40 protein-coding genes, 1 tRNA gene and 2 pseudogenes (1 of these 43 cut by a window edge) are annotated in these 47,038 nt (G+C 68.9%); 19 read left to right on the top strand and 24 right to left on the bottom strand.

What is annotated here, in order from left to right; all coding sequences use genetic code 11:
* Together acpS and ACQR3U_RS02485 are read right to left on the bottom strand one after the other, a co-directional pair.
* Window positions 1-360: the 5' portion of a holo-ACP synthase AcpS gene (gene acpS, locus ACQR3U_RS02480; protein ID WP_006554757.1), read on the bottom strand. 48 nt of this gene lie to the left of the window's left edge; only the first 360 of its 408 coding nucleotides appear in the window; it begins with the start codon at window positions 358-360; the stop codon falls past the left edge of the window.
* Between the two features lie 14 nt (window positions 361-374).
* A complete protein-coding gene (locus ACQR3U_RS02485; RefSeq protein ID WP_230809600.1) occupies window positions 375-9,680 on the bottom strand; it encodes a type I polyketide synthase in 9,306 nt (3,101 codons plus the stop codon).
* A gap of 414 nt (window positions 9,681-10,094) precedes the next feature.
* On the opposite strand from ACQR3U_RS02485, the gene ACQR3U_RS02490 reads away from it, so the two are divergent.
* The 5 genes from ACQR3U_RS02490 to ACQR3U_RS02510 all read left to right on the top strand — a co-directional run bounded on the left by ACQR3U_RS02490 (window position 10,095) and on the right by ACQR3U_RS02510 (window position 12,081).
* Window positions 10,095-10,625, top strand: a complete 531-nt coding sequence (locus ACQR3U_RS02490; protein ID WP_230809634.1) for an HNH endonuclease signature motif containing protein — start codon at window positions 10,095-10,097, stop codon at window positions 10,623-10,625.
* Window positions 10,622-11,119 carry an HNH endonuclease gene (locus tag ACQR3U_RS02495; RefSeq protein WP_230809601.1) on the top strand — a complete coding sequence of 166 codons (498 nt, stop codon included), beginning with the start codon at window positions 10,622-10,624 and terminating at the stop codon, window positions 11,117-11,119. Before ACQR3U_RS02490 ends, ACQR3U_RS02495 begins: the two co-directional genes overlap by 4 nt.
* A gap of 17 nt (window positions 11,120-11,136) precedes the next feature.
* Window positions 11,137-11,221 (top strand) — tRNA-Leu (locus ACQR3U_RS02500).
* Between the two features lie 69 nt (window positions 11,222-11,290).
* Window positions 11,291-11,707: a hypothetical protein gene (locus tag ACQR3U_RS02505; protein ID WP_024100522.1), complete on the top strand. Its 417-nt coding sequence runs from the start codon at window positions 11,291-11,293 to the stop codon at window positions 11,705-11,707.
* Entirely contained in the window at window positions 11,704-12,081 is a 378-nt protein-coding gene (locus ACQR3U_RS02510; RefSeq protein ID WP_006554752.1) for a DUF3817 domain-containing protein, read from the top strand. Before ACQR3U_RS02505 ends, ACQR3U_RS02510 begins: the two co-directional genes overlap by 4 nt.
* Before the next feature lie 76 nt (window positions 12,082-12,157).
* On the opposite strand, the gene ACQR3U_RS02515 is transcribed toward ACQR3U_RS02510, so the two are convergent.
* The 3 genes from ACQR3U_RS02515 to ACQR3U_RS02525 form a co-directional block, all read right to left on the bottom strand.
* Entirely contained in the window at window positions 12,158-12,598 is a 441-nt protein-coding gene (locus ACQR3U_RS02515) for a response regulator (protein ID WP_006554751.1), read from the bottom strand.
* The gene (locus ACQR3U_RS02520; protein WP_230809635.1) at window positions 12,595-14,160 is read right to left on the bottom strand and encodes a sensor histidine kinase; all 1,566 of its coding nucleotides are present in this window, start codon (window positions 14,158-14,160) and stop codon (window positions 12,595-12,597) included. The genes ACQR3U_RS02515 and ACQR3U_RS02520 overlap by 4 nt, the downstream gene beginning before the upstream one ends.
* 70 nt (window positions 14,161-14,230) lie before the next feature.
* A complete protein-coding gene (locus ACQR3U_RS02525) occupies window positions 14,231-15,415 on the bottom strand; it encodes a PP2C family protein-serine/threonine phosphatase (RefSeq protein WP_230809636.1) in 1,185 nt (394 codons plus the stop codon).
* A 176-nt stretch (window positions 15,416-15,591) separates the two neighbouring features.
* Between ACQR3U_RS02525 and ACQR3U_RS02530 the strand changes: the two genes are divergently transcribed.
* Together ACQR3U_RS02530 and ACQR3U_RS02535 are read left to right on the top strand one after the other, a co-directional pair.
* Window positions 15,592-15,948: an STAS domain-containing protein gene (locus ACQR3U_RS02530; RefSeq protein ID WP_230809602.1), complete on the top strand. Its 357-nt coding sequence runs from the start codon at window positions 15,592-15,594 to the stop codon at window positions 15,946-15,948.
* 55 nt (window positions 15,949-16,003) lie between these two features.
* A complete protein-coding gene (locus ACQR3U_RS02535; protein WP_024100519.1) occupies window positions 16,004-16,486 on the top strand; it encodes an ATP-binding protein in 483 nt (160 codons plus the stop codon).
* A gap of 82 nt (window positions 16,487-16,568) precedes the next feature.
* Here the strand turns inward: ACQR3U_RS02535 and ACQR3U_RS02540 are convergent, their stop codons facing one another.
* Window positions 16,569-16,694, bottom strand: a complete 126-nt coding sequence (locus ACQR3U_RS02540; protein ID WP_269065159.1) for a hypothetical protein — start codon at window positions 16,692-16,694, stop codon at window positions 16,569-16,571.
* Between ACQR3U_RS02540 and ACQR3U_RS02545 the strand changes: the two genes are divergently transcribed.
* Both ACQR3U_RS02545 and ACQR3U_RS02550 read left to right on the top strand, forming a co-directional pair.
* Complete coding sequence (locus ACQR3U_RS02545; protein WP_019288989.1) at window positions 16,693-16,884, top strand: hypothetical protein; 192 nt, start codon at window positions 16,693-16,695, stop codon at window positions 16,882-16,884. The two genes, ACQR3U_RS02540 and ACQR3U_RS02545, sit on opposite strands and share 2 nt — an antisense overlap.
* Before the next feature lie 119 nt (window positions 16,885-17,003).
* Window positions 17,004-17,294, top strand: a pseudogene (locus tag ACQR3U_RS02550) (DUF3349 domain-containing protein); the annotation flags it as partial.
* A gap of 192 nt (window positions 17,295-17,486) precedes the next feature.
* Here ACQR3U_RS02550 and rdgB read toward each other — a convergent pair.
* The 7 genes from rdgB to clpS all read right to left on the bottom strand — a co-directional run bounded on the left by rdgB (window position 17,487) and on the right by clpS (window position 22,537).
* The gene (rdgB, locus tag ACQR3U_RS02555) at window positions 17,487-18,098 is read right to left on the bottom strand and encodes an RdgB/HAM1 family non-canonical purine NTP pyrophosphatase (protein ID WP_230809637.1); all 612 of its coding nucleotides are present in this window, start codon (window positions 18,096-18,098) and stop codon (window positions 17,487-17,489) included.
* Window positions 18,099-18,105: 7 nt separating this feature from the next.
* Window positions 18,106-18,894 carry a ribonuclease PH gene (rph, locus tag ACQR3U_RS02560; protein ID WP_006554744.1) on the bottom strand — a complete coding sequence of 263 codons (789 nt, stop codon included), beginning with the start codon at window positions 18,892-18,894 and terminating at the stop codon, window positions 18,106-18,108.
* Window positions 18,895-18,928: 34 nt separating this feature from the next.
* A complete protein-coding gene (locus ACQR3U_RS02565) occupies window positions 18,929-19,690 on the bottom strand; it encodes a cyclic nucleotide-degrading phosphodiesterase (protein WP_033096427.1) in 762 nt (253 codons plus the stop codon).
* 143 nt (window positions 19,691-19,833) lie between these two features.
* Entirely contained in the window at window positions 19,834-20,460 is a 627-nt protein-coding gene (locus ACQR3U_RS02570) for a rhomboid family intramembrane serine protease (protein ID WP_006554742.1), read from the bottom strand.
* Between the two features lie 26 nt (window positions 20,461-20,486).
* The gene (locus tag ACQR3U_RS02575; protein WP_094980655.1) at window positions 20,487-21,617 is read right to left on the bottom strand and encodes a P1 family peptidase; all 1,131 of its coding nucleotides are present in this window, start codon (window positions 21,615-21,617) and stop codon (window positions 20,487-20,489) included.
* Entirely contained in the window at window positions 21,578-22,156 is a 579-nt protein-coding gene (locus tag ACQR3U_RS02580) for a DUF2017 domain-containing protein (RefSeq protein WP_019288984.1), read from the bottom strand. The genes ACQR3U_RS02575 and ACQR3U_RS02580 overlap by 40 nt, the downstream gene beginning before the upstream one ends.
* Before the next feature lie 24 nt (window positions 22,157-22,180).
* A complete protein-coding gene (gene clpS / locus ACQR3U_RS02585) occupies window positions 22,181-22,537 on the bottom strand; it encodes an ATP-dependent Clp protease adapter ClpS (protein ID WP_059383968.1) in 357 nt (118 codons plus the stop codon).
* Between the two features lie 69 nt (window positions 22,538-22,606).
* On the opposite strand from clpS, the gene ACQR3U_RS02590 reads away from it, so the two are divergent.
* The 3 genes from ACQR3U_RS02590 to ACQR3U_RS02600 are packed head-to-tail and all read left to right on the top strand — an operon-like array spanning window position 22,607 to window position 26,614.
* Window positions 22,607-23,938: a nicotinate phosphoribosyltransferase gene (locus tag ACQR3U_RS02590; protein ID WP_230809604.1), complete on the top strand. Its 1,332-nt coding sequence runs from the start codon at window positions 22,607-22,609 to the stop codon at window positions 23,936-23,938.
* 5 nt (window positions 23,939-23,943) lie between these two features.
* Window positions 23,944-24,561 carry a nicotinamidase gene (locus ACQR3U_RS02595; protein ID WP_006554737.1) on the top strand — a complete coding sequence of 206 codons (618 nt, stop codon included), beginning with the start codon at window positions 23,944-23,946 and terminating at the stop codon, window positions 24,559-24,561.
* 25 nt (window positions 24,562-24,586) lie between these two features.
* A complete protein-coding gene (locus ACQR3U_RS02600; protein ID WP_230809605.1) occupies window positions 24,587-26,614 on the top strand; it encodes an ATP-dependent DNA helicase in 2,028 nt (675 codons plus the stop codon).
* A 22-nt stretch (window positions 26,615-26,636) separates the two neighbouring features.
* Here the strand turns inward: ACQR3U_RS02600 and glgP are convergent, their stop codons facing one another.
* Window positions 26,637-29,213 (bottom strand): alpha-glucan family phosphorylase, encoded by a 2,577-nt coding sequence (gene glgP / locus ACQR3U_RS02605; protein ID WP_230809606.1) that lies wholly within the window; start codon window positions 29,211-29,213, stop codon window positions 26,637-26,639.
* A 486-nt stretch (window positions 29,214-29,699) separates the two neighbouring features.
* Between glgP and ACQR3U_RS02610 the strand changes: the two genes are divergently transcribed.
* From ACQR3U_RS02610 to ACQR3U_RS02620, 3 genes are read left to right on the top strand one after another with little or no spacing between them, the layout of a single operon-like run.
* Entirely contained in the window at window positions 29,700-31,718 is a 2,019-nt protein-coding gene (locus ACQR3U_RS02610) for a maltotransferase domain-containing protein (protein ID WP_024100506.1), read from the top strand.
* Window positions 31,715-33,925, top strand: a complete 2,211-nt coding sequence (gene glgB, locus ACQR3U_RS02615; RefSeq protein WP_372477505.1) for a 1,4-alpha-glucan branching protein GlgB — start codon at window positions 31,715-31,717, stop codon at window positions 33,923-33,925. The genes ACQR3U_RS02610 and glgB overlap by 4 nt, the downstream gene beginning before the upstream one ends.
* A 28-nt stretch (window positions 33,926-33,953) precedes the next feature.
* The gene (locus ACQR3U_RS02620) at window positions 33,954-35,402 is read left to right on the top strand and encodes a neutral zinc metallopeptidase (protein ID WP_230809607.1); all 1,449 of its coding nucleotides are present in this window, start codon (window positions 33,954-33,956) and stop codon (window positions 35,400-35,402) included.
* 58 nt (window positions 35,403-35,460) lie between these two features.
* On the opposite strand, the gene ACQR3U_RS02625 is transcribed toward ACQR3U_RS02620, so the two are convergent.
* The 3 genes from ACQR3U_RS02625 to ACQR3U_RS02635 form a co-directional block, all read right to left on the bottom strand.
* Complete coding sequence (locus tag ACQR3U_RS02625; RefSeq protein ID WP_064853153.1) at window positions 35,461-36,351, bottom strand: tetratricopeptide repeat protein; 891 nt, start codon at window positions 36,349-36,351, stop codon at window positions 35,461-35,463.
* A gap of 116 nt (window positions 36,352-36,467) precedes the next feature.
* Window positions 36,468-36,827, bottom strand: a complete 360-nt coding sequence (locus tag ACQR3U_RS02630; RefSeq protein ID WP_006554730.1) for a DUF3817 domain-containing protein — start codon at window positions 36,825-36,827, stop codon at window positions 36,468-36,470.
* A gap of 105 nt (window positions 36,828-36,932) precedes the next feature.
* Window positions 36,933-38,123 (bottom strand): acetyl-CoA C-acetyltransferase, encoded by a 1,191-nt coding sequence (locus tag ACQR3U_RS02635; protein ID WP_024100503.1) that lies wholly within the window; start codon window positions 38,121-38,123, stop codon window positions 36,933-36,935.
* A gap of 104 nt (window positions 38,124-38,227) precedes the next feature.
* Between ACQR3U_RS02635 and mce the strand changes: the two genes are divergently transcribed.
* From mce to ACQR3U_RS02650, 3 genes are all read left to right on the top strand, one after another.
* Window positions 38,228-38,713 carry a methylmalonyl-CoA epimerase gene (gene mce / locus ACQR3U_RS02640; RefSeq protein ID WP_033096419.1) on the top strand — a complete coding sequence of 162 codons (486 nt, stop codon included), beginning with the start codon at window positions 38,228-38,230 and terminating at the stop codon, window positions 38,711-38,713.
* 83 nt (window positions 38,714-38,796) lie between these two features.
* Window positions 38,797-40,041, top strand: a complete 1,245-nt coding sequence (locus ACQR3U_RS02645; RefSeq protein ID WP_033096418.1) for a hypothetical protein — start codon at window positions 38,797-38,799, stop codon at window positions 40,039-40,041.
* A gap of 56 nt (window positions 40,042-40,097) precedes the next feature.
* Window positions 40,098-40,769: a MerR family transcriptional regulator gene (locus ACQR3U_RS02650; RefSeq protein ID WP_372477507.1), complete on the top strand. Its 672-nt coding sequence runs from the start codon at window positions 40,098-40,100 to the stop codon at window positions 40,767-40,769.
* A gap of 238 nt (window positions 40,770-41,007) precedes the next feature.
* On the opposite strand, the gene ACQR3U_RS02655 is transcribed toward ACQR3U_RS02650, so the two are convergent.
* On the bottom strand, window positions 41,008-41,331 hold the full coding sequence (locus tag ACQR3U_RS02655; protein ID WP_006554724.1) for a hypothetical protein: 324 nt from the start codon (window positions 41,329-41,331) through the stop codon (window positions 41,008-41,010).
* Between the two features lie 2 nt (window positions 41,332-41,333).
* Window positions 41,334-42,008 (bottom strand): endonuclease NucS, encoded by a 675-nt coding sequence (nucS, locus tag ACQR3U_RS02660; RefSeq protein ID WP_006554723.1) that lies wholly within the window; start codon window positions 42,006-42,008, stop codon window positions 41,334-41,336.
* Window positions 42,009-42,050: 42 nt separating this feature from the next.
* On the opposite strand from nucS, the gene ACQR3U_RS02665 reads away from it, so the two are divergent.
* Window positions 42,051-43,598 carry an adenylate/guanylate cyclase domain-containing protein gene (locus tag ACQR3U_RS02665; protein ID WP_230809608.1) on the top strand — a complete coding sequence of 516 codons (1,548 nt, stop codon included), beginning with the start codon at window positions 42,051-42,053 and terminating at the stop codon, window positions 43,596-43,598.
* Between the two features lie 9 nt (window positions 43,599-43,607).
* On the opposite strand, the gene ehuA is transcribed toward ACQR3U_RS02665, so the two are convergent.
* The 5 genes and pseudogenes from ehuA to ACQR3U_RS02690 form a co-directional block, all read right to left on the bottom strand.
* Window positions 43,608-44,372, bottom strand: coding sequence for an ectoine/hydroxyectoine ABC transporter ATP-binding protein EhuA (gene ehuA / locus ACQR3U_RS02670; RefSeq protein ID WP_230809639.1), 765 nt, complete (start codon window positions 44,370-44,372; stop codon window positions 43,608-43,610).
* A gap of 61 nt (window positions 44,373-44,433) precedes the next feature.
* Window positions 44,434-45,078, bottom strand: a complete 645-nt coding sequence (ehuD, locus tag ACQR3U_RS02675; RefSeq protein ID WP_006554720.1) for an ectoine/hydroxyectoine ABC transporter permease subunit EhuD — start codon at window positions 45,076-45,078, stop codon at window positions 44,434-44,436.
* Window positions 45,075-45,809, bottom strand: coding sequence for an ectoine/hydroxyectoine ABC transporter permease subunit EhuC (ehuC, locus tag ACQR3U_RS02680; protein WP_230809609.1), 735 nt, complete (start codon window positions 45,807-45,809; stop codon window positions 45,075-45,077). Before ehuC ends, ehuD begins: the two co-directional genes overlap by 4 nt.
* Window positions 45,810-45,825: 16 nt before the next feature.
* Window positions 45,826-46,590 (bottom strand): annotated as a pseudogene (gene ehuB, locus ACQR3U_RS02685) (ectoine/hydroxyectoine ABC transporter substrate-binding protein EhuB); the annotation flags it as partial.
* A gap of 24 nt (window positions 46,591-46,614) precedes the next feature.
* A partial coding sequence (locus ACQR3U_RS02690; RefSeq protein WP_428692114.1) for an IS1634 family transposase occupies window positions 46,615-47,038 on the bottom strand: 424 nt, incomplete at its 5' end.

Genomic DNA, 47,038 nt, shown 5'->3' on the forward strand with positions numbered 1-47,038 from the left:
CATGTCACCGTCGTGGGTCAACGACACATGGATCCGGACGCCGGTCAGCTTCTCGGCGACCTGCCGGTGCAGCCGGATGCTCGGGCGACCCCACGCGTCCGAGACCACTTCGATCTGCTGATGGATCGTCTCCGGTAGCACCGGTGGGCTGCCGAACAGCGACGCCGACCACGCCTTGATCACCGCCTCCTTCGCCGCCCATCGGGCGGCGAAGTGCCGGGCGGGATCGGAGCTGCGGGTGTTCGCGTCGCGACGCTCACCCGGTGTGAAGTTCGCCAGCATCGTCGTTCCCGTCCGACCCAGCTGTTCCGCGAACTCCGGCACCGACACGAGGTCGAACCCGACACCCGCAACTCCCATCCCGAGACCCGTGCCTACTTGCAGCCGGGCAGACCGGAGCGGTACACGTCGTCCTCACCGAGGCGAGCCTCCGGCGAGAGCAGCATGTCCGCCTCGAGCTGACGCGTGGCCGAAGCCGGCACGTGATCGTCACCGAGACGACGATCCGCGGGCCGCTGGTAGAGCGACGCTCCACCGGTCATCGCGTCCACCAGGCGACGCTTGCCGGCGACGGTGCGCTCGGCCGCCTTCGCCAGGTAGACCTCCCGGCGCTCCGCCGGGATCGCCTCGACGAACGCCTGCGGATGGACCACCGCGATCAGACCCGACACGTGCCCGAAGCCGAGGCTCGTGAGCAGACCCGCCTTGAGCGGGAGCTGCTCGCCGAACCGGATCGGCGTGCGCGGCCACACCAGGTGCTCGAACTCCGCCATCTTCTCGTCGACACAGTCGAGGCTGCGGTTCGGCGGAACCACACCCTGCGCGAGGACCTGGCACAGGCCGATCAGCTGGAAGGCGGCGGCGCCACCCTTGGCGTGACCGGTCAGCGACTTCTGCGAAACCACGAACATCGGGTTGCCCTCGCTGCGGCCCAGCGCACCGGCCAGACGCTCGTGCAGCTCGGCCTCGTTCGGGTCGTTCGCGGCGGTCGAGGTGTCGTGCTTGGAGATCACCGCGATGTCGTCGGCCGTGAGACCGAGCTTGCGCAGTTCCTTCGCGAGACCCGACTCGCGTCCACCGCGACCCGCACCGAGCGCACCGATGCCGGGCGCCGGGATCGAGGTGTGCACACCGTCGGCGAACGATCCGGCCCAGGCGACCACACCGAGCACCGGCAGGCCCATCTCGAGCGCGACATCGCCGCGGGCGAGCAGGATCGTGCCGCCACCGGCCGACTCGACGAATCCACCGCGACGACGGTCGTTGGCGCGGGAGAAGCGACGATCGCTGATGCCCTTGGCCTGCATGTCCTCCGACTTGGCGGTCGCGGACATGTCACCGAAGCCGACGATGCCCTCGATACCGAGATCGTCGAAACCACCGGCGACGACCAGATCGGCCTTGCCGAGCTTGATCTTGTCCACGCCCTCCTCGACGGAGACCGCAGCCGTGGCGCACGCCGCGACCGGGTGCACCATCGCGCCGTAGCCACCGACGTACGACTGGACGACGTGCGCGGCGATGACGTTCGGCAGGGCCTCCTGCAGGATGTCGTTCGCCCGCGACTCGCCGAGCAACGTGTCGATGTACAGCGACCGCATCGAGGACATGCCACCCATGCCGGTGCCCTGCGTGTTGGCGACCATCGACGGGTGCACCCAGCGCAGCAGCTCGGACGGGGTGAAGCCACCGGTGAGGAAGGCATCGACCGTGGTGACGATGTTCCACAGACCCACCCGGTCCACCGAGTCCGCCATGTCGGCGGGGATGCCCCACTTGGTGACGTCGAAGCCGGTCGGGATCTGGCCACCGACCGTGCGGGTCAGCTTCGCCTTGCGCGGCACGCGGATCTCGGTGCCTGCCTTGCGGGTGACCGTCCAGTCGCCCGACTCGGCGTCGACCGACGCGACCGTGTTCTCCGGATCGGAGTCGACAAACGCGCGGGCCTCCGCCTCGGAACCGACGACGAAGGACAGGTCCTTGTCGAGGAAGACCGAGGTCAGCAGCGGAGCCGTGTTGTCGATCATCGCACCGTCGTCGCCGTAGCGGCGGATGCCGCAACGCTCGACCACCGCGTCGTGGTAGCGGTCGGCAATCTCCGCCTCGGGTACCAGCTCACCGGTCTCGGTGTCGTAGAAGCCCGGCTTGGGATCGTTCTCCCAGCCGATCAGGCCCGTGACCCACGCCAGCTCGAGCACACCGGCGGCCGACAGTTCCTCGTCGACCTCCATCTCGAAGCGGGTGCGAGCGGAGCCGTAGGGGCCGAGCTCGCCGGCACCGACGATGACGACCGTGTCGGCGAGGTCGGCGGTGACCGTGCCCCACTCGGGGGTCGGCAGCTCCTCGGCGCGCGGAGGCTCGGGCAGCGCCGCGATGGTCGCGGTGCCGTCCTCGTCGGCCTCGACGGCGTCGGCCGCCTCCTGCGCCTGCTTCGCGAGCGCCGGCAGGTCGACGTCCACCTCGGACAGTCCACCGGTCAGGTCCGCGACGAGCGGAGCCTCGGCAGCGAGACGCGTGGCCTCCGGTCCGACCAGCTTCAGCAGCTCGTCGGCCATCTCGTCCGTCGACCAGGTGCGGACACCGGCAGCCTCGACAGCCTCGACCAGCGGGTCGTTGCCGCCCATCAGGCCCGTGCCGCGCACCCAGCCGATGAGGGCGTGGGCGAGGGTGACGCGCTCGGCCCAGGTGCGCTCGGCGCTCCAGCGGTTGATGACCGCGTCGAGTGCGGCTTTGGCCTCACCGTAGGCACCGTCGCCACCGAACTTGCCGCGGTTCGGCGAACCGGGCAGCACGACGTGCAGGTGGGTGTCGACGTCGCGGTCGTACCCGATCTTCGACAGTCCGGCGATCAGTCGCTCGACCGACCACAGCAGCACCCGCATCTCCATCTCGGCCCGCGCACCGGCGTCGGCGAGCGAGCCCGCCACGCGCGGCGCGGCGAACGGGAAGAGCAGCGTCGGGGTGAGCGCGTCCTTGATGAGCTTCTTCGCACCACCGGCGACCTCGACGGTCTCGGTGCCGATCCACTCGATCAGGGCGTCGACGTCGCTGTAGGACGCCATGTTCGCGGGAACCACCCACAGCGCGGCGCCGGCACGAGCGTTGCGTGCGTACAGCTCCTTGTAGAAGCCCAGGCGGCTGTCGTTCAGCGAGGACGTGGTGACGACGACCGTCGCACCGCCCGCGAGCAGCTTCGCGGCGACGGCTGCGCCGATACCGCCCTTGCTGGCGCCGGTGACCACGGCGACCTCGTCCGCGTACTCGGCACCCTCGGTGACGACGGCGGTCTCGGCGATCGCCGCGTAGGTCTGCGCGAGCTCCGTACGGCCGGCCTCGGTGGCCTTGCGGCCCCAGAACTCGGCGTGCGCAGCCACGGTCCGACCCGCACCGATGAAGCGTTCGACGTCGAAGCTGTTCGAATCCCCCGTCGCTCCGCTCGCCCCTTCCCCGAGCCAGACGCGGGCCAGGTCCTCACGGGCGGTGGCCCAGCGGTCGTCGATCAGGACGGCCTTGCGCTCGTCGAAGGCCGGAGCGACCAGACGCGGCCAGTCGGAGCCGAGCTCCGCGGAGACCAGGTCGACGAGTTCGTCGTCGGCCTTGTCGGCCAGGCCCGAGACCTGCTCGGTGTGGCCGAGCTGCTCGAGCACGAGACGTGCGGCACTGGCGAGAACCCCGTCGCGGCCGGTGATCTGCTCGGCGAACTCGCCGAGGGCAGCGGCGTCGACCGTCGCTCCCCCGCCGCCACCGGCGGACGGCATCGACACGGCGATTCCGCGACGCGAGGCCACCGACTGCACGGCGGCGTCGATCAGCTTGTCGACCGAAGCGGCATCCGCGAGGGCACCATCGGTCAGGCCCCCCAGGTCGCCGCCGCGGACGGACGAACCGTCGCGGCTGCCGAGAGCAGCTTCGGCGGTGACGTGCGACGCCCAGCCCTCGCCCAGACCCCACACCTTGGCGACGCGGTCGGCGACGTAGGCGGGACGCTTGCCCGACGGACCGAACACCTTGCGCAGGTGATCGTTGATCGAGTCCGACAGCACCGGGCCGAAGGGGCGGTAGGTGCGGGCGAGACGGTCGACCGTGCCGGCGAGGGCACCCATGTCGGCGTCGGCGGCACCGTCGATCGCGCCGAGCGAGAGCTCGGAACCGAGGTCGACGAGCAGCTGGTTGCGACGCGAGGACACGCCGTCGCACAGCGCCTCGATCGTGTCGGCGGGGCCGATCTGATCCGGGCGCAGCTTCGTCCACAGGGCGATGAGCACCTTGGTGGCGTCGGCGGCCTTGAACGCGATGTCGTCCGGGGTCGGGCCACCGACCGGCGCAGCGGGAGCCGCGGCGGGTGTCGGGGCCGCAGCAGCGGCGGCGGGAGCGGACTCGGCGGCCGGCTCGTCGTCCTCGACCGGAGCGGGATCGGTGTCGGTCGAGTACACGATCGACGCCTCGCGCTCGATGTTGAGCACCTCGACGGGCTGACCGAAACGACCGGGCAGCTTCAGCGTCTGCGACGCGAGGTTCGCGACGGTGGGCGCGCCACCGAGGCCTACCTCGACGAACCGCTCGACACCGAGACCACCGTCGGTCTCGTCGGCGAACAGCAGATCCTGGGTCTCGATCCAGCGCACCGGCGACGCGAACTGCCAGGCCAGCAACTCGGCGAGCACCACGCGGGTGAGCTCGACCGGCTTGGCCGACCAGCTGTCGAAATCCGCGAGGACGTCGGCGAGCGGCTGCGACGGCACCAGGTCGGCGATCTCCTGGATGAACTCGCGACCCAGGTTGAACGGCTTGGGCACGAGGTTCGGGATGTACCGGCCGATGAGGATGTTCGGGTCGATCTCCTGCGGCAGCAGGGCGAGCAGACGTTCACGGAAGTCGTCGACACCGCCGCGCAGCACGGTCGAGTGGAACGGCACATCGATGCCCGGGACGAGGATGAACGCGCGCTTGCCACCGAACTCGGCGACCTTGCGCTCGATCACGGACTCGAGGGCTTCGAGGCCGGCGACCGTACCGGCGATCGCGTACTGCGAACCGCGCAGGTTGAGGTTGACGATCTCCAGGAATTCCCCGGTCTCCTCGGCGACACCGGCGACGAAGGCCTGCAAATCCGCGTCGTCCACACCGAACTGCGACGGCCGGATCGCGGCCATGCGGTAGTTCGAGCGGCCGTGCTCGTCGCGCGGCACGAGAGCGTGCATCGCGGAGCCACGCTGGAAGACCACCTCGAGGACGGCCTCGAGCGGCAGCACACCGGCGACCGCGGCGAGCGCGTTGTACTCGCCCACCGAGTGACCGGCCAGGAAGGCGTCGTCGACGAACGCACCGGCCTCCTCGAGCTCAGCGATCTGCGCGACACCGAGGGTCGCCATCGCGACCTGCGTGAACTGGGTCAGGTGCAGCACGCCGTCGGGGTGCTTGTGGGTGACACCGCGGGCCTTGAGGACCGTCGGGTTGTCGCGGACCACGGCCAGGATCGAGAAGCCGAGCGCCTCGCGGGTGTGCTTGTCGGCGCGCTCCCAGATCTCGCGGGCGGCCTTCGAGCGGGCACGGGCGTCGAGGCCCATGCCGGGACGCTGGATGCCCTGGCCCGGGAACGCGTAGACGGTCTTCGGCGCGGCGATACGGCCGGTCGCGACCATCACCAGATCACCGTCGACGCGGCAGCCGACCTCGACGACCTCGGCACCACCGTCGGTGGCGATGCGGTCGACGCGCACGTCGATCTTCGCACCCGGACGGACCATGCCCAGGAAGCGAGTGGTCCATGCCGTCAGGCGACGGACCGGCAGCTTCGCGTCCTGCTCGATCGCGGTGACGACCTGCTGGGCCGCAGCCGACAGCCACATGCCGTGGACGATCGGGCTTCCGAGACCGGCGAGCAGCGCGGCGTTGTCGGAGGTGTGGATCGGGTTGTGGTCGCCGGAGACCTTCGCGAAGGCGCTCATGTCGGTCGGCGCGACGATCACGGCATCGCGGCGGCGGCGACGCGGCGTGTCGGTGACGGCCTCGGTGAGAGCGCCACCGGCGCGAACCGGATCGGCGAGATCGGCGGTGCCGGTGCGGCCGCGGATCGCGAACCGCTCGGCCAGGGTGGCGACCACCCGGTCGCCCGAGCCGTCACCGCTGTCGGCGGTGATGACCACGTCGACCTCGACGACGCGACCCAGGTCGGTGTCGGAGACACCGGTGACCTCGGCCTTGACGCCCAGGAAGGCGGGATCGGTCGGCAGACCGTTCTTGACGTCGATCGCGTGGTCCAGGTGGACCAGGTCGAGCATGCCCTCGATGACCGACAGGTCGGTCTCGGTGCGGGCGGCGCCCAGCGCGGCGAAGACGGCGGGCCAGCAGGCACCCACGAGCACATCGGGCACACCGTTGCCGCTCGGCGTCAGGGTGGCGGGCAGACCCGAACCGGTGACACCGGCGTGGTCGGCGATCTTCTCCGGCAGCCAGCCGAGAGTGATACGGGCAGCGCCCTTCCTGACCTCGGGCAGTTCCTGACCGGCGGCGACACCGAGCAGAGCGGACATCGACGCATCGGCGTCGGCCTCGGTGACGACAGGCGCGCCACCGGAGACGACCGAGGCGGGCACGGTCAGGCGGATCTCGACGGCCTTGTCGCGCACCAGCGGAACCCGCAGGCCGACGTGCTCGTCGTCGAGGATCCTCAGGGTCGCACCCGTCGGGGCGTGCGAGGCAGCGGTCTCCGACTCGACGGTCCACTCGTCCAGATCACCGAGACGGTGGATCGGGTTGCGGGTCTGGCGACCCGCCCACGAGACGTCCGGCGAGGACAGCACGGCGTCGAGCAGACCCGGCGCGATGTCGCGGTGACGACGCGCGGCGAGCTCCACCGGCTCCGCGCCCTCGGCGACGAGCTCGTCGGCCGTGGCCTTCTCGAAACGGTCGAGGAGTTCACCGACCGGCTCGTCGACACGGGTGATGCCGGCAACGGCGACGGTGCCGGGGATCACGCACACCTGGTCGGCGGAGTAACGCGGATCGTGGGCCTGCCACAGCGAATCCGAACGCCACCAGCGACGCACGTCCTGGTCGACGACCGGAACGAAGTTGACGGGCTTGCCGGGGGTGCGGCACAGCGACACGAAGAACGGCACGTCGGCGGGATGCAGCACGACGTCACCCGCGTCGGGATACTGCGCGAGCAGCGACTTGATCGCGGCGTACGGGCGCTCGAGCACCGCGTCGTCGTCGAACAACGTCGGGATCGGGCCCCGGCAGACGGGATGCAGGCGGGCCTCGGCGCGCTGCAGCATGTCGCGGAAACGCTCACGCCACGACACGTCCAGCCACGGGCTGGTGTGCGCCTCGGCGAGGACGTCCGCCAGATCGGTGCCGCAGTCGAACTCGGCACCGTTGTCCGCGCCGACCGCCAGCTCGAGGTAGCGCTCGAGCCACTGCAGGTAGGTCATGGTGTCGAGGTCGCCGAAGTACGGCTTCGCCGTTCCGTTCAGCGCATCGACGATCTCGGCTCGGCGCGCGGCCACGGCGTCGGCATCACCGGCGACCTCGTCGAGGAGGCGGCCCGTGCGCGATGCGGCGTTGTCGATCTCGTGGATGTCGGCGCCGAGCTGGCTGCGACCGGAGGCCATACCGCCGGTCGCGGTGCCGGCGGCAACCCAGTCGGGAGTGCCGGGGGTGTCGACGAGCAGCTGCTTGACCTCGGGAGCCGTGGTGGCCTCGAGGGTCGCCATCGCGGCGGTACCGACGAGGATGCCGTCGAGCGGCATCGCCGGGAAACCGTAGACGGTCGACCAGCGACCGGTCAGGTACTCGGCAGCCTTCTCCGGCGTGCCGATCCCACCGCCGACGCACAGCACCAAGTTCGGGCGCGTGCGCAGCTCGGCGTAGGTGTCGAGGAGCAGATCGTCGAGGTCCTCCCACGAATGGTGACCACCGGCGCGGCCGCCCTCGATGTGGGCGATGACCGGATAGTCCGGGACCTCGTTGGCGATACGGATCACCGAACGGATCTGCGCCACCGTGCCCGGCTTGAAGGCGACGTGCTCGATGCCGGCCTCACGCAGGTCGGAGATGATCTGCACGGCCTCGTCGAGCTCCGGGATACCGGCGGTGACGACGACACCGTCGAAGGGCGCACCGGCCGCGCGGGCCTTGGGTACGAGGCGCTTGCCGCCCACGTGCAGCTTCCACAGGTAGGGGTCCAGGAACATCGAGTTGAACTGGACGGCGCGGCCCGGCTCGAGCAGCTCGGTGAGCTCGGCGACGTGGTCGGCGAAGATCTGCTCGGTGACCTGACCGCCACCGGCGAGCTCGGCCCAGTGACCGGCGTTCGCGGCCGCGGCGACGATCTTCGGATCGACGGTCGTGGGGGTCATGCCCGCGAGCAGGATCGGCGAGCGGCCCGTCAGGCGGGTGAAGGCCGTCTCGACGGCGATACGGCCGTCGGGCAACGCGACCGGCTTCGGAGCGAACTCCGACCAGGCACGCGGAACCTCGGGCTCGGCGCCCGGGGTGAGGAGATTGCGCTGACCGCCGCGGGTCGCGGCGGCGATGATGCCGACGCCCTGACCGCGCAGGCCCGAGCTGGTCATGCGGGTGAGGAGCTCGCCCGGACCGAGGTCGAGGATCCACGAGGCACCGGACGCGACGGCGGAGTCGACCTGCTCGACCCAGTCGATCGGGGCGACGAGGATGGCCTGCGCGAGGCTGCGCGCGAGCTCGGAGTCGAGCTCGCAGCGGGCGGCCCAGTCGGCGACCTGCTCCACGGCATCCGCGAAGGCGGGGTGATGGAAGCCGACCTCGGCCGCGACGGGCTCGAAGGTCGGGGAGAACACGGCGCCACCGCGCTTCTTGGCCTCGCGCTCACGGGTCTCCGCGGCGGAGATCTGCTCGCAGCGTTGCTGCACGCGCTCGAGAGCGGCGGGCGGGCCCGACAGCACGACGCGACGACGGGCGTTGCGGATCGCGACGACGGCGCTGCGCTCGGGGTCCTGGCCCTCGAAGACCTCGGCGACGATCGCGCGCAGGCGCTCGGAGTCGACGTTGGCGACGGCGAGCATCGGGTACTTGCCGGCGCCGGAGATCAGGCCGCGGCGGCGACCGACGAGGGTCGCGGCGGCACCGATGAGCTGGGCGATCGCGAGGATTTCGGCGTCCTTGCGGCCGGCGGCGGCGACGGACTCGACGGCGAGGACGCCCTGCGAGTGGCCGATAACCGCGCTCGGTGCGACGGAGTCGACGTCGAGGCCCTGGTTCGCGAGCGCGCGCAGCGCGGCGACCTGGGTGAGGAAGACGCCGGGCAGCGACACGGCGGCAGAGGTGAGAGCTGCTTCGGAGGGGCCGGCGGGCGCGTCGTCCTCGTCGGCGAGTTCGGCCTCGAGGATCCACGCGACGGGGTCGAAGCCCGTCGGGCGGACCACGACGAGGTCGCTCGCGACCGGGGCGAGGTGCGCGGTGGCGCGGTTGACCAGGTCGGTGAGGACCGGTTCGAGTCCGTTGTCGCGGCTGAGCTCCTCGAGCGAGGTGAGCCAGGGGGCACCCTGGCCGCCGAAGGCGAGCGCGTAGGGCTCACCCGCGAGGAGCTTGTCGACCAGGGCACGGGCCGGAGCGGCTGCCGTGGACCGATCGGTGGTGCGTCGTGATGCCTTCGAGTTCCGTCCGTTGTCGCCTGGTGTGATCTCGTCGATCGTCACGCGTGTGGTTCCTCTCCTGAACACCCCGGCGTCGAGGCTTCGTGTGTCAGCGCTGCGCGCCGGTGTGCTGCTGGACTAGTGGTCCGCTGTTCGGGCACGCCCAGGTTCGCACAAAATCATGAGGGGTTCCTCATGTTTTGTTTCGCGGAGTTTGTCCAGCACCACCCCTGCCAGTGATCCCCCTCACAAGACCACTCGAAAGTAACTGGTCGGTAACCCGAATCACTCCTGGCTGCGCCGATGCGTGGACGTCCACGAACCCGAGGAATCCCTCACGTTTTTCGTTATCAAATCGTTACCTATTGACGGGCGTCGCGGATCGTGCATCGCAGGATCGAAAACGTGTCGGACCCCCGCGATAGCTTTTCGGGCGAATCGAACAAATATTCGATAGGGGGCACGGTGGGGAGAAGGGTGAAGTACACGCGCGAGGTCCTCGAGGAGGCGGTCGCGAAGGCCACCAGCGTCGCGGGCGTGCTGAGGCAATTCGGATTACGGGAAGACGGAGGCAACCACGCCAACATCAGCCGACGAATCACGCTCTACGGAATCGACACGTCCCACTTTCGGGGTATGGCCCACCATCAGGGGATACCGCCCCGGAATCGCCTGCACTGGTCGGAGGTGCTCACGGTCGCTCCGGTCGGCTCGAACCGCAGAGAAGCTGCCCTCCTCAGACGAGCGCTCCTCGAATCCGGGCGGTCGCACAGATGCGAGAACTGCGGCACCGGTCCGGAATGGCGGAGATCGCCGCTCGCACTGCACGTCGACCACATCGACGGCAATCCGAACGATTCCCGTCCGGAAAACCTCCGCTTCCTGTGCCCGAACTGCCACAGCCAGACACCTACCTGGGGCAGGAGGAGCCGGCACAACCGACCGATCGGAGCCCTCGACGCGGCTCCCGCCGAGTCGAGCATCGAGGCGGAAGCGGGGACACGGTGACACGACCGATCAAGTACACGAAGGAGATGCTCGAAGAGGCAGTTCGCAGCTGCGTCAACTTCGCCGACGTCATGCGGTACTTCGGTCTCAAACCCAACGGAGGACATCACACGCATCTGACCCGCAGGATCAGGGCACTCGGTATCGATACGTCCCACTTCACCGGCCGCCCTCCCGTTCAGGGTGGACCTGTGGTGAAGCGGCACTGGACCACGATCCTGGTCGAGACACCGGCAGGCTCGCCACGAACCAAACCTCATCTGCTGCGTCGGGCTCTCATCGAGTCCGGTCGCCCACACGAATGCGAGGGCTGCGGCACGGAGCCGCATTGGTACGGCCGCCCGTTGGTCTTCCACGTCGACCACATCGACGGGAATCCCAACGATTCGAGACCCGACAACGTCCGATTTCTGTGCCCCAACTGCCACACCCAGACCCCGACCTGGGCTGGGCGGCGCCGCTTCACCTTCCGTAGGGAAGAGCCGTCCTCGTGACGTATTGTGTCCGTGACGCGCGAGTGGCGGAACGGCAGACGCGCTGCGCTTAGGACGCAGTGTCCACAGGACGTGGGGGTTCGAATCCCCCCTCGCGCACCACGTGACCTCACCCACGGTGCACCGACCGGTCTTGGCAGGTCGGTGCACCGTTCGGGTACCGTCGAGGGCGTGTCCGAGCATCGCCCTCCCCGCCGGTTGGCCCTGATCATCCTGGTCCTGGTGGCCGCGGCCGGATGCCTCGGCCTCGGTTACTGGCAGTGGGTCCGGTTCGAAGCGGTCGGCGGCACCTACCAGAATCTCGGCTACGCCCTCCAGTGGCCGGCCTTCGCCTTCTTCTGCGTCTACGCCTACCGGCGCTTCGTCCGCCTCGAGGCCGAGGAGCAGGAAGCCGAAAGCACCGGCGGACGACGCCCGTCCGAGCCGGACGAGCCCACCGAGATCCCCGAAGATCTTCTTCCCACCCGTCCGCGCACGCTCGCCGAGGCACGCGAGCAGGAGGCCGCGGATCCCGACGCACAACAGATCAACGAGTACAACGAGTACCTCGCGCAGCTTGCGCGCAGGTCCGATAGGAGCGCTCAGTGAGCACGACCCCCGAGCAGGCGTCCGGCCAGGCCACCACGCCGCGCGTCGTCAGTGAGGCCGACCGCAAGAAGATCCGGTCGGCTCTGCTGCGTTACCGCGTGCTCGCCTACGCGACCGGTATCTGGCTGCTGATCCTCACCGGTGAGATGGTCGCCAAGTACATCATCGGTGTCGAGAACGTGCCGGCCTGGATCGCGATCGTGCACGGCTGGGTGTACGCGGTGTACCTGGTCCTCACCTTCGACCTGTCGATCAAGGTGCGCTGGCCGATCGCCCGGACGGTGTGGACGCTCCTGGCGGGCACCATCCCGTTCCTGTCCTTCTTCGTCGAGCACAAGCGCACCCAGCAGGTGAAGGCCGACTTCGGCGTCTGAGCCGGTAACCTCTACGAACACGAATCGGGCGGATCCTTTCGAAGGATCCGCCCGATTTCGTTGCGAACGAGCGCGCTCAGCGTCGCGGCAGGCGCACCACCTGCACGAAGAACTCGTCGATCTGGCGCACCGCGTGGATGAACTGATCGAGGTCGACCGGCTTCGTCACGTACGCGTTGGCGTGCAGCTTGTAGCTGCGGAGGATGTCCTCCTCCGCTGCCGAGGTCGTGAGGACGACGACGGGGATGTCGGTGAGGTCGGTGTCGGACTTGACCTGCTCGAGGACCTGCCGTCCGTCGTACTTGGGCAGGTTCAGGTCGAGGAGGATCAGGTCGGGCCGAGGGGCGCTCTCGTACTCTCCGCGCCGGTAGAGGAAGTCGAGTGCCTCCTCGCCGTCGCGGACCACGTGAAGGGTGTTTCCGATCTTGTTGTCCTCGAACGCTTCGCGCGTCATCAATTCGTCGCCGGGGTCGTCCTCGACGAGGAGGACGTCGATCGGCCGCCCGGAAACGCTCATGCAGATGCCCCTTTCAGAGCGACTTCGGTTGCAGACATGTCGTCGCCTGCCTTGGGAATCGTAAAGCAGAATCGACTGCCTTCCCGATACTGCGGGTCGAGCCAGATCTCTCCACCGTGGTATTCGACGATCTTGCGGCAGATGGCCAGGCCGATGCCGGTGCCGGTGTAGACGTCCCGGCCGTGCAGCCTCTGGAAGATCACGAAGACCTTGTCGGCGAACTCTTCGGCGATACCGATTCCGTTGTCCTGCACGGAAAATCGCCAGAACTCGTCGTCCCCGTCGACGATCTCCTCGCAGTCGACCCGGATCTCCGCGGGCCTGTCCTCGTGGCGGAATTTGATCGCGTTGCCGATCAGGTTCTGCCACAACATGATCATCAGTGTGGGATCGCCCACGATCGTCGGCAGGGACTCGGGCCGGGTGATCTCCGCCCCGGATTCCTCGACCGCCTGGGAGATGTTCGTCAGAGCCGCGTCGAGGGTCACGTCCAGTTCGGTGCGGACGTGCGCGTCGCTGACGCGTCCGACGCGGGAGAAGGTCAGCAGGTCGTTGATGAGCACCTGCATACGCTTCGCGCCGTCGACCGCGAAGGCGATGTACTGGGTGCCGCGTTCGTCGAGCTTGTCGCCGTAACGCTTCTCGAGCAGCTGACAGAAGGACGCGACCTTGCGCAGCGGCTCCTGCAGGTCGTGGGAGGCGACGTAGGCGAACTGTTCGAGTTCGGAGTTCGAGCGCCGCAGTTCCGTCGTCTGGTTCTCGAGTTGCTCCTCACGCTCGTGCGCGACCTGCAGTTCGCGCACGATCCGCTCGCGCATGTGCTCGACGTCGCGACCCAGCGCATAGATGTCGGCGGGGCCCTGCGGCTCGATCTCGCGCTCGAAGTTCTGGCCCGCGACGACGCTGCGCGATGCCTGTCGCAGACGCTGGATCGGACGGACCACGATCATCTGGAGCAGGACTGCCAGGCCCACGCCGGCGAGCAGGAAAACCACGACCATGCCGGCAAGGATGCGGTCGCGCGTGGTGCGGGTGTCCTCGAGAGTCGCGATGCCGTCCTCTCGGGCCTGCGTGAGATCGGCGTTCTGGACCTCGAACGCCGCCCGGAGCCGGTCGAACGCGACGCGGCCCGCATCGACGACGGCGGGATCCACGAACTGCGGTTCCCCCGGTACGACGGTGGAGATGAGCGGTTCGGCGTACACGCGTCGCCACTGCGCCGCGTGCGTTTCGATCGCGTCGAGGTCCGCCATCAGCTTCTCCTCGTCGCCGACGAGAGCGCGCAACTCGGCGGCGGCAGCCTCCTCCTCCCGCCGTCCCTCCTCGTAGGGCATGACGAAATCGGGATCGGCGGCGAGAATATAGCCACGTGCGCCCGTCTCCTGGTTGATCAGCGCCGATTGCAACCGGTACGCCTCGACGCGGGCGGGCTGGATCCGGTCGCGCACGTAGTTGGAGTATTCGGTCGTCTCACGGAGGAAGTGGCTGCCGACCACGGTGCCGACGACCACCAACACACCCATCACGCCGAGTACGAGCAGGAACCATGCCTGGACCGTCATCCTGCGAGAGGGAGGGCGACGCACGTCCCCCGTCTCCGCCGTTGCGTCGCTGTTCGTCATGCGGTGATGATCACTTCCTGTTCCATTGCACGTGGACGACTGCCACGTCGTCGGACAGCCCTCCCCTACTGTCCGCGAGTTTCTCGGCACCGTCGATCAGCGAGTCGGTGAACTCGGCAGCCGGCAGATGGGCGCGTTCGCGCGCGAGCTCGAGGAGTCCTTCCTCACCGAGTCGTTCCGGGCCGCCGCCTCGATGACCCTCGAACAATCCGTCGGTGAACAACACGATCGCGCCGTCCTCGGGCAGATCCAACTCGTGGACGGGCCAGGTGGCCACTCCCGGCGGCAGGCCGAGAGCGGGACCACCGGGCGCTTCGATCCAGTCGATGGTTCCGCCGTGGCGGAGCAGCAGCCCGGGATGACCGGCCCGCATGACCTCGACGGTGCCGTGGTCGGCACACATCGTGAGGTTCGTCATCGACGCGAAGAAGCGACTCTCCGTGCGCTCGGCGACGAGCAGTTCCTCGAGTTGGTGCAAGCGGCGGGGACCGTCTACCCCGCTGAGCACGAGCGTGCGCCACGCGATGCGCAGGCCCACGCCGAGGGCGGCCTCGTCGGGGCCGTGACCGGAGACGTCGCCGATGAGGACGTGGACGGTGCCGTCGCCGGTCTGCACGACGTCGTAGAAGTCGCCGCCGAGAAGAGCAGACGACCGGCCGGGTCGGTAACGGGCGACGACGTCGAAGTCCTGCCCGTCGCGCAGGAGTGGGGACGGGAGCAGGCCGCGTTCGAGTCGGGCGTTCTCCTGCGCGTGAAGCTGGCTCGCCTGGAGTTCCGCCGCAGCGATCTCGGTCTGCTTTCGCTGGATGGCGTAGCGGACGGCGCGGCCGAACAGATCGGGTTCGACGCGTCCCTTGACGAGATAGTCCTGGGCGCCGACGGACAGCGCGGCGAGGCCGGTCTGTTCCTCCGCGAGGCCGGTGAGGACGACGATGGGGACGGAATCGGTGATTTCCTGGATGCGGGCGACGGCTTCGAGGCCGCTCGCATCGGGCAGGTGGAGGTCGAGAAGTACGCAGTCGGGAGCCGACGTGGCGAGTTCGTCGCGGGCCTGCGCAAGTGTCTGCACCCACACGACGGTCATCTCGGGGGCACTGTCGACGACGAGTTCCTCCACGATGAGCGCGTCGCCCGGATCGTCCTCGATGAGGAGCAACGACGGTGGTTCGACCGACTCGCTCTGCGCTCGGTGCATGTCCACTCGGCGCCCCTCCCTCCCTGCTCGAAAGGGAACATTACAGACTCGACGACAGCATGGTCACAGGGTGGTCACGGCGGGTCGCGGCCACGGCCGACGGACCGATATGTGCATCTATCGGCACGATCTTGCATGATGGCAAGGTGAACGATCCCAGGACCGCGCATCCGCATATGACTGTTTCCACGACCCGTATCGGCCCCGTGGCCGTACTGTCCGTCAACGGCGAAGTCGACATGACGAGTGCCCCGCTCCTCGAGCAAGAAGCTCTCGCACTCCTCGACACCGACATCTCCGGACTTATCGTCGACCTCAGCGGGGTTGATTTCCTCGCTTCGATGGGTATCGCTCTGTTGGTCGAGTTGTCCAAGCGAGCCGGCGACAACACCGATTTCGCCGTCGTGGCGCATGGCAGCGCCACGGCACGCCCGCTCGAACTCCTCGGCCTCGGAGAGGTCCTGGTGATCCATCCGAAGCTCGACGACGCGCTCGTCGGCCTCGGTAACTCGCCGGAAGGCGTCTCCGAGTAGACCGCCGTACCCGACGAACCGAGGAGCCATGTCGTCTGCGCCCGAGGAGTCAGCTTTGCTTTTTCCCGACGAGATCCGTTCGTCGGGTGTGCGAGCCGACCCGACCGAGATTGCAGGCCTGCGGGTCGTCACGAGGCGGTGGCTGGCGAAGCTCCCCCTCAGCGAGGACCAACGACAGGACATACTGCTCGCGAGCTACGAAGCGCTCGCGAATGCCGTCGAGCACGCCTATGCGCCGGACGACGCGCACGGCACGCTCGACTACGAGGCGACGTATCTGCCCAACGAGGGTGAGGTGGTCGTGCGGGTCGTCGACCACGGCTCCTGGCACGACGCCGTCGACAGCGACGCCCGACGTTCACGCGGTCACGGGCTGACGCTGATCCGCAATCTGGCCAGCGACGTCCAGGTCTCGGCCGGCCCGAAGGGCACGGTCGTCGAGATGCGCTGGGTCCTCGAGGAGACGGACAGGGCAGAGAACGACAGGGTAGGGGACGACAGGGCAGGGGACGAACTCTCGTCCCACGACGCGAGCTGATCTGCGCGGTAGGCGCGCGTCGCGAGTTCCCGATCGAAGCGGCCGCGGGAGGAGCACGATGCTCCTCCCGCGGCCGCTTTCGTCATACCTGCAGGGCACCCACGTCCGGCTTCGCGGGACCGAACTTCGGTGCCAGTGCGCGGCGTGCCGCACGGTCGCCGAGGTGTTCGAGCAACCGGCGCCCGGGAGCCGATCTCGTCAGGACCATGTCGCTGCGTTTCCATCTCCGCGGACGCGGTAGCCGCCCTGTGGAGGCGATCGCGTGGATCTTCGTGCGCACGGTCGAGAACGTGGCCGTCTCCTGTGTTCTCGACCGTCCCCCGGTGGATCGGGACGTCGTGGCCGACGAGCTCACCGCCATGGTCACGGCGTATCTGCGGGACATGTCGCTCCCCTGACGGGGCGAACCAGGTGTTCCTCGCTATCGTGGCGGGAACCCTGTGACCCTGACAGGGGGTTTCCGCCGGACCCTTCGGTTCGAAGGGTCCGATGCGGGACGGTGAGTGAGGAGGCGGCGATGGCGCGTTGGAATCCACGGGTGGTACTGGACTGGTTGCGTGCGGGATATCCCGAGGGGATCCCGGCCAAGGATCACTTCGCGTTGCTTGCCGTGCTCGAGCGTCGGCTCACCGACGAGGAACTTCTCGAGGCGATCGAGACGGCGGCGGCGACCGCGTCCGAGCACCCGGAGCGGCAGGTCGACCACGACACCCTGCGGAAGATCGTGGCAGGGGTGATCCACGAGGAACCGGACCCGCAGGACGTCGAGCGCGTCCGTGAGCAGCTGGTCGCTGCGGGCTGGCCCGTTGTGGGCGGTGAACTCTCCCGCGGCGACGAGGCGGCCGAACCCGTCGAACCGGATACGCAACCGACGACCGGGACGACTGCGGCGCCGGCATCCGACGCTGTTGCTGCATCGGATACCGGCGCCGCGGAACCCGTGCGCGAGGAACGTGGGACGCAGGCCGGCGCACGTTAGCGACTCGCGGCGAGCCGCGAATCAGGCGCTTGCGACGAGCGCAGCGAGGGCGGGCACGAGCTGGGCGAGTGCCCGTCCTCGATGCGACTGTGCGTCCTTCTCCTCCGCGGACAGTTCCGCGGCGGTGCGTTCCTCGCCTTCGGGGCGGAAGACCGGGTCGTAGCCGAAACCGTTCTCGCCGCGCGGCTCGCGCACGATGCTGCCGCGCCATTCGCCGCGCACGACGGTCGTGACGAATCCGTCGTCCGACGGCACCACGAGCGCGCACGCCGACACGAAGGCCGCGCCGCGACGCTCGTCCGGCACATCCTGCATCTGGCCGAGCAGCAGTGCGGTGTTCGCCTCGTCGTCGCCGTGGCGTCCGCTCCAGCGCGCCGAGAGCACGCCGGGCATGCCGCGCAGGGCGTCGACCTCGAGACCGGAGTCGTCGGCGACGCAGGGCATCCCTGTGGCGGCTGCGCCGTCGCGGGCCTTGGCTCCGGCGTTCGCTTCGAAGGTCTCCCCCGTCTCGGGTGCCTCCGGGTAGGGCGGGATGGTGTCGAGACCTACGAGTTCGATGCCGTCGATCCCGGCGCGGTCGAGCACGCGCTGCAGTTCGCGCAGCTTCTTCGCGTTGCGACTTGCGACCAGCACCCGCACGTCAGACTCCGAACTTCTTCTTGACGACCTCCGCCTCGACCGGCTCGGGCAGGGTGCCCAGGTACGGCTCGGCGAGCACCTCGCGCTGGATCCGGCACAGTTCCTCGATGCCGGCGAGCGAGGAGTCGAGCATCGCGTCGAGCGTGGAACGCGGGAAGGTCGCGCCTTCGCCGGTGCCCTGGACCTCGACGAGCGTGCCTGTCTCGGTGGCGACGACGTTCATGTCGACCTCGGCGCGCACGTCCTCCTCGTAGGGCAGGTCGAGACGGACACGTCCGTCGACCACGCCGACGCTGACGGCGGCGATCTGGCACGAGATGGGCTGCGGGTCGGCGAGGCTGCCCGCGGCACGCAGGTAGGTCACCGCGTCGCACAGTGCGACATAGGCGCCGGTGATCGCCGCGGTGCGGGTGCCTCCGTCGGCCTGCAGCACGTCGCAGTCGATCGCGATGGTGTTCTCGCCAAGGGCGGCGAGGTCGATGCATGCGCGCAGCGACCGGCCGACCAGGCGGCTGATCTCCTGGGTGCGGCCGCCGAGCTTGCCCTTGACCGACTCGCGTCCGCTGCGAGTGTGGGTGGCGGCGGGAAGCATCGCGTACTCGGCGGTGAGCCAGCCGAGACCGGAGCCCCTACGCCACCGCGGCACGCCTTCCTCGACGCTGGCGGTGCACATCACGCGGGTCTGTCCGAATTCGACGAGCACGGAGCCCGCCGGGTGGTTGGTGAAACCCCGGGTGATGCGAATGCTCCGGAGTTCGTCGTCCGCTCTGCCGTCTTCTCGTGTCGTCACTCGTCCGAGCCTAGGCGATCCGGGGGCGGGCCTTTCAGATGCGGTACACGTCTCCGGCGGTGACCGCGTGGACCGGTCCGGAGTACTCGGCCTTGGCCTCGGCGATGACGTCCTCGCGGGAGGTCCACGGCGGGATGTGGGTCAGGAGGAGTTCGCCGACACCGGCGAGGGCCGCGACACGACCGGCCTCGGCGCCCGAGAGGTGCACGCCCTCGGGGCGTTCCCCCGGCGCGTGGGTCCACGACGCCTCGGCAAGCAGCACGTGGGCGCCGCGGGCGAGTTCGACGACCGAATCGCACATGCCGGTGTCGCCGGTGTAGACGAGGGTGCGGCCGGAGTCGCTGGTGATGCGGAAGCCGTAGGCCTCCGGCGGGTGGTGGACGCGGCCGGGGCAGATGGTCAGGCTCCCGAACCGGATCTGCTCGCCGTCGCCGAGCATCCGGACGTCCAGGGTGTCGCTGACGTCGTCGACCTCGCCGGGGATCTCCGCGGACGCCACACCGATGCGGTGGGCGGTGCCGGCGGGACCGTAGGTGAGGACGCGGCCCTGCGGCGGGGACGGCGAGTAGCGGCGCCAGACCAGCAGACCGGGCAGGTCGAGGCAGTGATCGGCGTGCAGATGGGACAGGAGGATCGACACCTCGCCGGGGTCGGCGTGGCGCTGGAGCGCGCCGAGGACGCCGGGACCGAAGTCGATGACCAGGGGCGGGGTGTCCGGTGCCGTCAGCAGGTAGCCGGAGGCTGCGGAATCCGGCCCGGCCACACTGCCCGAGCACCCCAGAACGGTCATGCGCATATCAGCCATGCTGCCATGCCGAAGGTCCCTCGATGAAGCCAACGCGCGTATTGCGGCGCAGACTCACAGTGGCCGGGAAGGTGTGACGCGCGGATCGTTCGGCCACTTCGCGCGGCCGATCGGCGGGTTGTCGGCGCGGGTGGTCAGCGCGGCACGACCGAGGGGGTGGTGCGACGGGCGCGACGCGCGTCCGCGGACAGCGCCCACGCCGCGAGAACGCCGCCGACCGCACCGAAGAAGTGCCCCTCCCAGGAGATCCACGGTTCGCTCGGCAGCACCCCCCACAGCATGCCGCCGTAGAGGAACAGCACCACGACTCCCAGCAGGATCTGCCCGGCCTTGCGGGTGAACACTCCGCGCACGATCAAATAGGTGAGCCACCCGAAGATCAGGCTCGACGCTCCGATGTGGGTCTCGCCCGAGCCCGCGATCAGCCACGTCCCCACTCCTGCGACGACCCAGATGATCGCGGTCGCGGCCAGGCCGCGCCCGATGCCGGAGAGCAGCACCAGGAAGCCGAGGACGAGCGCGGGCACGGTGTTGGCGGTGAGGTGGGCCCAGTCGGCGTGCAGGATCGGCGCGAACAGCACGCCCCACAGCCCGTCGGCGGTGCGGGGTTCGACACCGGCCGCGTCGAGATCGGCGGGGAGCACCGCATCGACGGTCTCGATGCCGTAGAGCATCGCGACGAACCCGCCGATCCACAGTCCGGCACGTTGCCAGATCGGCCGGATGCGGGTGTCGGCGCCGGTGCCGCTGGGAATGGTCATGGCACCATTCTGCCGTCACGTACCGGTCAGTGGCCGAAGACCGAGGGCAGCACGTCGCGATAGGCGGGGATGTCGGCCACGGAGGTCGCGGACAGGATCGCATCGACGATCGCGCGTTCGACCACCACCGCGGCGGCCTCGCACACCGCGGCGAGGATCGGCAGTTCGGCGGCGAAGGCCAGGATCGACGAGGCGTCGCCCAGTGCGTCGGAGACGTCGGCGGTGCCGGTCGAGAGGGCGAAGATCGTGTCGCCGTCGAGCGGTGAGTGCGCGGGACGGATCGCGCGGCCGAGACCGTCGTGCCCGGTGACCGCGACGCGACGGCACGCCGCCTTCGACAGCGGTGCGTCGGTGGCGACCACACCGATCGTGGTGTTCAGGACGGTGCCCTTGTCGCCGAGCGCGCGGGCCGCGGCCAGATCCGCCGCGGAGGGCGACGACAGTCCGAGTTCTTCGGCTCGCGCGGCGTCGACGCCCCAGGGCAGTCCGGTCACGGGGTCGAACACCGAGCCGACGGGGTTGGCGACCATCAGTGCCGCCACGGTCACCCCGGTCGCGGGACCGTCCGTGATCCGCACGCTCGCCGAGCCGATGCCGCCCTTGAGCGCCCCGGCGCGGGCACCGGTGCCGGCGCCGACGCTGCCGCGCTCGAGGTGCGTGGAGCTGGCGGTGGCCGCGGCGGTGCATCCGGAATCGGCGGTCGGGCGCGCGGACCACTGACCCACCGGCAGGTCGAAGATGACGGCGCCGGGGACGATCGGGACGACCGCGCCGGGCGCGCCCATCGGGATGCCCTTGCCGTTCTTCTCGAGATAGCGCATCACGCCGTCGGCGGCGGCCAGCCCGTATGCGCTGCCACCGGTGAGGAGGACCGCGTCGACACGCTGCACGGAATGACTCGGATCGAGCAGGTCGGTCTCCCGGGTGCCCGGTCCCCCGCCGCGCACGTCCACCGATGCGACGGCGGACGGGTCGGCGAGCACGACGGTGCATCCCGTGGCGGCGCCCGTACCGGGAATCTCGGGGGTGCCGACGGTGACCTCGGGATCGAGGCGCTGCCAGTGACCGACACTCAGACCCGCCACGTCGAGCAGCGAATCGGTCGGCCCCGGCACGGTCACGGCTGAAGCGCCTGGACGAGGGAGTCCTGCATCCATGTCAGCCAGTGGTAGACGTCGAGATGCGGGGCACGCGGATCGTCGTCGTCGAGGACGTCGGGGGTGTCGGCGTCGATGCCGAGGGTGGTGCCGAGCGCGAGCCGCACGTCGTTGAGCCCGTACAGCCAGGCTTCGGCCTGTTCGGGATTGAGCACCACCTTGCCGCCGCCTTCGGGCACGGTGCGCAGGATGACCGCGCCGGCGGCGAGTTTCGCATCGATGATGCTCGGTTCGTGCAGGCTCCGCATCGCACCGTTGAGGTCGGCGGCGTCGTCGCCGACATCGGCGACGGCATCGGCGTCGGGGCGGTGGAAGTCGGGAAGGAGTCGTCGCAGCGCCGGGATCTCGGGCGGGGTGGCGTTACCGGTGCGCAGGCCGGTCAGCGCCGCGAGGTCGTCCTGCGGGGTCTGTCCGGCGCGTTCCTCGAGCATGCCCAGCACGGAGGACACGAGCGACCGCAGCACCGACGCTTCGTGGGCGTCCATCTCCGACCGGAGCTTGGGGCCGCTGAGCGAGTTCTTCCTGGTCCACTGCCGCACGTCGGTCGGGCCCTCCTGTGGGGATCATTCGTCGCGTTGCATCGTCGCCCACAGTCCGGCGGCGTGCAGACGCTGCACGTCGTGTTCCATCTTGTCACGCGAACCACTCGACACGACGGCCTTGCCCTCGTTGTGGACCTTGAGCATGAGCTCGGTGGCCTTGGCCTTGCTGTACCCGAACAGCTTCTGGAAGATGAACGTCACGTAGTGCATGAGGTTGACGGGGTCGTCCCAGACCACGGTCACCCATGGCCTGTCGACCGCTTCGATCTCCTCGACGATTTCGGCCTCGGCCGGAACGGCCTGTCCCGCCATGGCCTGAACGGCCTGGCCGGCCATGAATCGGACGTCGAGCGGAGTGGTCGTACTACACGGCGCCATGTTCCCAGGGTACGACTTCGGAGCACGGCGAAAAACCCGCCTCGGAGGCCGTGGCTCTACAGTGATCGGGTGCCCGAAGCCATTCACCGTGCCGGTCGTCCCGGCACCGCACTGTTCACGGACAAGTACGAGTTGACCATGCTCGAGGCTGCCCTGGCGGACGGCACGGGCGACCGCCCGTGCGTCTTCGAGGTCTTCGCCCGGCGTCTTCCCCCGGGCCGGCGGTACGGCGTCGTCGCAGGCACCGCGCGGTTGATCGAGGCACTCGGATCGTTCCGGTTCGACGAGGCCGAACTCGAACTCGCCGCCGGTTTTCTCGCTCCGCGCACCGTCGAGTGGCTGCGCGACTTCCGGTTCTCCGGCGACATCGACGGCTACCGCGAGGGCGACTTCTACTTCCCGGGTTCACCGATCCTGTCGGTGAGCGGCACCTTCGCCGAGTGTGTGCTACTCGAGACGCTGACGCTGTCGATCTTCAACCACGACAGTGCGATCGCCTCCGCGGCGGCGCGCATGGTGAGTGTGGCCGACGGCCGCGCGCTCATCGAGATGGGGTCGCGGCGTACCCACGAGGAAGCGGCGGTCGCCGCGGCGCGCGCGGCCTATCTCGCGGGCTTCGACTCGACGTCCAATCTGCAGGCCGCACAGCGGTACGGCATCCCCGCAGCGGGTACCGCCGCGCACGCGTTCACCCTGCTGCACACCACGACGGCTGGTCGCGACGAGGCGTCCGCCTTCCGCAGCCAGGTCGAGAGTCTCGGTGTGGGCACGACCCTGCTGGTGGACACCTACAACATCACCGAGGGCGTGAACACGGCGATCGCGGTGGCCGGCCCCGAACTCGGTGGCGTGCGGATCGATTCGGGCGATCTCGGTGTGCTCGCCCGCCAGGTGCGCGAACAACTCGACGGACTCGGCGCGACCCGCACGAAGATCGTGATGTCCGGTGATCTCGACGAATACGGGATCGCGGGTCTGCGCGCCGAACCGGTCGACGGCTACGGCGTCGGCACCTCGCTGGTGACCGGCTCGGGGGCTCCGACGGCGGGCATGGTCTTCAAGCTCGTGGAGGTCGACGGCCTCGCGGTCGAGAAGCGCAGTGCGTCGAAGGAGTCCCGAGGGGGCGCGAAGCGGGCCGTCCGGTACGCGCGGAGGACGGGCACGCTCGTCGAGGAGGTCGTGTACCCGGCCCGCGCCGAGCAGGTCCCGCCGGGCGAGGGTTCACAGGTCCACGAACTGATGATCCCGCTGGTCCGCGGCGGCGAGGCGGTCGGCGATCTGCCTACCCTGGAGGAGAGCCGTGAGTACCTCCGGCAGGGCATGGTGCGTCTGCCGTGGGAGGGCCTGACGCTCTCGGCCGGGGATCCCGCCATCCCCACCCGCTTCGTCCGTGAGGGGTGAGTGCCATGCGCGCATTGCTGGTGGTCGACGTCCAGAACGACTTCTGCGAGGGCGGTTCGCTCGCCGTGGAGGGCGGCTCGCGGGTGGCGTCCGACATCACCCGGTTCCTGCAGGCGCACGGTGACGACTACGCGTACATCGCCGCAACCCGCGACCACCACGTCGATCCCGGAGACCATTTCTCTCCCGAACCCGATTTCGTCGACTCGTGGCCGCCGCACTGCCGGGCAGGGACGCCGGGCGCGGACTTCCACCCCGAACTGACTACGGACCGGTTCGAGGCCGTCTTCTCGAAGGGTGCCGACGACGCCGCCTATTCGGGCTTCGAAGGAATCGACGACGAGGGCACGACGTTGGCGTCGTGGTTGCGCGACCGCGGCGTGACGGACGTCGACATCGTCGGGATCGCCACCGACCACTGTGTGCGGGCCACCGCGCTCGACGCGATCGCGGAGGGTTTCGGCGCCCGGGTGCTGCTGCCGTACACCGCTGGGGTGTCGGAGACGACGATCCGCCCAGCCCTCGAGCGGATGCGCGAGGCCGGTGTCGAGCTGGTCACCGACCTTCCCGGCGTCACCGATATCACCGAAGTCACAGGTAGCTGGGCCGCAGACCGAAGGTGACGGTGGGGACCGATAGCCTGTGCCGGTGCCGGATCTCCCCGAAGTCCCAGAATTGCTGCGAACCGCGGTGCACGCGCTGGGCGGTAAGGAGCGGCGCAACCAGCTGACGATGGCCTCGGCCGTCGCGCACAGCATCGACACCGGCGAACACCTCGCCGTGCAGGCCGGCACGGGTACCGGCAAGTCGCTGGCCTATCTCGTGCCGAGCATCCGCTACGCGGTGAAGACGGGTCGCACCGTGGTGGTCTCCACCGCGACCATCGCGCTGCAGCGGCAGCTCGTCGAGCGCGACCTGCCGCGACTCGCCGACGCCCTCGCCGGTTCGCTCGGCCGTCGCCCGCGTTTCGCGATCCTCAAGGGTCGCGGAAACTACCTGTGTCTGAACAAGATTCATACCGGTCTCGCCGAGGAGACGCCCGACGCCGAACTGTTCGACGCGTTCGCCCTCTCGCGCATCGGCCGCGAAGTGCGGCGGGTGACGGAGTGGTCGTCCACCACCGAGACCGGCGACCGCGACGACCTGTCCCCCGGTGTCTCCGATCAGGCGTGGCGTCAGCTGTCCGTCACCGCCCGCGAGTGCCTCGGCAAGTCGCGGTGCCCGGTGGGAGAAGACTGCTTCGCCGAGATCGCGCGCGCCGAGGCCGCGCAGGTCGACGTGGTCGTCACCAACCACGCGCTGCTCGCGATCGATGCGATCACCGGCATCTCGATCCTGCCCGAGCACGATGTCGTGGTCGTCGACGAGGCCCATGAACTCGTCGATCGGATCACGAACGTCGCCACGGCCGAGTTGTCGCCGGGCACGGTGTCGGCGGCTGCGCGGCGCTGCGTCAAGCTCGTCGAGGACCAGGAGATCGACCGGCTCGACGGTGCCGCCGAGAACTGGGAGTCGTTCCTCGAAGAACTGCCAGCTGGGCGCTGGGACGAAATGCCCGAGGGCGCGGCGGCCGCGCTGGCCTCGATCCGCGATGCCGCCTGGGCCGTACACACGGCGATCGGACCGGCCAAGCCCGGCACCGATCCCGAGGTCGCCGCGGCCCGCAGTCAGGCGCTCGCGGAGATCGACGAGGTGCACGACTGCGCGGTCCGGGTGCTGACGACCTTCGAGCAGCGAGACCCTTCGCAGCGACCCGACGTCGTGTGGCTTGCCGCCGACGAGTTCCGCGGCAACGCGCGCCGCACCGTGCGGGTCGCGCCGCTGTCGGTCGGTGGGTTGTTGCGCAGCCGGTTGTTCGGTGAGTCCACCGTCGTCCTCACGTCCGCGACCCTCACGGTCGGCGGGTCGTTCGACGGCCTCGCGGTCAACTGGGGTCTGCCGCCGCAGTCGCCGGCCCGCAGCGACACCACCTCCGCGTCGGGTGCCGAACCTCCTTCCGACAAGGGCGATCTCGCGTGGAATGGGATCGACGTGGGGTCGCCCTTCGATCACGCGAAGGCGGGCATCCTCTACATCGCCAAGCATTTGACGCCACCCGGCCGCGACGGTCTGCCGCCCTCGCATCTCGACGAGATCGCCGAACTGGTCACCGCCGCCGAGGGGCGCACGCTCGGGTTGTTCTCCTCGATGCGCGCCGCGAAGGCCGCCACCGAGGCGCTGCGCGAGCGTCTCGACACGCCGATCCTGTGCCAGGGCGACGACGCGACCGGCGCGCTGGTCGAGAAGTTCGCATCCGACGACGCGACGAGCCTGTTCGGCACCCTGTCGCTGTGGCAGGGCGTCGACGTTCCGGGCCCGTCGCTGTCGCTGGTGATCATCGACCGGATTCCGTTCCCCCGCCCCGACGATCCGCTGCTGGTCGCCCGGCAGCGCGCCGTGGAGGCTCGCGGCGGCAACGGGTTCATGGCGGTCGCCGCCAATCACGCCGCTCTGCTGTTGGCGCAGGGTGTCGGGCGACTGTTGCGCAGCACCGACGACCGGGGCGTGGTGGCGGTGCTCGACTCGCGCCTGGCGACCGCACGGTACGGCGGTTATCTGCGTGCGTCGCTGCCGCCGTTCTGGGAGACGGCCGATCCGGCGGTAGTCCGCCGGGCACTCACGCGTTTGCGCGGCTGAGCACCCGGCGGGTCCTGATCTCCTACGGGAGCGCGACCATGCCGAGTTCGGCGGGTGAGGCGAGCAGCCCGTGCCTGGGCAGCACCCGCACCGTGTAGCCGACGGCGCCGGCGAGCGGCAGCGGCACGGTCGCGGTGAACTCCTCTCCCAGCGGGTCGGTACCGATGTACTGCATCGGTACGGTGACGGGGTCGCCGATCGTGTCGTCGGAGCCCACGCGTCCGACCACGGCCTGCACCTCGACATCTTCCGGGGTCAGGTCGCCGAGTTGGACGTGCGCGGTCAGCCCCAGCGGCAGACCGATCTGCGGCACGTCCGGAATCGGCGTCGAATCGACCTGCGCGACACGCACTCCCGGCCACGCCGCCTCGATGCGGTGCCGGTAGTCGGCCAGCGCCCGCGCACCCGCGTAGTCGTCGGCGGTCACCTTCGAGGCTGCCGCGGCCGCGGGGATGTAGTAGTCGACGGCGTAATCGCGCACCATGCGCGAGGCGAGCACCTTCGGGCCGAGATCCTCGAGCGTGTGGCGCACCATCTCGATCCAGCGGGCCGGCACACGGTCGGAGTCGCGGTCGTAGAAGCGCGGCAGCACCGAGCGTTCGAGCAACTCGTACAGCGCGGCGGCCTCGAGATCGTCGCGGCGGGTGGCGTCGACCCCGTCGGCGGTGGGGATGGCCCAGCCGTTCTCGCCGTCGAACATCTCGTCCCACCATCCGTCGCGGATGGACAGGTTGAGACCGCCGTTGAGAGCCGACTTCATGCCCGACGTACCGCACGCCTCGAGCGGGCGCAGCGGGTTGTTCAGCCACACATCGCAACCCCAGTACAGATAGCGGGCCATCGACATGTCGTAGTTGGGCAGGAAGACGATTCGGTGCCGCACGTCGTACTCGTCGGCGAACCGCACGACCTGCTGGATGAGCGCCTTGCCGGCGTCGTCGGCGGGGTGGCTCTTGCCGGCGACGACGAGCTGCACGGGCCGTTCGTCGTCGAGCAGCAGGGCGCGCAGCCGTTCGGGGTCGCGCAGCATCAGGGTGAGGCGCTTGTAGGTGGGCACGCGCCGCGCGAACCCGACGGTGAGGACGTTCGGATCGAAGACCGACTCGATCCAGCCCAGTTCGGCCTCGGTGGCGCCGCGTTCGAGCCACGACTCGCGCAGCCGGCGACGCACCTCGGCGACGAGCTGGGCGCGCAGCGCGTTCCGGGTGGACCACAGTTCCTTGCGGTCGATGGTCTGGAGCAGTTCCCAGCCGCGGGCCTCCTCGACGCGGTCGGGTCCGGCGAGGCGGTTGGCGAGCGCGATCCATTCGCGCGCGGCCCAGGTGGGGGCGTGCACACCGTTGGTGACCGAGCCGATGGGCACTTCGGCGGCGTCGAATCCGGGCCACAGTCCTTCGAACATGCCGCGGCTGACCTCGCCGTGCAGCTTCGACACACCGTTGCAGCGCTGGCCGAGGCGCAGACCGAGATGTGCCATGTTGAACACGTTCGGGTTGCTCTCGCGTCCGAGCGCGAGGATGCGGTCGACGGTGAGGCCGGGCAACAGTGCCGACTCGTTCTCGCCGTTGGTGCCCGAGAAGTAGTGGCGCACGAGATCGATCGGGAAGCGGTCGATACCCGCGGGCACGGGGGTGTGGGTGGTGAAGACCGTGCCGGCCCGCACGGCGGCGAGCGCTTCGTCGAAGTCGAGTCCGGCGCCGGTGACGAGTTCGCGGATGCGTTCGGCGCCGAGGAAGCCCGCGTGTCCCTCGTTCATGTGGAAGACATCGGGGTCGGGCAGGCCGTGGATGCGCGTGTAGGCGCGCACCGCGCGGACACCGCCGACGCCGGCGAGGATCTCCTGCTTGATGCGGTGGTCCTGGTCGCCGCCGTAGAGGCGGTCGGTGACCCCGCACAGCTCCTCGTCGTTGGACGGGATGTCGGAGTCGAGCAGCAGCAGCGGGACGCGCCCGACCTGGGCGATCCAGATTCGCGCGTCGAGTGTGCGCCCGCCCGGCACGGCGACCTGCACGAGCGCGGCGGTGCCGTCGGCCTCGGTGAGCAGTCGCAGCGGCAGGCCCTGCGGGTCGTAGGAGGGGTAGTGCTCCATCTGCCATCCGTCGGCGCTGAGCGACTGCCGGAAGTAGCCGGACCGGTAGAGCAGGCCGACGCCGATGAGCGGCAGGCCGAGATCGGAGGCGGCCTTGAGGTGGTCGCCGGCAAGGATTCCGAGGCCGCCGGAGTAGTTCGGCAGCACCTCGGTGACACCGAACTCCATGGAGAAGTAGGCGATGCCGGCGGGCAGTGTCGTGCCGCGCTCCTGCTGTTCCTGGAACCAGCGGGGGCGGGTGAGGTAGTGCTCGAGGTCGGCGGCAGCGGCGTCGAGCCGGGCGAGGAAGTCGCCGTCCTCGGCGAGCGCATCGAGTCGGGCCGGCGGCACCTCGCCGAGCAGTCGGACAGGGTCATTGCTGCACCGGCGCCACAGGTCCGGGTCGACCGATTCGAACAGGTCCTGGGTCTGCGGGTGCCACGACCATCTGAGGTTGGCCGTCAGGGCTCCCAGCGCAGCCAGCCGCTCGGGAAGATGGGCTCGTACGGTGAACCGGCGCAGTGCTTTCACGGGGTGCACACTACCGACCGACCGAGCTTCGTGACGGCCGGGCGGCGGATCTCATGTGCCCGGATCCATGCCGGTCGCGGACAGGATCGCCCGGCACCCGGAGAGGGCCACACCGCGGGGCCTTCTCTCCTGCGGCCGACCTCCCGTCGACCGGTGGACTCAGAGTCCGCCGAGGAGCAGGTGCAGCAGGTCTCCGACGACTCCGATCAGCCCGGCAACCAGACCCATGTGTTCTTCCCTTCGTCGTGCCTCCGAGGAGGCTGTTGTCCTCTTGCAGAACAAACAGTAGGGAGCGGGGTGTTGCCGTCCGGTCAATTGAAGTGAACGGTGAGTTACAGATAATTTCGCCGCTGCAGAGGGGATCCTTCGCGGGTCCCGCCGCATGCACAGCCGCGCGGCACGACCTCCATTACGGTAGTTCGAGACACGGTCGTTGCCCCCATCGGCCCTGCTCGTCCACCCGGACCCGCACGGAACGGAGCTAGCGTGACAGGTCGGCTCGCCATCGACGACGTACAACCCTCCATCGACGGAGGGCGTTATCCGACGAAGGCGGTCGTCGGGGAGGTGGTGCCGGTCTCCGCCGTGGTGTGGCGCGAGGGCCACGACGCGATCGCCGCGACACTCGCCGTTCGAGGACCGGCCGACGATCCCGAATCCGCCGGCAGGCTGGTGCGGATCCCGATGGTTCCGGGCACCGAACCCGACACCTTCCACGCCACCTTCTCCCCCACGAGCGTCGGTGCGTGGACCTACCGGGTCGAGGCGTGGAGCGACCCGGTGGCGACCTGGCGGCACGCGGTCACCGCGAAGACCGACGCCGGGCAGGACGCCGCCGAACTCGCGAACGACCTCGAGGTCGGCGCACGGATCTTCGAGAAGGCCGCGAAAGGCGCACCGCGCGGCAACCGTCCCGCTCTCCTCGCGGTCGCTGCGTCCCTGCGCTCCGACCGTCCGCTGGCCGAGCGCATCGCCCCGGCCTTCGCCCCCGACGTCACCGAGATCCTCCGCGCCCATCCGCTCCGCGAGCTGATCACGCGTGGAAAGGCGTTCACGGCGTTCGCCGATCGTCGCCGCGCGCTGTTCGGCTCCTGGTACGAGTTCTTTCCCCGGTCCACCGGAGGCTGGTACGAGGACGGAACCCCGCGGCACGGCACCTTCGCCACGGCCGCCGCAGATCTGCCGCGCATCGCGGCGATGGGCTTCGACGTCGTCTACCTCCCCCCGATCCATCCGATCGGTAAGGTCAACCGCAAGGGACCGAACAACACCCTCGTCGCCGGCCCGGACGACGTCGGGTCGCCCTGGGCGATCGGTTCCGACGAGGGCGGCCACGACGCCATCCACCCCGAACTCGGCACCGAGCAGGACTTCCGCGATTTCGTCGCCCGCGCGAAGGAACTCGAGCTCGAGGTCGCCCTCGATCTCGCCCTGCAGTGCGCCCCCGACCACCCGTGGGCGCGTGAGCATCCGGAATGGTTCACCGTGCTGCCCGACGGCACGATCGCGTATGCGGAGAACCCGCCCAAGAAGTACCAGGACATCTATCCGATCAACTTCGACGACGACCCCGAGGGCATCTACGCCGAGGTCCTGCGCGTGGTCCGGCACTGGATCCGGTTGGGCGTCGACATCTTCCGCGTCGACAATCCGCACACCAAGCCCCCGAACTTCTGGGAGCAGCTCATCGCCGAGATCAAGCGCACCGATCCCGACGTGCTGTTCCTGTCGGAGGCGTTCACCCGGCCCGCCCGCATGTATGGGCTCGCGCGACGCGGATTCACGCAGTCCTACACGTATTTCACGTGGCGGGTCGCGAAATGGGAGCTCACCGAGTTCGGTACCGAGATCGCCGCGAAGGCCGACGAGGCCAGGCCGAACCTGTTCGTCAACACCCCCGACATCCTGCACGAGACCCTGCAGCACGGCGGACCGGGCATGTTCGCGCTGCGCGCGGCGCTCGCCGCCACCCTGGCTCCCTCGTGGGGCGTGTACTCGGGGTACGAACTGTTCGAGCACCTCGCGGTGCGGCCGGGCAGCGAGGAGTACCTCGACTCTGAGAAGTACCAGTTGCGGCCGCGCCGATACGACGAGGCACGCCGGCGCGGCGAGTCGCTCGAACCGTGGCTGACCACCCTCAACCGCATCCGGCGCGCGCATCCGGCGTTGCAGCAACTGCGCAACATCGCCTTCCACCACGTCGACAACGACGCGCTCATCGCCTACTCGAAGTTCGATCCGTCCACCGGGGACTGCGTCCTCACGGTGATCAACCTCAACCCCTATGGGGCCGAACAGGGCACGGTCTGGCTCGACATGCCGGCGATCGGGCACGATTGGCACGACCACTTCCCTGTTTACGACGAGGTGAGTGGGGAACAGTACTCGTGGGGACAGGCCAACTACGTGCGCCTCGAGCCGTGGCGGGCGGTGGCGCACATCCTGGTCCTGCCCCCGATCGGCATCCCCACCCGCACAACGCTCGCCTACAGGAGGCAGTCGTGACCGTGCCGCCCCAGACGCCGGGCGCCGATGTTCCGCGCCGGCGCCACAGCCCGCGACCGGAGGACCTCGACCTGCTCGCCGCCGGTGAGCACCACGATCCGCACGCGGTGCTCGGGGCCCATTCGCATCCGGAGGGGACGGTCATCCGGGCACTGCGCCCCGGGGCCGAGAAGGTCGCCGCCCGGATCGGTGGTCGCGACCATCCGCTCGAACCCGTGGGCGAGGACGTCTTCAGCGCCCTGATCCCGGTCTTCGATCTCGCCGACTACCGGCTCGTGGTGACCTACCCGTTCGATCACGTCGAGGTCGTCGCGGACGGTTACCGTTTCATGCCGACGCTGGGCGAGCTCGACCGTCACCTGCTGAGCGAGGGCCGGCACGAACGGCTGTGGGAGGTGCTCGGCGCCCATCCGCGGACCTATGAGACCCCGGACGGCCCGGTGACGGGCACGTCCTTCGCCGTGTGGGCACCGGGCGCACGCGGGGTCACCGTCGTCGGCGACTTCGACGGCTGGGGTGGACGCACCGCCCCGATGCGGGTGCTCGGCTCGAGCGGTGTCTGGGAGGTCTTCGTTCCCGGTGTCGAACCGGGAACGCTGTACAAGTACCGGGTGCACGGCCGCGACGGATCCGTCCGCGACAAGGCCGACCCGATGGCGTTCGCCACCGAGGTGCCCCCCGCGACCGCGTCGAGGGTCACGGAGAGTCGCTACACCTGGAACGACGACGACTGGGTCGCGACCCGCGAGAAAGCGCAGCCCTGGCAGGAACCGATGGCGGTCTACGAGGTGCACCTCGGTTCGTGGCGCCCGGGCCTGAACTACATCGAACTCGCCGATCAGCTCGCCGAGTACATCCTCGAGACCGGTTTCACGCACGTCGAGCTGCTGCCGGTCGCCGAGCATCCCTTCGGCGGGTCGTGGGGTTACCAGGTCACCTCCTACTACGCTCCCACCTCCCGGTTCGGCACTCCCGACGAGTTCCGCGCGTTCGTCGACCGTCTCCACGCCGCCGGGATCGGCGTGATCATGGACTGGGTGCCCGCCCACTTCCCGAAGGACGAGTGGGCGCTCGCGCGCTTCGACGGCAGCCCCCAGTACGAACATCCCGATCCGCGCCGCGGCGAACAGCTGGACTGGGGCACCTACGTCTTCGACTACGGCCGGCCCGAGGTGCGGAACTTCCTCGTTGCCAACGCCCTGTACTGGATCGAGGAGTTCCACATCGACGGTCTGCGCGTCGACGCCGTGGCCTCGATGTTGTACCTCGACTACTCGCGCCCCGAGGGCGGCTGGACGCCGAATATCTACGGCGGGCGCGAGAACCTCGAGGCCGTTGAGTTCCTGCAGGAACTCAACGCCACCGTCCACAAGCACTATCCGGGGATCGTGACGGTCGCGGAGGAGTCGACCTCCTGGCCGGGTGTGACCCGCTCGACGAACGTCGGTGGGCTCGGCTTCAGCATGAAGTGGAACATGGGCTGGATGCACGACACCCTCGGCTATCTCGGCCGCGATCCCGTGCACCGCACCTACCACCACCACGAGATCACGTTCTCGCTCGTGTACGCGTGGAGCGAGAACTTCGTACTCCCCATCAGCCACGACGAGGTCGTCCACGGCAAGGGCACGCTGTGGACGCGACTGCCGGGCGACGACGCCACGCGTGCAGCCGGCCTGCGGTCGATGCTCGCCTACATGTGGGCGCATCCCGGCAAGCAGTTGCTGTTCATGGGCCAGGAGTTCGGGCAGGTCGCCGAGTGGTCCGAGGAACGCGGCCTCGACTGGTGGCAGCTCGACGAACCGCTCCACGCCGGTATCCACCGCCTGGTGTGCGATCTCAACGGCATCTACCGCTCGCACCCGGCGCTCTACACGCTCGACACCACGCCCGGCGGATACTCGTGGATCGACGCCAACGATGCGCACAACAACGTCCTGTCGTTCCTGCGCTACGGCAGCGACGGCTCGGTGGTCGCGTGCCTGCACAACTTTTCGGGCACGACCTACGGCGACTATCGTGTCGGATTGCCCGAACCGGGCACGTGGGAGGAAGTGCTCAACACGGACGCGACCGCCTACCAGGGCAACGGAGCGGGCAACTTCGGGGCCGTGGAGGCCGACGAACATTCGTGGCACGGGCGTCCCGCCTCGGCTCGGGTGACCTTGCCTGCGCACGGTGCCATCTGGTTGTCGTTGCGGAGGTGACGCTGCCCGACGACAGGAGCACAACGACATGCGACGGACGCACCGGTTCGCGCGACTGGTGGTGCCCGCACTGACCGTCGTCCTGCTGGCGGGTTGCGCCCAGCGGATCGAAGGAACGGCGGTGTCGATCTACGACAACCCCTTCACCGTGGCGGGGCTGCCCGTCACCTCCGGGGCGTCGGGTCCGCGCAGCGGGGTGCCCGATGCGGACATCGAGATCGAGAACACCGACGGCGGTCCCGTCGACGTCCTGGCCGGCAACGCGATCGCCGACATCGAGGAGTACTGGCGTCAGGAGTTCGCGTCGGTCGCCCGGGGCACCTTCCGCCCGGTCGAGACGATCGTGTCGTGGGATCCGTCCGAGCGACGGGGCCCGCGTTTCTGCGGCAAACCCACCTACGACTTCATCAACGCGGCCTACTGCAGCGGTGGTGACGAGATCGGATGGGACCGCACCTACCTGATGCCGCAGCTCATCGACAGCTTCGGACCGATGGCCGCGGTGACGGTCCTCGCTCATGAATACGGGCACGCCGTCCAGCACACGGCGGGGCTGGTCGCCGAGGACGACCCCGGCATCGTGTTCGAGCAGCAGGCCGACTGTTTCGCCGGTGCGTTCATGCGGCACGTCGCGGAGGGCCGGTCGACGCACTTCCAGCTCGACACCTCCGACGGGCTGAACAACGTGCTCGCGTCGATGGTGCTCTTCCGCGACGCCGATCCGAACGACCCCGACTCGATCCACGGCTCGGCCTTCGAACGCGTGACGGCCGTGCAGATCGGATTCACCGACGGGGCCGGCTCATGTGCACGCATCGACGCCGCCGAGATCGAGTCGCGCCGCGCCGACCTGCCGCAGTACTACAACTCCGCAGACGACGGCGAACTGCCGGTCACCGACGAGTCGGTCGAGGCGATCTTCGAGTCGTTCCACCAGGTCTTCGACCTGGACGCCCTGCCGCAACTCGATCTGTCGGGCGCCGACCTCGGGTGCTCGGACGCCCGGGCCACCTCACCGGTGTCGTACTGCCCCGCGACGAACACCGTGGGCGTCGACATGGAGGCACTGAGCGAGCGCGGTACGGCCACCCCGCCGGGAAGCGGCTTCGATCCCGGTGTCCGCGGCGACTACAACGCCTACGTGCTCGTCGCCTCCCGCTACGCTCTCGCGGTGCAGAAGGAGGCCGGCCAGTCGCTCACCGAGCCGCGCACGGCGCTGCGGGCGGCGTGCCTGTCGGGGGTCATCAGTGCCGCGCTGAGCCCGGACAGCACCCTCACCTCGAACGTCGACCCGAGCCAGGTGCTGGTGTGGCTGTCCCCCGGCGACCTCGACGAGGCGGTCTCGGGCCTGCTCACCGACGGTCTGGCCGCGAGCGACGTCAACGGCAACACGGTGCCGAGCGGGTTCGCGCGGGTGGATGCCTTCCGCACCGGCGTCCTCGGCGGCGAGGCGGCCTGCACCGGCCGTTACCGCTGAGACGACACCGGCCGCCCACCACGAGTGGTGAGCGGCCGGTCCGGCGGATCGGTACGGATCAGTAGAGGGCCATCGCGAGCTTGCGGCGCGACGCCACCACGACCGGATCCGCGGCATCGAACAGTTCGAACAGTTCGAGGAGCCGGGTGCGTGCCGCGGTGCGTTCGTCCCCGGCGCTGCGACGCACGAACTCGATGAGACGACCGAAGGCCGCCTCCGGCTGCTGCGCGAACAGTTCGGCGTCGGCCGCGGTGAACTGGGCTTCGAGGTCGTTCGGAGCGGCATCGGCGCGCTCGATCGCATCCTCGGGAATCTTGCTCGCGCGGGCCAGGAAACGCACCTGGCGCAGCGCGGCCTGCGCCTCGGTGTTGTTCGGCTCGGAGTTCAGGACGAGCTGGTAGGCCGCCTCGGCGCCCTCGAAGTCGCCGTTCTCGAGTGCCTGCTCGGCAGCCTCGAAACGCGGGTCGGCGGGCTGTTCCTCCGGCTCGGCGCCGGGCGGGCCCGACAGCTTGCCTGCGACGGCGTTCCGGATGGCGTCGAGCCACTGACGCAGCGCGGGCTCGGGCTGCACGCCCTGGAAGTCGGCGAGCGGCTGGCCGGCCGCGATAGCGACGACCGTGGGCACCGACTGGACGCCGAAGGCCTGGGCGATCCGCGGGTTCGCGTCGACGTCGACCTTCGCAAGGACCCACGCACCGTTTGCCTCGTTCGCGAGCTTCTCGAGAACGGGTGAGAGCTGCTTGCACGGTTCGCACCAGGTCGCCCACAGGTCGACGATCACGGGCACCTGCATCGACCGCTGCAGCACCTCGGTCTCGAACGTCGCTTCGGTGACGTCCACGATCGGGGCGATGGCACCGGGTGCGGCGCCGTCGCCACCGGACGGAGGCGGAGGCGGCGGCGCGGAGGCCCTCTCCTTGAGCGGTGAGAGATCCACCGCGCCGGACATCGCCGCGGCGACGGCGGCAGAACGTGCTGGACGGGAACCGGGTCGAGTCACGTCCACCATTTTGTCACGAGTGGTCCGAATCGTGCTGCGCGGACCGGGGGGACGTCGCCGTGAGGTCAGACGGTCGCGGTGGCGTCCTCGCGGGTGGCGGGAGCGGACAGCTCTCCGAGGCGACCGGTGCGCACGGCCCAGCGCTCGAAGACGATCGTGCCGAACGGGGGCACGCTCGAGACGAGGGCGAGGAAGGTCGTCTTGAGATCCCACTTCAACGACCACGCCGTGAGGAGCGCGATGAGCACGAACGGGATGAAGCCGGCCACGCCGTGCACCATGCCCGGGATCGCGATGGCCTCTTCGTAGCCGAGCACCCACTTGAAGAACATGGCGATCAGGAGGGCGAGCCAGGTCACCGCTTCCCAGATCGCGATCAGCCGGAATCGTTTCGCGGGCGTGGACACGTCGAGGATGTTGGTCATGCGGCCATTGTGCCGAAAGGCCTACGACAAGCCGTAGTTCAGTGAGAGACATCACGGCCCCGGCATGCTTGCGCCGGGGCCGTGATCATGCTTTAGAGAAAGGGGTCAGTTCTCGGGCACCCGCACGATGAGCGCGTCGCCCTGGCCGCCACCACCGCACAGGGCGGCAGCGCCGACACCGCCGCCGCGGCGCTTCAGCTCGAGCGCCAGGTGCAGCACGATGCGCGCGCCCGACATGCCGAGCGGGTGGCCGAGCGCGATCGCACCGCCGTTGACGTTCACCTTCGCGGGATCGATGCCCAGCTCACGGGCTGAGACGATGCCGACGGCGGCGAACGCCTCGTTGATCTCGATCAGGTCGAGGTCCTTCGGGTCGACGCCCTCACGCTCGCAGGCCTTGGCGATCGCCCGTGCCGGCTGCGACTGCAGGGTCGAGTCCGGTCCGGCGACGACGCCGTGGCGGCCGATCTCGGCGATCCAGCTCAGCCCGAGCTCGGTGGCCTTGGCCTTGCTCATCACGACGACCGCGGCGGCACCGTCGGAGATCTGCGAGGCCGAACCGGCGGTGACGGTGCCGTCCTTCGAGAAGGCCGGACGCAGCGAGCCGAGCGACTCGGTGGTGGTCTCCGGGCGGATGCCCTCGTCGGCGGCGAAGACGATCGGGTCGCCCTTGCGCTGCTTGATCGACACCGGCACGACCTCGTCCTCGAACAGGCCGTCCTTCCAGGCGCGGGCGGCCCTCTGATGCGAGGCGGCGGCGAAGGCGTCCTGCTCCTCGCGGGAGACGAAGCGGTCGCCGGAGTTGGCCGACTCGGTGAGGTTGCCCATCGCCTGGTCGGTGAAGATGTCGTGCAGACCGTCGTAGGCCATGTGGTCGCGCAGGGTCACGTCGCCGTACTTGAAGCCGGCGCGGGACTTCTCGAGCATGTGCGGGGCCTGGCTCATCGACTCCTGGCCGCCGGCGACGACGACGTCGAACTCGCCCGCGCGGATCAGCTGGTCGGCCATCGCGATCGCGTTGATGCCCGACAGACACACCTTGTTGATGGTCAGCGCCGGGACGTCCATCGGGATGCCGGCGGCGACGGCCGCCTGACGGGCCGGGATCTGGCCGGCGCCGGCGGTGAGCACCTGGCCCATGATGACGTATTCGACCTGCTCAGGAGCCACACCGGCGCGCTCGAGCGCACCGGAGATCGCCACGCCACCGAGATCCGATCCGGAGAAATCCTTGAGCGAGCCCTGAAGACGCCCCATGGGCGTACGGGCTCCGGCGACGATGACAGAACTGCTCACGGGACATTCCTCCGAAAGATCGGCATGTGATCGGAAAACTCCACTCGGATATTCACCTGAATCCCGATAGGAGTGCACTCAACGGTACCGCTACCGTCTAGAGCATGACCGAGACCTCTCCCACATCCGCTCCGGCGGCGTCCGTTCTCGCTTCCGGACTCGTCACCGCCATCGATCACGTCGGCATCGCAGTGCCCGACCTCGATGCCGCTCTCACCTGGTACGCCGAGAACCTCGGTCTCGTGTCCACCCACGAGGAAGTCAACGAGGAGCAGGGCGTGCGCGAGGCGATGCTGGCCGTTCCGGGGACCTTCGAAGGGTCCACCATGATCCAGCTGCTCGCCCCGCTGAACGAGAAATCCACGATCGCGAAGTTCATCGACCGCAATGGCCCGGGTCTGCAGCAGCTTGCCTACCGCGTCTCCGACATCGATGCCGTCTCCACTGCGCTTCGTGAGCGCGGCGTCCGCTTGCTGTACGACGCACCCCGTCGCGGCACCGCCGATTCGCGCATCAACTTTTTGCATCCGAAGGACGCGGGCGGCGTCCTCGTCGAGCTCGTCGAGCCGGCTGCACATCCCGCTCACTGACGGCCGTTCCGGTGCGCTCCCGAAGACGGATGGGGCGGGAGCGCATCCGGGGCGTACCCGCAGGGACCGGGTAGATTGTCTCCATGGTCTTCGATCGTGATCGCGCACCCAGCCACCTGCCGTTCTCCATCGTGCGGAAGGGATTCGACCGCGACGAGGTGACCAACTACTTCGCCCGGTTCGAGGCCGAGCTGCGCGTGACTGCCACCGACCGCGACGCCGCCGCCGCGCAGGCCCGCGATCTGGCCCGTCAGCTCGAGAACGCCCGCAACGAGATCGACGAACTCCGCAAGGACGTCGACCGTCTGTCGGTGCCGCCCACCACCGCCGAGGGCATGAGCGACCGCATCTCCCGGATGCTGCGTCTCGCCTCCGACGAGGCCTCCGAGCTGCGGGCCCGCGCCGAGGCCGACGCCGCCGAGATGATCTCGCTGGCGGAGCAGGAGGGCATCCGCCTCCGGGGCGACTACGAGAAGAAGCTCGCCGAACTCGAGGACACCCGCGTCGCCTTCGCGGCCGAGCACGAGCGGACGATGACTGCGGCCCGCGCCGAGGCCGAGCGGATCGTGGCTGCTGCCCGCGCGGAGGCCGAGCGACTCGACGCCGAGGCCGAGGCCAAGCGCGAGCAGGTGCAGCAGGACTTCGAGATCACGATGTCCGAGCGTCGCACGAAGCTGCTCGGAGCCCTCGACGAACTCGAACGGACGAGTAAGGCCGAAGCCGAGCGCCGCATCGAGGAAGCCACGCAGGAAGCCGAACGACGGCTCGCCCGCGCCACCGAACAGTCCGAGCGGAAGGTTGCCAACGCGCGCGACCTCACCGAGGAGCTCCGCGTGCTGCGCGGACGCATCCTCGGCCAGCTCGACGCCGTTCGCGAGCAGCTCGACGACGTCCCCACGCTGCTCGCGGGCATCAACCGCGAGGGCGAACTGCTCGACCGGGAGATCTCCCTCGACGAGCCCCGCACGACCGTCCTCGGTACGGCGCGCGACAACAAGCAGGGGGGCGACAAGCAGAGTTCGGACGACGAGAGTCCGAAGGAGCCGGCATCCCCCGAGGCCGACGCGAAGGCGGACAAGACCGCGCCGCTGCCGCAGACCGACAAGACCACGCCCATGCCGCAGGCCGACCGGACGGCGCGGATCCCGAAGAGCGATGCCTCCGGCTCGGCCTCCGACCCGAACTCGGCCGCGCAGCCGAACAGCGGCGCACAGGGATCCCAGTCCACTCCACGCACGCCGAACCCCTCGGCACCGAATCGCTCCCCCTCGGTCGGTTCCGGTGTGCAGGGTCGCTCGCCCGCCGTGGCCAGCAAGGTCCGCAACTGACGGTCGCCGGCCGTCGGGCTTGACCTTCGAGTCGGTCGAAGCTCCATGATGGGCCGGTGACCGACCCGGAGATGATGTCGATCGGCGTGTTCGCCGAGCTCGTCGGACTGACCGCGAGCGCATTGCGGTTCTACGACGATGCCGGCCTGCTGCGTCCCGAGCAGGTCGATCCGTCGACGGGATACCGGTTCTACAGCCGCTCCCAGGTCCCGCGTGCGTGCCGGCTGCGGCAGTTACGGGAGATCGGGATGCCGCTGCCCGCCATCGGTGAGTTCTTCGCCGCCGACACGGACGAGGCCGCGCGACTGCTCGACGACCACGTCACCGGGATAACCACGGAGGCCGAGCGGCTCCGACGGGCCGCCGAGACCCTCGCGGCGTCCCTGCGTGCCGAATCGCGCCGCGTGATCTGCACGGTGCCGGGACCCGTCCTTGCCGGCGCCGTCGATCAGGTCTCCGCCTCCACCGGTCACGACCCCGACATCCCGGTACTGAACGGCGTGCACATGGAAACCGGATCCGGCTGCGTGAGGCTGACCGCCACAGACCGGTACCGGCTCGCCACCCGGACGCTCGCGCCCACCGATCCGACCTGTACGACGATCCCGCCGAGTCCCTGGTCTGGGATGTCCGCGCCCTCGACGCTGCCGATGCCCTCACCGACGAGCGCGCCCGGGAACACCACGAATCTCTCCGCGTCGCGGGCTTCTATCCGAGCCTGCACCTGAACCTGGCCGACGACTTCCATCGTCTCGGATCGTTCCGGGCAGCCACGGAACACCTCGACCGCGCGCAGGACCACCTGTCCGCGCTCCCCGACGATCCCTACCGCGACATCATCCGCACGGCCGTCCACGAGGTGCGTCGGGCGATCGCCGACCGCGACACCGCACCGCGAGCGTCCGCGCCGGGCACCGTCCGCTGACGGGTGCCCTCGGACCGGCGTGCAGCGACCGGTGAGGGTGGCTAGGACCAGCGTCGGGTCGGTCGGCGGGTCCCGCGTCCCGCCCAGCATCCGCTGTGCCAGTGCCGCCGGTCCTCCGCACCGCCGAGCGCATCGGTGGGCCACGCGACGACATGGGGTGTTCCCGGCGCGATCTCGTGATCGCATCCCGGGCACCGGTACGGCTTGGTGGCACGCGAACCCGGCACGGTGCGCACGGTGAAACGCTCACCTTCGGCCCCTGCGGGACCGTTCTCGGTGCGCACCGTCGCCCCGAAATAGGTCGGGGATTCGTCGGTCGCCCCACCGCGCTTGCGGCCGGTGCGGGATCTGTTGCGGCGCGGCACGATCAGAACAATCTGAACTCGGTGCTCTCGGTGCCCCGCAGCGCCTCGTAGTCGAGCACGAGGCAGCGGATGCCGCGGTCCGTGGCCAGCGTCCGTGCCTGCGGCTTGATCTGCTGAGCCGCGAACACGCCGCTGACGGGTGCGAGCAGCGGATCCCGGTTGAGCAGTTCGAGATACCGGGTGAGCTGCTCCACGCCGTCGATCTCGCCGCGACGCTTCACCTCCACGGCGACGGTCGCTCCGTCGGCATCGCGGCACAACAAGTCCACGGGTCCGATCGCCGTGGGGTACTCGCGCCGGATCAGGGTGAAGCCCGTCCCGAGGGTCTCGACGTGCTCGGCGAGAAGTTCCTGCAGGTGCGCCTCGACACCGTCCTTGATCAGACCGGGGTCGACACCGAGTTCGTGGCTCGAATCGTGGTCGATTTCTTCGAGAGTGATGCGCAGCTGCTCGCCTGCCTTGTTGGTGACCACCCACAGGGCCTCGGCGTCCTCGACGGACTCCTCCTCGAGCCAGCAGGGTGGGCTCATCCAGTTCAGGGGCTTGTAGGCACGGTCGTCGGCGTGGACACTCACCGAACCGTCGGATTTGACGAGGAGGAGACGTCGGGCCGTCGGCAGATGAGCCGTCAGGCGTCCGATGTAGTCCACACGGCAACGGGCAATCACAAGACGCACACAGCCACCCTAGAGGATCCACTCGACTAGTCTCGAACGACCATGCCCGCACGCAGTCACCGCACGGCCCCGCTCGGATCGGCCATCCTGGGAGAGCCTGCCGAACCGATCCGACGGCAACGCATCAGGATCCAGACCCTGTTGACGTTCTCCCTGATCGGTACGCATCTCGTCGGTGCCCTGATCGTGGCCGCTCTCATCAACGTCGTGATCCCGGGCCCGTCCGTACTGACCTCCGACTTCCTCGTCATCACCGCGATCCTCGCTCCTGTCTACGTGGTCTCGGCCGTCATGGTCGGATCGGTGCTCGGTACCCGGGCGACCCTCCGCAGGCTGCGGTGGGCGCTGGAGAACCGGCCGCCCACCCCGCAGGAACAGCGGATCGCGTTGCGGATGCCCTGGCGTACCACCCTCCAGCAGGGAGCACTGTGGTTCATCGGGTTGATCCTGTTCACCGCCGGGTTCGGAGTCATCGACCCGCAGACGATCCCGAAGGTCGCGCTGACCATCACCCTGGCCGGTGTCACGGTGTGCGGATTCGCGTACATGTTCGCCGATTTCGCGCTGCGCCCCATCGCGGCGCGCGCGCTCGAGGTCGGGACGCCTCGTCGCCCGCGCCTGGCCGGCACCACCGGACGCGTGATGCTCGCGTGGGCCCTGGGCAGCGCGGTGCCCGTTGTCGGTCTGCTGTTCATCGCGGTGTTCAGCTTCATCCGTCCCGTCACATCGACGCGCCTGGCGATCACGATCCTCGCCATCGGCGGACTCGGTCTGCTCACCGGCTCGCTGCTGATGTTCCTCACGATCCGGTCGACGATCGCGCCGATCGAATCGGTGCGCACCGGGATGCAGCGCATCGCGTCGGGCGATTTCGATACCGCGGTCGTCGTCTACGACGGAACCGAATTGGGGCAGCTGCAGACGGGGTTCAACCGGATGGCCGAAGGCCTGCGCGAACGCGAGAAACTGCGCGACGTGTTCGGCCGCCATGTCGGACGGGAGGTCGCGGCTGCGGCGCTGGCCAATCCCGGTGTCCTCGGCGGTGAGGAACGGGACGTCGCGGTGTTGTTCGTCGACATCGTCGGGTCCACCGCGCTGGCCGCAAGTCGCCCACCGACAGAGGTGGTAGCGCTGCTCAACCGCTTCTTCGCGGTCGTCGTCGAAGAGGTGCACGCGGCCGAAGGATTCGTCAACAAGTTCGAGGGCGACGCCGCGCTCGCGATCTTCGGGGCGCCGGTCGCCCTCGACAACGCCGCCGGTTCCGCGCTCGGCGCCGCGAGGAGGATGGCGCGACGCCTCGCCGAGGAAGTCCCGGAGTGTCGCGCGGGTATCGGGGTCACGGCAGGTCGTGCGGTCGCCGGGAACATCGGCGCGCAGGAACGCTTCGAGTACACCGTGATCGGCGATCCGGTCAACGAAGCAGCGAGGCTGTCGGATCTCGCGAAGACCGTTCCGGGTTACGTCGCGGCGTCGGCCCGCACCGTGCAGCTCGCCCCCGAGGACGAACGCGCACGGTGGGAACTGGGTGAGGAGATCACCCTGCGCGGTCGTTCCGAGCCGACGCGCCTGGCGATTCCGCGCGCGGACTGACGGCAGGCCTCACTCTCCCGCCAGCACCGCGTCGAGGAACTTGCGGGTGCGTTCCTCCCGGGGGCTGGTGAAGATGCGCTCGGGCGGCCCCTCCTCCACGATGCGACCCCGATCGAACATCAGCACTCGATCGGAGACGTCGCGGGCGAAGTGCATCTCGTGCGTCACGATCAGCATCGTGATGTCGGTCGTCTCGGCGATCGTCCGCAGCACGTCCAGCACATCGGCGACGAGTTCGGGGTCGAGGGCCGAGGTCACCTCGTCGAGCAGCAGGATCTCCGGATCCATCGCGAGGGCACGGGCGATCGCGACCCGCTGCTGCTGACCACCCGACAGTTGCGTGGGGTGGGCGGTCTCCTTGTCGGACAGACCGACCATCGCGAGCAGCTCCCGCGCACGGTCGCGTGCCTCGGCCTTACTGCGACCGAGGACGTGGACCGGAGCCTCGGTGAGGTTCTCCATCACGTTCATGTTGGGGAAGAGGTTGAACTGCTGGAAGACCATGCCGATGCTGCGGCGCATCGTCCTCAGGTAGCGCTCGGAGGCCGGGACGAGACGCGTCCCCTTGCGTTCGTGGCTGAGTGGTTCGCCCTTGACCCACACCACACCGTCGTCGATCTTCTCGAGGGCCATGAGCAGGCGCAGGATGGTCGTCTTGCCCGAACCGCTCGGACCGATCAACGTGACCCGTTCCCCCGGGGCGACGGTGAAGTCCAAGTGGTCGAGTACTACGTGGTCGCCGAATCTCTTGACCACGGAGTCGAAACGGATCATGGATCCATCGGAGCTGGCGGCGGGAAGCGAGTCGCCGTCGGCACCGGCTTCCTTGTGCATCTCAATAGGCAAGGCGACGCTCCAATCGGCGGACGAGCAACGACGTCGGGTAGCTGGCGATGAGGAAGATCAGGCCGGCCAGCGTGAGCGGCTCGAGGTACTGAAAGTTGCGCGCACCGAACTGCTGGGCTGCGGTCACCATCTCCACGACGGAGATCGTGAACAGGAACGGGGTGTCCTTGAACAGGGACACCGCGTAGTTGCCCAGCGCGGGCACGACACGGCGCACGGCCTGCGGCAGGATCACCGCACGCCACGTACGCATCGGCGACAACGACAGGGCGCGGCACGCCTCCCATTGTCCCTTCGGCACGGCGTCGATGCCCGCCCGGTACACCTCGGCCATGTAGGTCGAGTAGTGGATCCCCAGTACCGCGATGCCGATCTGCAGCGCACTGAACTGCGGGAGCAGGTAGTACACGAACAGGAGCTGCACCACGAGTGGTGTGAGCCGGATGAACTGGACGACGGCGGACAGCGCCGTCGCGAGCACCTTCGGCAACGAGCGGCGGGCGACGGCCACGACCAGCCCCAGCACCGCGGCGACCACGAATCCGAGGACCGTGGCCAGCAGGGTGATCCGGAATCCTTCGAGCAGTACCGGAAGCGCGTCGGCCGCGCGTTGCCAACTCCAGTCGACGGTCATGAGCGTGCCCCCACCGGCTGATCGAAGACCGGGGCGAGCCCGAAGATCTCACGGAGCGTCGGACCGGTCCCGAGTCGGCTCTTCGCACGCACCTCGAGCGCATTCATCAGCAGCGTCAGCAGATAGCCGAGCACGAAGTACAGCACCAACCCCACACCGAACGCGAAGATGGTGTCGCCACTGCCTCTACGGAGCTGCTCGATCTGGAACGTGAGGTCCTGCAGGAGGATGTAACTCGCCAGTGCTGTTCCCTTGAGCAGCTGGATGAGCAGATTGGTCAACGGCGGGATCATCTCGGCCCAGGCCTGCGGGAAGACCACCCGTCGCATGCGTTGCCAGTAGCCGAAATTCAGCGCTGTCGCCGCCTCGATTTGCGGCTTCGGCACCGAGGCGATCGCACCGCGCACCACCTCCGCTCCGTAGGCGCCGTAGTTGAGCGACAGCGCGAGGATCCCGCACACGATCGATTCGAGCCGGAACCCGAATAACGGCAGAACATAGAAGAACCAGAACAGCTGCACGAGAAGCGAAGTGCCACGGAAGAACTCGATGAACACTCTCGCGCTGCCACGCAGGACGAGGTTCTTCGCGCCTGCCGCCAGCCCGAGGGCCACTGCGAGCAGGAACGCGAAGACCGCACTCCCCAGGGTCAATTCGACGGTGACGAGCAGACCGTCGAACAGTTGGGGGGAGCAGTTCCACAGCAGTTCGATCTTCGAACCGAAATCCATTACGACGCAGCCGAGATCAGGAAACGCCCTCGCAGAGCATCTCGGTCGTCAGCCCCGGATCGGGCATCTCGGCCTCCGTGAACCCGAAGTCGCCGACGATCGAAAGGTACTTCTGCGGGTCGGACGTGATCTTCGCCAGTTCCTCGTTGTAGGCGTCGCGCAGTTCGGTGTCCTCCTTGCGGAAGACCGTCCCGCCGGCGCCCACCTGAGGTACCCCGTCGATCTCCGCGACGAACGACTCGGTGACGTCGACGGGCGCACCCTCGTTGTTCTGCTTCATCCAGTTCAAGGAGATACCCGTCAGGGCGAAGACGTCGGCGCGTCCGTTGACGACGGCATCCATCCCGTCCTGGGGAGACGCCACCTGCATCGCGTCGATGCCGAGGGCGGCCGCGTAGTCGGCTTCGATCGCGCCGGTCATGACGGCCATCCGGACGCCGCTCTCGGCGATCGACTGCATGTCGGCGAGTTGTTCCGGGTTGCCCTGCGGGACCATGAGCGCGGTGGTGTAGTTGAACTCCGGCTCGCTGAACAGTGCCTGTTCGCAACGCTGCGGGAGGATCGACATGCCGGCGCTGACCACGTCGAATCGTCCGGCCTGCAGGCCGGGAATGAGCGCACCGAAGTCGGTGGCCACACCTTCGACGTTGTCGATGCCGAGGTTCTTGAAGATCTCGCGGTGCAGAGCGACGGTGGCGCCGGTGAGTTCGCCGTCCTGCATGAAGCTGTAGGGTGCCTCGCCGGCGAACCCGACGGTGACGGTGCCTTCCTGCTGGAGCCGTTCGACCCGAGTTGGCTCATTTCGTTAGTGCGTGACTTCGGTACCTGAAATCCGGTCGAGCAGCACCTGCATATCGGCCTCGACCTGCGGCGGGAACGTGTGCCGGGTTCCGTTGATCGCGATGGTCGCCGACCGCAGCGGCCGCAGCAGCTTGACGACCTTGCCGATCGCGAGCCCACTGCGTTCCTGCACCACCCGTGAGATAGCCAAGGCCGTGAACACCACGGTCAGGTGCGCCTCGATTGCGTCGCGGGTGCGGTGGAAGATCGGCCGTGCCCGCAGATCCGACTTCGACATCCGAAATGACTGCTCCACATGCCACAACTCGTGATACTTACCGATGACTTCACCCGGGTCCATCAGCGAGACAGGAAGATTGGTGACATATCCCTTCAGCCCGACGAGCATCCGGGCTCGTTCGAGCGACGCAGTATCCAGTCGCCGGCCT

This window comes from Rhodococcus sp. IEGM1339, assembly GCF_050321925.1.
Taxonomy (GTDB): domain Bacteria; phylum Actinomycetota; class Actinomycetes; order Mycobacteriales; family Mycobacteriaceae; genus Rhodococcus; species Rhodococcus pyridinivorans.

Excerpts from the sequence above, each read along its gene's own strand:
- ACQR3U_RS02565 (WP_033096427.1), bottom strand. The coding sequence starts at position 19,690 with ATGCGCATGACCGTTCTGGGGTGCTCGGGCAGTGTGGCCGGGCCGGAT.
- clpS (WP_059383968.1), bottom strand. The coding sequence starts at position 22,537 with ATGGCGCCGTGTAGTACGACCACTCCGCTCGACGTCCGATTCATGGCC.
- ACQR3U_RS02520 (WP_230809635.1), bottom strand. The coding sequence starts at position 14,160 with ATGACGGTCCAGGCATGGTTCCTGCTCGTACTCGGCGTGATGGGTGTG.
- ehuC (WP_230809609.1), bottom strand. The coding sequence starts at position 45,809 with ATGGATTTCGGTTCGAAGATCGAACTGCTGTGGAACTGCTCCCCCCAA.
- ACQR3U_RS02570 (WP_006554742.1), bottom strand. The coding sequence starts at position 20,460 with ATGACCATTCCCAGCGGCACCGGCGCCGACACCCGCATCCGGCCGATC.
- mce (WP_033096419.1), top strand. The coding sequence starts at position 38,228 with ATGACCGAGACCTCTCCCACATCCGCTCCGGCGGCGTCCGTTCTCGCT.
- ehuA (WP_230809639.1), bottom strand. The coding sequence starts at position 44,372 with ATGATCCGTTTCGACTCCGTGGTCAAGAGATTCGGCGACCACGTAGTA.
- ACQR3U_RS02645 (WP_033096418.1), top strand. The coding sequence starts at position 38,797 with ATGGTCTTCGATCGTGATCGCGCACCCAGCCACCTGCCGTTCTCCATC.
- ACQR3U_RS02525 (WP_230809636.1), bottom strand. The coding sequence starts at position 15,415 with ATGCACCGAGCGCAGAGCGAGTCGGTCGAACCACCGTCGTTGCTCCTC.
- ACQR3U_RS02540 (WP_269065159.1), bottom strand. The coding sequence starts at position 16,694 with ATGGTCCTGACGAGATCGGCTCCCGGGCGCCGGTTGCTCGAACACCTC.
- ACQR3U_RS02575 (WP_094980655.1), bottom strand. The coding sequence starts at position 21,617 with ATGGATGCAGGACTCCCTCGTCCAGGCGCTTCAGCCGTGACCGTGCCG.
- ehuD (WP_006554720.1), bottom strand. The coding sequence starts at position 45,078 with ATGACCGTCGACTGGAGTTGGCAACGCGCGGCCGACGCGCTTCCGGTA.
- ACQR3U_RS02595 (WP_006554737.1), top strand. The coding sequence starts at position 23,944 with ATGCGCGCATTGCTGGTGGTCGACGTCCAGAACGACTTCTGCGAGGGC.
- ACQR3U_RS02625 (WP_064853153.1), bottom strand. The coding sequence starts at position 36,351 with ATGTCCGGCGCGGTGGATCTCTCACCGCTCAAGGAGAGGGCCTCCGCG.
- ACQR3U_RS02530 (WP_230809602.1), top strand. The coding sequence starts at position 15,592 with ATGACTGTTTCCACGACCCGTATCGGCCCCGTGGCCGTACTGTCCGTC.
- ACQR3U_RS02665 (WP_230809608.1), top strand. The coding sequence starts at position 42,051 with ATGCCCGCACGCAGTCACCGCACGGCCCCGCTCGGATCGGCCATCCTG.
- ACQR3U_RS02630 (WP_006554730.1), bottom strand. The coding sequence starts at position 36,827 with ATGACCAACATCCTCGACGTGTCCACGCCCGCGAAACGATTCCGGCTG.
- ACQR3U_RS02545 (WP_019288989.1), top strand. The coding sequence starts at position 16,693 with ATGTCGCTGCGTTTCCATCTCCGCGGACGCGGTAGCCGCCCTGTGGAG.
- ACQR3U_RS02515 (WP_006554751.1), bottom strand. The coding sequence starts at position 12,598 with ATGAGCGTTTCCGGGCGGCCGATCGACGTCCTCCTCGTCGAGGACGAC.
- ACQR3U_RS02620 (WP_230809607.1), top strand. The coding sequence starts at position 33,954 with ATGCGACGGACGCACCGGTTCGCGCGACTGGTGGTGCCCGCACTGACC.